The 52,996-nt window shown below is 65.5% G+C and carries 68 protein-coding genes and 1 tRNA gene (1 of these 69 cut by a window edge); 37 read left to right on the top strand and 32 right to left on the bottom strand.

From position 1 onward, the window contains the following. Window positions 1-160 precede the first annotated feature (160 nt). Complete coding sequence (locus KZZ07_RS14160) at window positions 161-382, bottom strand: helix-turn-helix domain-containing protein (protein ID WP_043146211.1); 222 nt, start codon at window positions 380-382, stop codon at window positions 161-163. On the opposite strand from KZZ07_RS14160, the gene KZZ07_RS14165 reads away from it, so the two are divergent. Continuing rightward, entirely contained in the window at window positions 381-1,046 is a 666-nt protein-coding gene (locus KZZ07_RS14165) for a helix-turn-helix domain-containing protein (protein ID WP_219514992.1), read from the top strand. The two genes, KZZ07_RS14160 and KZZ07_RS14165, sit on opposite strands and share 2 nt — an antisense overlap. Here KZZ07_RS14165 and KZZ07_RS14170 read toward each other — a convergent pair. Next, window positions 1,031-1,543 (bottom strand): hypothetical protein, encoded by a 513-nt coding sequence (locus KZZ07_RS14170; RefSeq protein ID WP_219514994.1) that lies wholly within the window; start codon window positions 1,541-1,543, stop codon window positions 1,031-1,033. The genes KZZ07_RS14165 and KZZ07_RS14170 overlap by 16 nt on opposite strands. Window positions 1,544-1,575: 32 nt before the next feature. Then, window positions 1,576-1,938, bottom strand: coding sequence for a hypothetical protein (locus tag KZZ07_RS14175; protein ID WP_219514996.1), 363 nt, complete (start codon window positions 1,936-1,938; stop codon window positions 1,576-1,578). Between the two features lie 327 nt (window positions 1,939-2,265). Between KZZ07_RS14175 and KZZ07_RS14180 the strand changes: the two genes are divergently transcribed. The 15 genes from KZZ07_RS14180 to KZZ07_RS14250 all read left to right on the top strand — a co-directional run bounded on the left by KZZ07_RS14180 (window position 2,266) and on the right by KZZ07_RS14250 (window position 9,299). After that, on the top strand, window positions 2,266-2,532 hold the full coding sequence (locus tag KZZ07_RS14180) for a hypothetical protein (protein WP_219514997.1): 267 nt from the start codon (window positions 2,266-2,268) through the stop codon (window positions 2,530-2,532). Beyond that, window positions 2,529-2,804, top strand: coding sequence for a hypothetical protein (locus KZZ07_RS14185; RefSeq protein ID WP_219514998.1), 276 nt, complete (start codon window positions 2,529-2,531; stop codon window positions 2,802-2,804). Before KZZ07_RS14180 ends, KZZ07_RS14185 begins: the two co-directional genes overlap by 4 nt. Then, entirely contained in the window at window positions 2,804-2,986 is a 183-nt protein-coding gene (locus KZZ07_RS14190) for a hypothetical protein (protein WP_043146197.1), read from the top strand. Before KZZ07_RS14185 ends, KZZ07_RS14190 begins: the two co-directional genes overlap by 1 nt. Next, window positions 2,983-3,162, top strand: coding sequence for a hypothetical protein (locus tag KZZ07_RS14195; RefSeq protein ID WP_219514999.1), 180 nt, complete (start codon window positions 2,983-2,985; stop codon window positions 3,160-3,162). Before KZZ07_RS14190 ends, KZZ07_RS14195 begins: the two co-directional genes overlap by 4 nt. Next, window positions 3,149-3,475, top strand: a complete 327-nt coding sequence (locus KZZ07_RS14200) for a YfdP family phage-associated protein (protein ID WP_219515000.1) — start codon at window positions 3,149-3,151, stop codon at window positions 3,473-3,475. Before KZZ07_RS14195 ends, KZZ07_RS14200 begins: the two co-directional genes overlap by 14 nt. A gap of 23 nt (window positions 3,476-3,498) precedes the next feature. Further along, complete coding sequence (locus tag KZZ07_RS14205; protein WP_255564360.1) at window positions 3,499-4,323, top strand: DUF2303 family protein; 825 nt, start codon at window positions 3,499-3,501, stop codon at window positions 4,321-4,323. Window positions 4,324-4,386: 63 nt separating this feature from the next. Beyond that, window positions 4,387-5,133 (top strand): hypothetical protein, encoded by a 747-nt coding sequence (locus KZZ07_RS14210; protein WP_219515002.1) that lies wholly within the window; start codon window positions 4,387-4,389, stop codon window positions 5,131-5,133. Next, window positions 5,133-5,372, top strand: coding sequence for a hypothetical protein (locus KZZ07_RS14215; protein WP_219515003.1), 240 nt, complete (start codon window positions 5,133-5,135; stop codon window positions 5,370-5,372). Before KZZ07_RS14210 ends, KZZ07_RS14215 begins: the two co-directional genes overlap by 1 nt. Then, window positions 5,369-5,608: a hypothetical protein gene (locus tag KZZ07_RS14220; protein WP_074621702.1), complete on the top strand. Its 240-nt coding sequence runs from the start codon at window positions 5,369-5,371 to the stop codon at window positions 5,606-5,608. Before KZZ07_RS14215 ends, KZZ07_RS14220 begins: the two co-directional genes overlap by 4 nt. After that, entirely contained in the window at window positions 5,605-6,240 is a 636-nt protein-coding gene (locus KZZ07_RS14225; RefSeq protein WP_219515005.1) for an HNH endonuclease signature motif containing protein, read from the top strand. The genes KZZ07_RS14220 and KZZ07_RS14225 overlap by 4 nt, the downstream gene beginning before the upstream one ends. Then, a complete protein-coding gene (locus KZZ07_RS14230) occupies window positions 6,237-6,692 on the top strand; it encodes a DUF4326 domain-containing protein (protein ID WP_219515006.1) in 456 nt (151 codons plus the stop codon). Before KZZ07_RS14225 ends, KZZ07_RS14230 begins: the two co-directional genes overlap by 4 nt. Further along, window positions 6,689-7,009, top strand: a complete 321-nt coding sequence (locus KZZ07_RS14235) for a hypothetical protein (RefSeq protein WP_069209023.1) — start codon at window positions 6,689-6,691, stop codon at window positions 7,007-7,009. The genes KZZ07_RS14230 and KZZ07_RS14235 overlap by 4 nt, the downstream gene beginning before the upstream one ends. Before the next feature lie 14 nt (window positions 7,010-7,023). Next, the gene (locus KZZ07_RS14240; RefSeq protein ID WP_219515008.1) at window positions 7,024-7,989 is read left to right on the top strand and encodes a DUF5131 family protein; all 966 of its coding nucleotides are present in this window, start codon (window positions 7,024-7,026) and stop codon (window positions 7,987-7,989) included. Beyond that, complete coding sequence (locus KZZ07_RS14245; RefSeq protein WP_219515010.1) at window positions 7,986-8,219, top strand: helix-turn-helix domain-containing protein; 234 nt, start codon at window positions 7,986-7,988, stop codon at window positions 8,217-8,219. Before KZZ07_RS14240 ends, KZZ07_RS14245 begins: the two co-directional genes overlap by 4 nt. Continuing rightward, a complete protein-coding gene (locus KZZ07_RS14250) occupies window positions 8,220-9,299 on the top strand; it encodes a tyrosine-type recombinase/integrase (protein WP_219515011.1) in 1,080 nt (359 codons plus the stop codon). Window positions 9,300-9,444: 145 nt separating this feature from the next. Here the strand turns inward: KZZ07_RS14250 and KZZ07_RS14255 are convergent, their stop codons facing one another. The 5 genes from KZZ07_RS14255 to KZZ07_RS14275 form a co-directional block, all read right to left on the bottom strand. Beyond that, complete coding sequence (locus KZZ07_RS14255) at window positions 9,445-10,272, bottom strand: hypothetical protein (RefSeq protein ID WP_219515012.1); 828 nt, start codon at window positions 10,270-10,272, stop codon at window positions 9,445-9,447. Window positions 10,273-10,358: 86 nt separating this feature from the next. Continuing rightward, window positions 10,359-11,738 carry a hypothetical protein gene (locus tag KZZ07_RS14260; protein ID WP_370631170.1) on the bottom strand — a complete coding sequence of 460 codons (1,380 nt, stop codon included), beginning with the start codon at window positions 11,736-11,738 and terminating at the stop codon, window positions 10,359-10,361. A gap of 115 nt (window positions 11,739-11,853) precedes the next feature. Continuing rightward, on the bottom strand, window positions 11,854-12,654 hold the full coding sequence (locus tag KZZ07_RS14265; RefSeq protein ID WP_219515013.1) for a metal ABC transporter permease: 801 nt from the start codon (window positions 12,652-12,654) through the stop codon (window positions 11,854-11,856). Continuing rightward, on the bottom strand, window positions 12,644-13,387 hold the full coding sequence (locus KZZ07_RS14270; protein ID WP_219515014.1) for a metal ABC transporter ATP-binding protein: 744 nt from the start codon (window positions 13,385-13,387) through the stop codon (window positions 12,644-12,646). The genes KZZ07_RS14265 and KZZ07_RS14270 overlap by 11 nt, the downstream gene beginning before the upstream one ends. Continuing rightward, the gene (locus tag KZZ07_RS14275; protein WP_219515015.1) at window positions 13,384-13,863 is read right to left on the bottom strand and encodes a transcriptional repressor; all 480 of its coding nucleotides are present in this window, start codon (window positions 13,861-13,863) and stop codon (window positions 13,384-13,386) included. Before KZZ07_RS14275 ends, KZZ07_RS14270 begins: the two co-directional genes overlap by 4 nt. 96 nt (window positions 13,864-13,959) lie before the next feature. Between KZZ07_RS14275 and KZZ07_RS14280 the strand changes: the two genes are divergently transcribed. Beyond that, window positions 13,960-14,910 carry a zinc ABC transporter substrate-binding protein gene (locus KZZ07_RS14280; RefSeq protein WP_219515017.1) on the top strand — a complete coding sequence of 317 codons (951 nt, stop codon included), beginning with the start codon at window positions 13,960-13,962 and terminating at the stop codon, window positions 14,908-14,910. 15 nt (window positions 14,911-14,925) lie between these two features. Here the strand turns inward: KZZ07_RS14280 and KZZ07_RS14285 are convergent, their stop codons facing one another. The 19 genes from KZZ07_RS14285 to KZZ07_RS14375 form a co-directional block, all read right to left on the bottom strand. After that, window positions 14,926-15,702, bottom strand: coding sequence for a LamB/YcsF family protein (locus KZZ07_RS14285; RefSeq protein ID WP_219515019.1), 777 nt, complete (start codon window positions 15,700-15,702; stop codon window positions 14,926-14,928). Further along, on the bottom strand, window positions 15,699-16,700 hold the full coding sequence (locus KZZ07_RS14290; protein ID WP_219515020.1) for a 5-oxoprolinase subunit C family protein: 1,002 nt from the start codon (window positions 16,698-16,700) through the stop codon (window positions 15,699-15,701). Before KZZ07_RS14290 ends, KZZ07_RS14285 begins: the two co-directional genes overlap by 4 nt. Continuing rightward, window positions 16,697-17,440 (bottom strand): 5-oxoprolinase subunit B family protein, encoded by a 744-nt coding sequence (locus tag KZZ07_RS14295; RefSeq protein ID WP_219515021.1) that lies wholly within the window; start codon window positions 17,438-17,440, stop codon window positions 16,697-16,699. Before KZZ07_RS14295 ends, KZZ07_RS14290 begins: the two co-directional genes overlap by 4 nt. Window positions 17,441-17,625: 185 nt before the next feature. After that, window positions 17,626-18,870, bottom strand: coding sequence for an aminotransferase class V-fold PLP-dependent enzyme (locus tag KZZ07_RS14300; protein WP_219515022.1), 1,245 nt, complete (start codon window positions 18,868-18,870; stop codon window positions 17,626-17,628). Beyond that, a complete protein-coding gene (locus KZZ07_RS14305) occupies window positions 18,870-19,052 on the bottom strand; it encodes a DNA gyrase inhibitor YacG (protein WP_219515023.1) in 183 nt (60 codons plus the stop codon). The genes KZZ07_RS14300 and KZZ07_RS14305 overlap by 1 nt, the downstream gene beginning before the upstream one ends. Further along, on the bottom strand, window positions 19,049-20,080 hold the full coding sequence (locus KZZ07_RS14310; RefSeq protein ID WP_219515025.1) for a ribonuclease E/G: 1,032 nt from the start codon (window positions 20,078-20,080) through the stop codon (window positions 19,049-19,051). The genes KZZ07_RS14305 and KZZ07_RS14310 overlap by 4 nt, the downstream gene beginning before the upstream one ends. Continuing rightward, window positions 20,077-20,661: a Maf family protein gene (locus KZZ07_RS14315; RefSeq protein WP_219515027.1), complete on the bottom strand. Its 585-nt coding sequence runs from the start codon at window positions 20,659-20,661 to the stop codon at window positions 20,077-20,079. The genes KZZ07_RS14310 and KZZ07_RS14315 overlap by 4 nt, the downstream gene beginning before the upstream one ends. Window positions 20,662-20,666: 5 nt before the next feature. Beyond that, entirely contained in the window at window positions 20,667-21,080 is a 414-nt protein-coding gene (locus KZZ07_RS14320; RefSeq protein ID WP_219515030.1) for a hypothetical protein, read from the bottom strand. Window positions 21,081-21,213: 133 nt separating this feature from the next. Beyond that, window positions 21,214-21,432, bottom strand: coding sequence for a translation initiation factor IF-1 (gene infA / locus KZZ07_RS14325; protein WP_023849011.1), 219 nt, complete (start codon window positions 21,430-21,432; stop codon window positions 21,214-21,216). Window positions 21,433-21,514: 82 nt separating this feature from the next. Then, window positions 21,515-22,399: a carbon-nitrogen hydrolase family protein gene (locus tag KZZ07_RS14330; RefSeq protein WP_219515033.1), complete on the bottom strand. Its 885-nt coding sequence runs from the start codon at window positions 22,397-22,399 to the stop codon at window positions 21,515-21,517. A gap of 9 nt (window positions 22,400-22,408) precedes the next feature. After that, on the bottom strand, window positions 22,409-22,990 hold the full coding sequence (locus KZZ07_RS14335) for a GNAT family N-acetyltransferase (RefSeq protein ID WP_219515034.1): 582 nt from the start codon (window positions 22,988-22,990) through the stop codon (window positions 22,409-22,411). After that, complete coding sequence (locus KZZ07_RS14340; RefSeq protein WP_219515036.1) at window positions 22,990-23,391, bottom strand: ketosteroid isomerase-related protein; 402 nt, start codon at window positions 23,389-23,391, stop codon at window positions 22,990-22,992. The genes KZZ07_RS14335 and KZZ07_RS14340 overlap by 1 nt, the downstream gene beginning before the upstream one ends. A 56-nt stretch (window positions 23,392-23,447) precedes the next feature. After that, on the bottom strand, window positions 23,448-23,894 hold the full coding sequence (locus KZZ07_RS14345; protein ID WP_219515037.1) for an arsenate-mycothiol transferase ArsC: 447 nt from the start codon (window positions 23,892-23,894) through the stop codon (window positions 23,448-23,450). Window position 23,895: 1 nt separating this feature from the next. Then, window positions 23,896-24,375, bottom strand: a complete 480-nt coding sequence (locus tag KZZ07_RS14350) for a UPF0262 family protein (RefSeq protein WP_219515038.1) — start codon at window positions 24,373-24,375, stop codon at window positions 23,896-23,898. A 105-nt stretch (window positions 24,376-24,480) separates the two neighbouring features. Next, entirely contained in the window at window positions 24,481-24,834 is a 354-nt protein-coding gene (arsC, locus tag KZZ07_RS14355) for an arsenate reductase (glutaredoxin) (protein ID WP_219515039.1), read from the bottom strand. Between the two features lie 11 nt (window positions 24,835-24,845). Beyond that, a complete protein-coding gene (gene hisD, locus KZZ07_RS14360) occupies window positions 24,846-26,147 on the bottom strand; it encodes a histidinol dehydrogenase (protein ID WP_219515040.1) in 1,302 nt (433 codons plus the stop codon). A gap of 453 nt (window positions 26,148-26,600) precedes the next feature. Then, entirely contained in the window at window positions 26,601-27,080 is a 480-nt protein-coding gene (locus KZZ07_RS14365) for a DUF2948 family protein (RefSeq protein WP_219515041.1), read from the bottom strand. Further along, window positions 27,077-28,348 (bottom strand): UDP-N-acetylglucosamine 1-carboxyvinyltransferase, encoded by a 1,272-nt coding sequence (gene murA / locus KZZ07_RS14370; protein ID WP_219515042.1) that lies wholly within the window; start codon window positions 28,346-28,348, stop codon window positions 27,077-27,079. Before murA ends, KZZ07_RS14365 begins: the two co-directional genes overlap by 4 nt. Window positions 28,349-28,355: 7 nt before the next feature. After that, window positions 28,356-28,604 carry a hypothetical protein gene (locus KZZ07_RS14375; protein WP_219515308.1) on the bottom strand — a complete coding sequence of 83 codons (249 nt, stop codon included), beginning with the start codon at window positions 28,602-28,604 and terminating at the stop codon, window positions 28,356-28,358. A gap of 52 nt (window positions 28,605-28,656) precedes the next feature. Here KZZ07_RS14375 and KZZ07_RS14380 point away from each other — a divergent pair. The 10 genes from KZZ07_RS14380 (at window position 28,657) to KZZ07_RS14425 (ending at window position 38,463) form a co-directional block, all read left to right on the top strand. Then, window positions 28,657-28,731, top strand: a tRNA-Thr gene (locus KZZ07_RS14380). Window positions 28,732-29,438: 707 nt separating this feature from the next. Further along, window positions 29,439-30,689, top strand: a complete 1,251-nt coding sequence (locus KZZ07_RS14385; protein ID WP_255564361.1) for a 3-deoxy-D-manno-octulosonic acid transferase — start codon at window positions 29,439-29,441, stop codon at window positions 30,687-30,689. Between the two features lie 52 nt (window positions 30,690-30,741). Then, a complete protein-coding gene (locus KZZ07_RS14390; protein WP_219515044.1) occupies window positions 30,742-31,185 on the top strand; it encodes a DUF1178 family protein in 444 nt (147 codons plus the stop codon). Window positions 31,186-31,256: 71 nt separating this feature from the next. Beyond that, window positions 31,257-31,901, top strand: coding sequence for an SDR family NAD(P)-dependent oxidoreductase (locus KZZ07_RS14395; RefSeq protein ID WP_219515045.1), 645 nt, complete (start codon window positions 31,257-31,259; stop codon window positions 31,899-31,901). Next, window positions 31,879-32,349, top strand: a complete 471-nt coding sequence (locus KZZ07_RS14400; protein ID WP_219515046.1) for a YybH family protein — start codon at window positions 31,879-31,881, stop codon at window positions 32,347-32,349. Before KZZ07_RS14395 ends, KZZ07_RS14400 begins: the two co-directional genes overlap by 23 nt. Window positions 32,350-32,517: 168 nt before the next feature. Continuing rightward, a complete protein-coding gene (locus KZZ07_RS14405; protein WP_219515047.1) occupies window positions 32,518-33,756 on the top strand; it encodes an aspartate kinase in 1,239 nt (412 codons plus the stop codon). Window positions 33,757-33,971: 215 nt separating this feature from the next. Beyond that, window positions 33,972-36,212: a phosphoenolpyruvate--protein phosphotransferase gene (gene ptsP / locus KZZ07_RS14410; protein ID WP_219515048.1), complete on the top strand. Its 2,241-nt coding sequence runs from the start codon at window positions 33,972-33,974 to the stop codon at window positions 36,210-36,212. 195 nt (window positions 36,213-36,407) lie between these two features. Beyond that, a complete protein-coding gene (locus KZZ07_RS14415; protein ID WP_219515050.1) occupies window positions 36,408-36,740 on the top strand; it encodes a c-type cytochrome in 333 nt (110 codons plus the stop codon). A gap of 2 nt (window positions 36,741-36,742) precedes the next feature. Next, on the top strand, window positions 36,743-38,041 hold the full coding sequence (locus tag KZZ07_RS14420; protein WP_255564362.1) for a multicopper oxidase family protein: 1,299 nt from the start codon (window positions 36,743-36,745) through the stop codon (window positions 38,039-38,041). After that, entirely contained in the window at window positions 38,023-38,463 is a 441-nt protein-coding gene (locus tag KZZ07_RS14425; RefSeq protein WP_255564363.1) for a c-type cytochrome, read from the top strand. The genes KZZ07_RS14420 and KZZ07_RS14425 overlap by 19 nt, the downstream gene beginning before the upstream one ends. A 254-nt stretch (window positions 38,464-38,717) precedes the next feature. Here KZZ07_RS14425 and KZZ07_RS14430 read toward each other — a convergent pair whose 3' ends face one another. Together KZZ07_RS14430 and KZZ07_RS14435 are read right to left on the bottom strand one after the other, a co-directional pair. After that, entirely contained in the window at window positions 38,718-39,482 is a 765-nt protein-coding gene (locus tag KZZ07_RS14430; RefSeq protein WP_370631171.1) for an EcsC family protein, read from the bottom strand. 50 nt (window positions 39,483-39,532) lie between these two features. Further along, the gene (locus tag KZZ07_RS14435) at window positions 39,533-40,018 is read right to left on the bottom strand and encodes a GNAT family N-acetyltransferase (protein ID WP_219515054.1); all 486 of its coding nucleotides are present in this window, start codon (window positions 40,016-40,018) and stop codon (window positions 39,533-39,535) included. Between the two features lie 83 nt (window positions 40,019-40,101). Between KZZ07_RS14435 and KZZ07_RS14440 the strand changes: the two genes are divergently transcribed. Continuing rightward, window positions 40,102-40,707 carry a flavin reductase family protein gene (locus KZZ07_RS14440; protein WP_219515056.1) on the top strand — a complete coding sequence of 202 codons (606 nt, stop codon included), beginning with the start codon at window positions 40,102-40,104 and terminating at the stop codon, window positions 40,705-40,707. Between the two features lie 302 nt (window positions 40,708-41,009). Here the strand turns inward: KZZ07_RS14440 and KZZ07_RS14445 are convergent, their stop codons facing one another. Beyond that, window positions 41,010-41,879 (bottom strand): LysR family transcriptional regulator, encoded by an 870-nt coding sequence (locus KZZ07_RS14445; RefSeq protein ID WP_219515058.1) that lies wholly within the window; start codon window positions 41,877-41,879, stop codon window positions 41,010-41,012. A 97-nt stretch (window positions 41,880-41,976) separates the two neighbouring features. On the opposite strand from KZZ07_RS14445, the gene tmpA reads away from it, so the two are divergent. The 4 genes from tmpA (at window position 41,977) to KZZ07_RS14465 (ending at window position 45,664) form a co-directional block, all read left to right on the top strand. Next, window positions 41,977-43,125, top strand: coding sequence for a 2-trimethylaminoethylphosphonate dioxygenase (gene tmpA, locus KZZ07_RS14450; protein WP_219515060.1), 1,149 nt, complete (start codon window positions 41,977-41,979; stop codon window positions 43,123-43,125). Continuing rightward, window positions 43,122-43,715 (top strand): (R)-1-hydroxy-2-trimethylaminoethylphosphonate oxygenase, encoded by a 594-nt coding sequence (tmpB, locus tag KZZ07_RS14455; protein WP_219515062.1) that lies wholly within the window; start codon window positions 43,122-43,124, stop codon window positions 43,713-43,715. The genes tmpA and tmpB overlap by 4 nt, the downstream gene beginning before the upstream one ends. Then, window positions 43,712-44,557: an alkaline phosphatase family protein gene (locus KZZ07_RS14460; RefSeq protein ID WP_219515064.1), complete on the top strand. Its 846-nt coding sequence runs from the start codon at window positions 43,712-43,714 to the stop codon at window positions 44,555-44,557. Before tmpB ends, KZZ07_RS14460 begins: the two co-directional genes overlap by 4 nt. 432 nt (window positions 44,558-44,989) lie before the next feature. After that, window positions 44,990-45,664, top strand: coding sequence for a CatB-related O-acetyltransferase (locus KZZ07_RS14465; RefSeq protein WP_370631172.1), 675 nt, complete (start codon window positions 44,990-44,992; stop codon window positions 45,662-45,664). A gap of 111 nt (window positions 45,665-45,775) precedes the next feature. On the opposite strand, the gene KZZ07_RS14470 is transcribed toward KZZ07_RS14465, so the two are convergent. Beyond that, window positions 45,776-47,410, bottom strand: a complete 1,635-nt coding sequence (locus KZZ07_RS14470; RefSeq protein ID WP_219515067.1) for a SulP family inorganic anion transporter — start codon at window positions 47,408-47,410, stop codon at window positions 45,776-45,778. A 279-nt stretch (window positions 47,411-47,689) separates the two neighbouring features. Between KZZ07_RS14470 and KZZ07_RS14475 the strand changes: the two genes are divergently transcribed. The 4 genes from KZZ07_RS14475 (at window position 47,690) to KZZ07_RS14490 (ending at window position 50,505) form a co-directional block, all read left to right on the top strand. Continuing rightward, window positions 47,690-48,571, top strand: a complete 882-nt coding sequence (locus KZZ07_RS14475) for an S-methyl-5'-thioadenosine phosphorylase (protein WP_219515068.1) — start codon at window positions 47,690-47,692, stop codon at window positions 48,569-48,571. Between the two features lie 9 nt (window positions 48,572-48,580). After that, entirely contained in the window at window positions 48,581-49,258 is a 678-nt protein-coding gene (locus KZZ07_RS14480) for a DUF2927 domain-containing protein (RefSeq protein ID WP_219515070.1), read from the top strand. Window positions 49,259-49,262: 4 nt separating this feature from the next. Then, entirely contained in the window at window positions 49,263-49,883 is a 621-nt protein-coding gene (locus tag KZZ07_RS14485) for a LysE family translocator (RefSeq protein WP_219515072.1), read from the top strand. A gap of 82 nt (window positions 49,884-49,965) precedes the next feature. Then, window positions 49,966-50,505 carry an adenine phosphoribosyltransferase gene (locus tag KZZ07_RS14490; RefSeq protein WP_219515074.1) on the top strand — a complete coding sequence of 180 codons (540 nt, stop codon included), beginning with the start codon at window positions 49,966-49,968 and terminating at the stop codon, window positions 50,503-50,505. 160 nt (window positions 50,506-50,665) lie between these two features. Here the strand turns inward: KZZ07_RS14490 and phaZ are convergent, their stop codons facing one another. Beyond that, window positions 50,666-51,946, bottom strand: a complete 1,281-nt coding sequence (phaZ, locus tag KZZ07_RS14495) for a polyhydroxyalkanoate depolymerase (RefSeq protein WP_219515077.1) — start codon at window positions 51,944-51,946, stop codon at window positions 50,666-50,668. A 131-nt stretch (window positions 51,947-52,077) separates the two neighbouring features. Here phaZ and KZZ07_RS14500 point away from each other — a divergent pair, with 131 nt between their 5' ends. Further along, on the top strand, window positions 52,078-52,996 hold the 5' portion of the coding sequence (locus KZZ07_RS14500) for a PHA/PHB synthase family protein (protein ID WP_219515080.1). Its footprint extends 884 nt past the window's final position; the window shows 919 of its 1,803 coding nt (coding positions 1-919); the start codon lies at window positions 52,078-52,080; its stop codon lies off the right edge, out of view.

Here is a 52,996-nt window from a genome sequence, read left to right on the forward strand (position 1 = left end):
ACGCCGCCGAATGATGGCACGCAAAAGGGGAACAAGCTCGACTTACGACTGGCCCTGAAAAAAGGGGCAGGTCACAGGCACTGCCGCCCGTCCGGCTCTGCCGGCAGGACACCCCGCAACTGCGCGGGGGTGTAATGATCGCGATGCGAGGCTTTGACGGTCATGCGGCGTCTCCGGTCTGCGTGGCGGCTTGACTGTCGTCCGGAACCCAGGATGTCGCCGGAACCTTCCCGCCCGTTACCCTGTCGATGCGGACGGCCAGCTCCAGACTCGGCTGCTTTTTGCCGTTCACCAGCAGGGACATGTACGCCCCACTGACGCCCAGCCTCTCAGCCCAGACCTTCTGGCTCTCGCCACTTTCATCGATCACGGTTTTCAACATGACCGCACTATCTGACAGTGAAACCCATTTCGTCAACCAAGAAAGTTATCTGCCAGAAAGGTTATCTGCCAGTCCATCGCCCGCTGCGGCGCGGCGTGGGATACCCGCAGACATGACGTTGAGAATCAAACACTACCTGCGGCAAGCCAATTTGACGCAGGCGGAACTGGCGGCCAAGCTGGACATCACGACCGGCTACATGAGCAATCTCGCGCAGGGTAAGCGCGTGCCATCACCGCAAATGCTGCAACGCATAGCCGAGGCTCTGGGCGTTCGGGTCTCCGACATCATGGAAGAGCCGGCCACCGGGTTCGAAGAGGCCCAGGTGCAATTCGAGGACATTCCCATGTCGGACGTGCGCGCCATATGCCGCGCACTCGGCATCACAGCCGGTCAGCCGACGATATGCGTCGCGTCCCGGTCGGCCCCAGCTTTCGCAGTCTCGAAAGGTGACAAGATCGTGGCCGACCTCTCCGGACCCTTCGAAGCGCCCGGACTGGTGCTGGCCACCTTTGTCGAAAACGGAGCTGGCCGCACGGAACTGTGCCGGAATGCCCCGCCCTGGCTTATTCGAAGTGAAACATCGGACGAACCAACCCGTGTCAACGGCAACGGTGAGGTGGCAATTGTCGCCAGAGTTGCGGGAATCTACCGGCTGAGCTGACCCGCACGATACAGGCTATATTCGAGATCCGTGAAACTGTCGACGCGCAGGTTTCTTTCCAGGTCTTCCTTATCCGGCATGTCACCTCTGGAAACGACTATGCTGCACTTCGAGGGCGCTGTGATTTCCCCCACCAAAAGCCTGCGACCAGTGTACTCGATGAAAACGACAATCTCCGTCGGGTCATCCATACCGTCAAAAATCTCGCGCTCGATCCCGTTCAGCCTGCGCGAAGCGTCATGTCGCGCCATCATTTCCTCATCCCATTCCCGCTTATCGCGCAAATCCCAGCCAAGGTGCGCCTCCAGTGTTCCCGGCTTATAGAAGAATTCCGGCGGGCGCTCCCGCTTGTAGCTGCTGAATGAGACCAAACGCTCTTTTATCAAATCCTCGCATACCGAAACCATCCGCGCCTCAAATCTGTAGTTGGCACTAAAGTACCACCCCAAACCGGCAACAACCCCGGCAACCGCTACAACTCCAATAAACCTATTCATTTCCACCCCAGGACATAAAGCGCCCCACCAATTCAACAGGTGTAGTCGTATTCGAACTGCGTCTTCAGCAGCAGGCGCCCGCCGGTGATCGTGCACCCCCTTTGGGCCAGATAGGCCGTGGCGGCAGGCCGAAACTCTGGGTCAGTCGTCCAGCGATCACGCGCCAGATAGAAGGTTGCGCCCTGCCGCGCACCTTCCGCGGCCGCCGTGTCGACCGAGGTGGCGATCATCATCTTGCCGATGTCCGGCTTGTCAAAGATCCGCCATACCTGCCCTTGGATTGAATACACCTTCAACTCATCCGCTTTGTATGTGTCGAGCACGTAATTCATCTTCGGACCACACCCACCCAAAGCGATGACCCCGACAAACACCAACGCCGCAATGCGGTTCATGAAACCCTCCTACCAGATGCAATGAGCCGACTTTCGGACTTTACCCGCCTTAAATCAAACTCAGATTTGCACCCCCGAGACCCACGCCGCGCCACGCCAAGAACATGCCGCGCCGCAAATGTTATCTGCCAGATAACTTTCCGATTGACACATCTGCTATCTGATAGATAACTTCACCCCATCCCACCCCGGCCACATCCCCCGCGATGCACCCGCCGGGACACCCCGCCCGCCGTCAGGCAGGCACTTTCCCTCTCGGCAGCACCCTGCGGGTGCGCCTGACGGGCAACGCACCTGCCATTCGGCAGGCACTTGGATGGAGGCCCTATGCGTATCCCCCGCGATTTCACCGCCGACCTGGTCGTTCCGCCCTCGGGCGCGGTTGACCGGATCACCAGTCTGGACGCCTGGCTGCGGCTGAAAGCCCGCCAGCAGCTCGAAGACGGCACCAGCGCCGCCATCGACCCGCAGCGCCTCTCGCGCCTCCTGCGCCTGCCCACCCCCGTCAACGAAATCGACGCCGCCCTTGCCCGCGCCCTGCCCGCCACCCGCGCCGCCATCGCGCGGCACCGGTCGGAAGGCGGTGCCGCATGACCCCGCAAGACCAATGGGGCGGTCAGCAGATCGCCGAACACACCAACGGCACCAGTGATGCCGGAATGGAGGACATCGGCATGGGTGAGGCACCGCGCGTTGACACGCGGCCCATCCACAAGGTCCCCCCGCGCCTGCACCTCTCAGCCCTGGCCGCCGAGGTCGCAGAGCGCGAGGCCGCCCGCCGCAGGCGCCGTCGCTGGGCCTTTGCCCTGCCCATCCTCGCGATCCTCGCGCTGACCGCCGCGCGCCTGACACTTGGGGCGCCGTGATGAAGACGATCCTCAGCATCGTCGCGGGCGTCCTGCTGATCGCCACCGCCGTCATGGCGCTGATGCTGGGCCGCGAATGGCCCGTCATGCGCCGCGGCGAACGCCAGGCCGCGGTCTGCCTGGTCGCCCTCTTCGCCGCTGTCACGGCGGGCCTGACCCTCTACGCGCGAGGCCTGCAATGACCCCCGCCGAGGCCCGCGCAATCCTCGCCCTGCCCGCCGATCACGACGACGCCACGATCCGCGACGCCGCCCGCCTGCTGATCGAGGTGGGCAGCTCCGACGAAATCAAGGACGCCCGCAGGTTCCTCAGCTTTGGCCTGCGCCACACAGGAAAGGACACCCATGCCACGCGATGAACTGAACTTCCTCGAACTTCTCCAGACCTTCCGTCGCGGCGAACTGTTGCGCGAGATGGACACCCGCCTGGCTGAGGTGCTGGAGGCGATCCAGGAGACCGGGAACAGCGGCGAGATCACGCTGAAACTGCCACTCAAGGTGAACAAGGCCGGACAGATCGAATGCGTCCCGCAGGTCACCGCCAAGAAGCCGCGCCGCGAGTTGGGCGCCGGAATCTACTTCCTCAGCGACGACGCACGCCTGTCGCGCCGCGATCCCAACCAGGGCGACTGGCTGGACGAGGTCGAAAGCCGCCGCGACGCGGCGGAATGAATCCCAACCCGAAAGGACCTGACATGACCGACACCACACAGACCGACCCGCGCGCCGCGCTGGAGGTCGCCCTGACCGCCGCCCGGTTGGCCGACCCGGTGATCCCCGGCGAACATGGCCGCAGGTTTGCCCTGCATCCGCATGACTTCCAGCTATCCGAGATCCCGGACCCGCACGCGCTGCCGCCGTACATCACGGCACAGCCTGTCGTGGACGACGCGCAATCGCTGATCACCTACGCCAACCGGTTCAGCAGCCCATCGTCGCTGCTGATCGCGGACATCGACGCCCTGCGCGTCATGGCCTGCCTCGACTACCACACCGACAATCAGGACAGCATGCCGCTGCTCGCCGCGCCACGCAAACACACCGCAACCCTGCAGCTGCGCGAAAGCGAAGAGTTCAAACGCTGGAACGACATCCAGGGCGAGCTGATTGACCAGATGGCCTTTGCCGAGTTCCTGGACGAGAACGCCAACGACATCATCGCCCCGGAACCTACCGTCATGATCGAGATCGCGCGCGACCTCGAAGCGACACAGGGCGTCAACTTCAAGTCCTCGACCCGGCTGCAGACCGGCGAACGGTCCATCGTCTACGAGACTGAGACCCACACCAAGGGCGAGATGAAGGTGCCAACCCAGTTCACCCTGCAGATCCCGCTTTTCGCGGGCGAGGCGCCTGTCGACATCACCGCCAGCTTCCGGTTCCGCCCCTCCGCCGGCGGCCTGAAACTCGGTTTCGTCTGGCGCCGGGTCGAATACCGCCGCCAGGCAGAATTCCAGCAGGTGGCAACGCGCATCGCCGAAGGCACCGGTCTGCCGGTGATCTTTGGCCGCCCGGCGTAAGCTGGCCCCCGCGGCATGCGTCGCCAACCCGGCGGCGCAACCTCCACCCAGAAAGGAGATCCCATGACGACGCTCGAAGATCTCCGGAACGCCCGCCAGGCGGAACTGCGGTTGGCGCAGGCACAGGTCGCCCTCTGCGACGCCCTCATGAAGCACGCCCGCACGCTGGAGGCGGACCGGCTGGCAATGGATGTCGAGACCGACAGCAAGGGCAAGCTGTCGATCATGCTGCGCCTGGACAACACCGCCGCACCGATCAGCGCCCCAGCCGCCACAAAGCCCGGCGACTGGACCGACGACGAGGACATGACCCTGCTGGCCGAGGCCGAGAAAGGCACGCCGGTCAAACAGATCGCGGCCAGGGTCGGGCGCAGCTGGCAGGCCGTGGCCAAGCGACTCAAGACCCTGAAACAGGCGCAGGACGAAGAGAGCGGCGAACCGGAGGCCACGCCTGCCTCCGCGCCTGCGGCATCGCCCACCGCAACCACTCGCGACCCCGGCGAAACCGGGCTGGCCATTTCCCTCGACGGCCTCGGCACGGCCCGCGAAAAGGCGGCGGAACGTCGCCTCCGCGCCCTGGGTTACCCGGCCCCGCACAGCCCGCAGTCGGATCTGAAACTGGTCGAATCCATAATGCGCGGCGATGGCATGAGCCTTGCCGCCAATACGGCAGGCATCGAAAAGGACGCCGCCGGCAAGCGCTGGAAGGCGCTGATGCCCGAGGTGACGATCGAGAACCAGACGGCCCTGCTGACCGTCCTGCGCCTGCGCGACGAACTGGAACGGCGCGCCAGCGGCCAGGCGGCGTGATGGCCGAGCAGAAGAAGACGCTACTGGCGGCGGCGAGTGCAGCCAGCGCCGCGACACTCGACATGATCGAGGCCGCCCTGGATGACGCCATCACACCCATGAGCGGCGTCGGCAGCGGAGAGGCGCTGACCACTCTCGCAGACGCAATGCGCCTGCTCATCGACGTCAACCCGATCGTCAGCGACGACGCCAACCAATTGCATGGCGCGTTGATCCGCTTCCTGGAGGGCAGGATATGAAAAACAAGCTCACCGACCTCAACAACCACCTCTTCGCCCAGCTCGAACGCCTCAGTGACGAGAAACTGGACGCGGACATGATCGAGACCGAATGCAAGCGCGCGGAGTCCATCGTCCAGGTCGCAGATCAGATCACCAGCAACGCCGAGTTGCAGCTAAAGGCGGCAAAACTCTTTGCCGAGCATGGTCAGGCGGTGCTGCCGATGCTGCCCCAGATCGGGAGCAAGAGCGAATGAAGGGCCAGGCGATCAGCTATTCCGACGCCGAGCTCTTCTGGATCGGCGACAACTGCCACCTGCCCCGCCGTGAGCTGCACCGCGAATTTGTCGACATCTGGGACCGCCCGGACGTTAGCCAGGCCAATCTGACCGCCCTGTGCAAGCGCAAGGGTTGGCTCACCGGTCGCACGGGGCGCTTCCAGAAAGGTCAGGCACCGCACAACAAGGGCAAACCTTTCAACCCACCTGGCAGCGAAAAAGGCCGGTTCAAGAAAGGGGAGCGCCGTGGTGTAGCGGTCGACCTCTACAAGCCGATCGGCACAGAACGCCTGAGCAAGGATGGCTACCTGGAACGCAAGATACACGACGGGATGCCGCTGCAGTCTCGCTGGCGCGCCGTCCACCTGATCCGCTGGGAAGAAGCAAACGGCCCCGTGCCGGAGGGCCACGCCCTGAAATGCCTGGACGGAGACCGGACCAATACCGACCCGGCCAACTGGAAATGCATCCCCCGGTCGATGCTCCCCCGTCTCTCGGGCCGCTGGACCACGGGATACGACGACGCGCCAGCGCAGTTGAAACCAACGATCATGGCAACGGCAGAATTGGAACAGGCCGTGCGGGTGGCCCGCAAAGGAGGCGCAGCATGACCGCCCGCATCCAACTGTCCCGCGCCAAGGGCTGGCGGATGCCAGTGGACACCGTGAAGGTTGACCGTGCGACCCGCTGGGGAAACCCGTGGAAGGTGGGCGCACCGGGAGAGGTGCGCTTTCACCTGTTGGGCGCGCTGCGGACCCAGCCTGTGACCGCAAATCTGACGGCGACCGAGGCCGTCGATGCCTATGTCTGCTGGCTAATCGGCTACTCGATCCCGCGCAACCTGCGCCCGGCCTACGTCTCTCAGTCCGGAGATCGGGCATTCTGGGACTACATGGCCGCGCTGCGGCGGACAATCTTTTCCCACATCCACATGCTGCGCGGCAAAGACCTCGCCTGCTGGTGCAAACCCGGCGCCGCTTGCCACGCTGACGTCCTGCTGGCCCTCGCCAACTGCGACCCCCGCCAGATGACCGACACCCTGCAACAGATGAGGACGACATGAGCGAGGTCTACCTTTCTGACGAAGGCGCTTCTGAACTCGCAGCCATCCGCGTAGGCGACACGCTTGTCGAAGTGACTGATGGCCGCGCGCCTATTGAACTGTTGGCGCGAGTGCCAAGCGATGAGTGCGGATGCCCAGAGGAGCTATGGCGGATCGACGGGGCAATATACCTGATCCACATGGAAGCCGAGGCCGGAACGGGCGAGATATTCGCCTACTACGGAGATGACGAGCATGAATGGCCGGTGCGCGCAGAGACTCTAGATCACCTGCGCGCGCAGATGTTCGAGCGGCACGCCGCCGCTCAGCCCACCTAACCCGGAGTCCCCCAATGGCTGAGCACAGCAAGATCGAATGGACCGACCACACGTTCAACCCGTGGATCGGATGCACAAAGGTCAGCCCGGCCTGTGACCATTGCTACGCCGAGGCGCAGGACCGAAGGTTCAACCCGCGCAGTGGGCATTGGGGGCCACATGCTGACCGCCGCCGTACCAGCGCCGCGAACTGGCGCAAGCCTCTGAAATGGGACCGGGAAGCCGCGAAGGCAGGCACTAGCCCGCGCGTCTTTTGCGCCAGTCTTGCGGATGTGTTCGACAACCACCGCAGCATTGCCCCGGAATGGCGCCGCGACCTGTACCGGCTGATCGAGGACACGCCCCATCTCGACTGGCTCTTGCTGACCAAGCGCCCGCAGAACTTCGCCAAGCTGGCGCCGGCCCGCTGGGTCCACGATGGCTGCCCGCCCAACGTCTGGATCGGCACCACGGTCGAGAACCAGGCCGAGGCCGACCGCCGCATCCCGCACCTTCTGTCGATCCCCGCCCGCGTCCGGTTCCTGTCCTGCGAACCGCTGCTGGGGCCGGTGGATTTGACCCGCTGGCTCTGGGGGCGCGAAAAGCCATGCGACAACTGCCCCCAAGACGTCGATTGTGAATGCGGGTGGGAGCCTCGCGGCACGCTGAACGGCGAGGCTGGCTTGTCGTGGATCATCGCAGGCGGCGAGAGCGGCACCGGCGCCCGGCCCAGCAACCCGCAATGGTTCCGCGACCTGCGCGACCAGTGCGCGGCGGCTGACGTGCCTTTCCATTTCAAGCAGTGGGGCGAGTGGCACCCCGGCGACGGCATGGGCGATGACATCGATGGCAGCGCGTTCGGCTGCTTCGATGACGCGGACAGGTGGGTGCATCCCGTCCAGCAGGACTTCGCCGCCACCCGCCAGACCATGTTTCGCATCGGCAAAAGCCGCGCCGGTCGCACGCTGGACGGCGTGACCCATGACGGGATGCCGGGATGACCTACCAGTTCCCTCCACGGCTGATGCAGGCTAAGGCGGCGGCGCACTACCTGGGCGTCTCGCTCAGCAAGCTGCGCCAGCTCGACCTGCCCTGCAAGCGCGACGGGGGAAACGTGCTCTATGATCGGCGCGATCTTGACGCCTGGGCCGATGGCCTGCCCTATGATGGGCAGGCGCCGCTGCAAGTGGTCCCGGCACCGGCAAAACCGAAACAATGGCGGACAGGATAGATGCGCGTCAGACTTCCCGGCCTCCTGCGCGAGACACACCGGAATGGCTCACCGCGGTGGCGGGTCCGGGTCGAGGGGGACACGTCGCGCCGGATCGCCCTGCCTGTCGGGCCGGATCACGCCGACTTCCTGGACCACTACTATGCCGCGCGTGCCGGCCATATCTATCAGCCCGACACGCCAGTTACGGTGGAACGGTCACTGGACTGGCTCTGCACCCGATACCTCGATTACCTGCGCAAGATGGTGGAGGCCGGCCAGATGTCCCCCGACACGCTCCGCCAGCGCCGGAGTGTCCTGACACGGCTCTGCGACCACGCTGAGACGCCCGGAGACCGCTACGGCGACTATGACATGGACGCCCCGCCCGCCGCCTTCGTCGCGATCCGGGACGCCTGGGCAGATCGGCCCGGTGCCGCCGACAACCTGATCAAGACCGTTCGCGCGGTCTATCAATGGGCGATCGAACGCGGAGAGATTGGACACAACCCCGCTGCCGGGATCGCGGCCATCAACCGCCGTCCGGCTGGCGGCGCGACACCCTGGACGGCAGAGGATCTGCGCAAGTTCAAGGACCGCCACGCGAAAGGAAGCACCCCACACCTCTGGCTAACCCTGCAGGCTTTCACGGCCTGCCGGATCGGGGATGCAATCTGGCTGGGTCGGGGAAATGAGCGGATCCGGGACGGCCAGATCTTCCTGGAATGGCAACCGCGCAAGCGTGGGTCCGCCTTCGTCAGCATCCCGATGGCCCGCCCGCTGTTCGAGGCGACCCGCGCCGTGACCGTTGTGGGGCCCGCCTACATCCTGGGAAAACGCGGGCGCCCATTCACCAGCGCGGAAAGCCTGCGCAACCAGGTCCGCCGCTGGTGCGATGACGCGGGGTTGCCCGACAAGTCATCTCACGGCATCCGTAAGGCCGTTGCCGAGCTGATGGCCGAGTCGGGATGCACGCAGCACCAGATCATGGCGGTCATGTCGCACACCCAGGCGAAGACTTCCGAGGTCTACACGAAGGGCGTCCAGCGCCGGATCCTCGCCGCCGATGGCGTGGCCGCGCTGGAGGCTCTGGATTGGTAATGTGTCCCGCATGGTATTTTTGCGGGACAGGTGAACCATAAAATAAAGGCTCAACTGGTCATTCTGCGATTCCAAGGTCGCCCACCATTTTCACACTCCACAGACACCTGCAGCGACCTGTGCCTGACCCGCGTCAGTACTTGCGTCAGTCGCCGCGCAGCAGGGAATTGATTCCGCCCGCGCCCAAGCCGCCGTCCGGTTTCGAGCCGGGGCAATCCGGCCCCACGCAAGCCTCGTCCTCGGTCGGGTAGATGTAGGGCGTCCCCGGCTCCAGGCATATCGGCTTGCCATCGCGGCAATCGACCAAGGCCTTACCGGCCGGACAGGTTCCGCAATCGGCGGCGGTATCGCCCGGCATTGGCAAGGGCTGCGGATCCGACTTCGGATCGCCCACATAGGTGCCTGCCGTCCCACCCGGGTCCTTGAAGATCTTCAAACGCTTGCCGTTGTACAGCCGGTATTCGATCCGGTTCATCTTTTTCGTGACAAAGCGCCCCGACTTCGGCGGATCCTCATACTTGACGGTGATCATGCGTTCGAAATCATCCGGCAAGACCCCGACGGCAATGTCGAAATTATTCCTGTCCCAAAATGTCTTGACAGTTTTCATCTTGTCTTCGGCAGCCTGCCTTTCAGCGCGGTATTTCTGCAGCTTCTTGCCGAGGCCTTCGTCGTTCACGGCCATCCCGGCAAAAGTCCCGCCTGGCGCGATGTCTTTGAAGTCCTGTTGCCAGAATTCGAAGTTCTTTTGAGCAGTTTCGGAGTTTTCGCGTTGGATCCGATAGTATTCGTACAGCCGCCAAGCCTGTTTGTGGCGCAGCGTCAGGTTTTCCTTGGCGGTGTCAAAGTCATCAATCGTGAAGACTTGTTCCTGAGCATGTCCTGCCCCCCCGCTCCACAAGGCGAACAGGAGCATCGCCGCGGCAATCGCGGTACGCATTTGCAGAGCGGTGAACCGCAGACCACTTCTCATTCCGACCTCCCAAGACAGGTTGTTTTGTCTCAAGGGAACACAAGCGTCCGCCTGACCGCCTTGACCCCGGTCAAACCGCGCGGCGTTCAACCGATCACGAAGGCATAGATCAGCACCCAGATCGACAGGAGCCCCCCCAGCACGCCGACGAAGACCCCGTTCCAGCGCAGCCCTACGTGCAGCGCGCTGACCCTGGCAAAGGATCCAACCAGCAGCGTCGTGGCCGTGAAGGGAGAGCAGATGCCGCTGATGGCCCAGCCCGCCGCGATGGCGGCCACCACGGCAGAGGGGCTGACCCCCAGCACCTCGGGCGCCGGGATGATCGAAGCGAACAGCGTCACCGCCAGGATCGGGTTCATGCCCAGTTGCCCCAGCAACGGCACGAGCCAGACCAGCAGGATCAGCACTGCCCAGGTCGGCAGCGCGGCAAGGTCGATCCCCGCACCGGCCACCACCGGACCCAGCAGCGGACCGCCGACTGTCCCGATATAGCCTGCCATCATCAGCAAGGTGACCTCGCCACGCGTGCCCGGCAATTCGCGCGTGACATAGCGCACCAGCCGGTCACGCATCGAGAACGCCAAGGCACCGCCGCGATGCTGAACCAGCGCCCACCCTAGCGACAGAAGCGGCACCACCAGCATCACGACGCCGACGATCCGCACGCCAGTCTGGTTGTGCAGCACCGAGACCGTGACACCCAGCAACACAAGCAGCACCAGCAGAGGCCGCAACAGCCCCCAGGAGCCCTCGACCGGGCCGCGCGGCGGTGGCGGAACCGAGAGTCTTGGCTTGAAGATCGTGTCCAGCGCCCAGCCGGCCACCAGGATGATCCCCGCGCTCACGAAACCCGCGGACACCGAGTCCGCCCAGCGGGCGCCGGGGATCAGCGCATTGGTGATCGCCATCGAAAACCCCAGCGGCGACCAGGGCAACGACGAGACGAACCCGCGCTGGATCGCCAACAGCATCCGGCGGATGCGGTGCCGGCGGATCTCGGCATTCGGCTCCTGCGCGGCGCTTGTCGTCGCCAGGTTGCCCAGAAGCGAGATCGCCCCGTAGTTCAGCAAGAGTGCGAACAGGTGGCTGCCCACGGTCAGCGCGGCATAGCGGCGCCCGGGCGGCTGTTCGGCCAGAAAGGTGCCCGCCGCACGGATCGCCGGAGAGCTTTCGGCCACGTTGCGCAGCGTCGTCAGCGCGGCGAAAAAGGCGGCGATGAAGGCGGCGGACCCCAATCCGCGCAGCACGGTCTGCTGCCAGTCGGGCAGCACCGCCATCGCGACTCCGGTCAGCACGAGGGCCGCAATAACAAAGGCCTGCCGAGACCGCGCGACTCTGATTGCCAGAAGGGCCACCAGCGCCACAACAAGGAAGGGGATCAGGACAAAGGCGCCGTGGAGGTCCCATTCGTCCAGGGTGACGACGATGGCGACCAGCACCAGCAACGCGCCGGTGGCCGCATCCACCTTGTCTGTCTTCCGCGCAGGAATCGAAGCTCTCCCGGTTGTCAGGTCCTTGTTTGCCTCTTTCCTACCCCCTGCATCCCCAGGGGGACAGCCGCAATCCGCCTTTGCATGGGGATCAACCGTTGCGCCCGCCCACCAGACGCCCGGCAAGGGCGCTTATGCCAAAGGTGATGGCGGCGGCGCAGACGATGCTCGGACCCGCTGGCGTGTCGAAACTCCATGCAGCCCAGAGCCCGCCCAGAGCGGCGATCACGCCCACCGTGGCCGCGCCCGCCAACATCCCCTCGGGCGTGCGGGACAAGGGCCGTGCCGCCGCCGCCGGGATGATCAGCAGCGCCGCGATCAGCAGCGCGCCTACCACCTTCAGCGCCACCGCCACCACCACCGCCAGCGCCAGCATCAGGGTCACGCGCTCGCGTTCCGGCTTTACACCGGAGGCGGCAGCCAGGTCTGGCGAGAGGGTCGACAAGAGCAGGGCCTGCCAGCGCCAGCCGATCAGCGCCGCCACCGAGGCGCCCCCGCCCCAGATCACCGCCAGGTCCATCTTGCTGACCGCAAGGATGTCTCCGAAAAGATAGGCTTCGAGGTTCAGGCGCGGGCCGGACAGGAAGCTGGCCGCCACCAGACCCGTCGCCAGGGCCGCGTGGGCGGCCACGCCCAGCACCATGTCGGCGGCATAGCCGCGCCCCGTCAGGCGTGCGACGCCAAAGGCCACCAGCAGCGCCACCACCAGTGTCCCGGCAAAGACCGGGATCGACAGGGCCAGCGCCAGCGCCACCCCTAGGATGGCCGCATGCGAAGTCGCATCGCCGAAATAGGCCATGCGCCGCCAGACCACAAAAACCCCCAAGGGGGCCGCCGCCAGGGCCGCACCCACCGCCGCCAGGGCCGCGCGGACAAGGAAATCATCCAGCATCGCAGGTCTCTCCCGGCGCGTGATCGTGGCGGTGCGTGTGTTCATGCCGGTACAGCGCCAGCGCGCCCTGCGTGCCGGTGCCGAACAGGGCGCGGTATTCTTCGGCCTGGGCCACGACCTCGGGGTGGCCCTCGCAGCAGACATGACCGTTGAGGCAGATCACCCGGTCGCTTGCGCTCATGACGACATGCAATTCGTGACTGACCATCAGGACGGCACAGCCCATGCGGTCGCGCAGCGCCTCGATCTGGCGATAGAAACTGGCCTGCCCGGGCTGGTCCAGCCCGGTCGTCGGTTCGTCCAGGATCAGGATCTGCGGATCGTTCAGCAGAGCCCGCGCCAGCAGGACCCGCTGAAACTGACCGCCCGACAGGTCGGCCATCTGCCGCCCCGCCAGATCACCTGCCCCGGCCTCGTCCAGCACCTTGGCACAGGCCGCCGCCTCGACCCGAGACGGCAGGTTCAGGAACCGCGCAACGGTCATCGGCATCGACCCGTCCAGCCGCAGCCCCTGCGGCACATAGCCCAGCCGCAGCCCACGCTGGCGCGTCACCTTGCCCCGTGAGGGCTTCAGCGCCCCGATCAGCGCGCGCAGCAACGTCGATTTACCCGATCCGTTCGGCCCCACCACGGTGACGATCTCACCCGGCTCGATCGAGAAATCCACGTCGCGCAGGACCTCGCGCCTGCCGTGCCGCAGGGTCAGCCCCCGCGCCTCGATCAACCCGCTCACGCGCCGGCCTCCACGCAGGCGGGGCACAGGCCCTCGGCCTCGATCGCCACCCGTTCGACCTGGAACCCCAGTTCCCCGGCCGCGGCCCGCAGCGCGTCAGAGGCCCGCCGCCCCGGGGTTTCCGCCACCGCCGAACAGGCCCGGCAGATCAGGAAACAGGGCGCGTGACGTTCGCCCGGCGCCGCGCAGGCGACAAAGGCGTTCAGCCGTTCGATCCGGTGCGCAAACCCGTTGGCCACAAGGAAATCCAGCGCCCTGTAAGCCACCGGCGGCTGCGACCCCAGCCCCTCCTTGCGCAGGATATCCAGCACGTCGTAGGCGCCCATCGCCCGGTGTTCGTCCAGCAGGATTTCCAGCACCCGACGGCGCACGGGTGTGAACTGCAACCCCTGCGCCTTGCAGGCCTCTTCGGCCGTGCTCAGCGCCGTGGCGATGCAGTGGTGGTGGTCGTGATGTTCGAACCCCTTGGTTTCCATGTCGCGACTCTCCTTCGGGTTTGGGGTTGATATGGTATAACGTTGTGCCGTACAAGCCCGGGAACGTTATACCATAACACACGCGATCGAGGTTCCATGTTCCGCCCCCTTCTCCTGTCCGCCTGCCTTGCCCTGCCCCAGATTGCCCTTGCAGAGGTGCCTCGCGTTGTCACCGACATTGGCCCGGTCGAAAGCCTTGTCGCGACGGTCCTGGGCGACCTCGGCACGCCAGAGCGGCTGTTGCCCCCCGGCGCCTCACCGCACCATATGGCGTTGCGTCCCAGCCAGGGGCGCGCCCTGTCCGAGGCGGATGTGGTGGTCTGGATCGGACCGGACATGACCCCGCAACTGCAAGAGCAGATCGACGCGCTGGCCGGGTCCGCCCGGTCTCTGGCCCTTGCCGAAGCACCGGGAACGCACCTCTTGCCCAGCCGGGACACCGGCCTCTTTCCGCATGAGCACGACGAACACGACGAGCATGGAGATGGTCACGACGTCCAAGACGACGCGCACAATGCCCACGACGGCCACGCCGTTCATGACCCGCACGTCTGGCTGTCCCCGGAAAACGCGACCCTCTGGCTGCCCCTGATCGCCAAGGCCCTGTCCGAGGCCGACCCCGAGAACGCCGCCACCTATGCCGCCAATGCCGAGGCCGGCACCCGGGCCATCGCAGAAGCCGTTGACCAGGCGCGCTCCGCGCTCGCCCCGGTCAAGGACCGTCCGCTTGCCCTGGCCCATGACGCCTACCAGTACTACGAGGAGTTCTTTGGTCTCAGTGTCATCGGGGCCATCTCGGATGCGGATGCAAACACCCCCGGCCCGGCCCGGCTGGCCGCGCTGCGTGACGGCCTCGCCGAACAGGGGGCGGCCTGCATCCTGACCGAGATCACCACCGATCCGCGCCTGATCGAGGCGGTCAAGGCCAGCGGCCTCCCCTCGGTGCAGCTTGACCCGCTGGGAACGGACCTGCCGCAGGGCGCAACGCTTTATCCCGCACTGATACTGGAAACCGCGACCCGGATTGCCACCTGCGCCGGCAACTGACCCAGGCCGGGGCCCTCACAGGGCCCCGCGCCGACCCTCGAAGGGTTTGACCACGACCCCTGCTGCCTCCAGCGCAGATCGTACAGCGCGCGCCATTGGCAGGGCCGTCGCCCCGTCCCCATGCAAACAGATCGTGTCGATCCCCGCCGGGATCGGATCGCCCTCTTCCGGCAGGATCGCGCCCGCCTGCACCATCTTCACGATGCGTGGCGCGGCCTCCTCGGGATCATGCAGCACCGCGCCGGGCAGGCTGCGATCCACCAGGGTCGCATCCGCATTATAAGCCCGGTCGGCGAATATCTCGCCCGCCCAGAGACAGCCCAGCCGTTCCACCACGCGCTGTTGCGCCGTCGCCGCCAGCACCATGATGATGATCTCCGGCGCCACTTCCAGCGCCGCGCCGTAACAGGCCTCGGCCAGGCCCTCGTCCTCGGAGGTCATGTTGGACAGCGCGCCATGCAGCTTCAGGTGCCGCACCTCGGCGCCCACCGCCCGCGCCATGCCCAATGCCGCGCCCAGCTGGTACTGCACCATATGCCGCAACGACCGCTCTGGCAGGTGCATCCGCCGCCGGCCAAACCCCTGAAGATCGGCAAAACCCGGATGCGCGCCGATGCCGACGCCCCGCGCCTGTGCGGTTGTCATGGTCTCGGCCATCACGTCCCAGTCCCCGGCATGAAATCCGCAAGCGACATTGGCGCTGGTCACGACCTCCAGCAGGGCGGCGTCCTGCCCCATCACCCAGGGGCCAAAGCTCTCGCCCATGTCGGCGTTCAGATCGACAGATGTCATGAATGCTCCTCCCCGGCGGTCACGCCGCTGATCAAAGAATGGGACAAAAGATCCGGCATATCCGCCGGATCGCGCACAAGCGGACGCACCGCGATCGCCCCCAGCGCCCGGCGATACCCGGCCTCCGCCTCCAGCGCCTCAGCGCGCGACACGAACCGGAACCGCAGCTCCACCCCCGGCGCCGCCTGCGCCACGCGCGGCAGATCCGCCGGGATCACCGTGCCGATGCGCGGATAGCCCCCGGTGGTCTGGCATTCGTACAGCAGGACATAGGGCGCGCCGTCACCGGGGATCTGGATGTCGCCCGGCGTGATGACCTCGGACACGATGCTTTGCCCCTCGGTCAGCCCATAGCCCTCGCCCTCGGGCGTCAGCCGGATCCCCATGCGGTTGCCCCGGCTGTCGCGCGCGAACCGCTCTTCGACAAACCTTGCCCGCATCTCTTCGGGAAACATCCCGGTCTGCAACGAAGGCAGCACCCGCAGCAGACCGCCGCCGAACCGATCCACCGGGTCCAGCGTCAGCCCCGTCTCGCGCCCCTTATCCGCCGCCAGCGGCAGGCGATCCCCCGCCTCCAGCAGACGCCCCAATCCGGCGTTCAGATGCGCCGACCGCGCGCCCAGTTCCTCGGGCAGGTCAAACCCGCCGCCCGGCGTCAGGTAGCCATAGACACCCGACAGCGCGCCGCCGATCTCCAACACAGCCCCGGCAGGCAGGACGTGGCTCGCGTTCCAGGACAGAGGCGCACCCTCCAGCGTGGCGCGCATCGGCGCCCCGGTCAGCGCGATGCGACAGGCCACATCCGCCCGGAACCTCCCACCGTAACCCGCCAGTTCCAGCGCCGTGCCCGGGGGCTGACGCAAGAGCGCCGCCCCCTCTGCCAGCGCCAACCGGTCCGCCGCCCCGCCGCGTGACAGGCCCAGCGCCATGTAGCCCGGCCGCCCGCCATCCTGTACCGTCACGCCCGGCCCGGCCTGAAGGACCTCCAGCGCGCTCATGCAAATGGCTCCACGGTCACGCCGCCCTTGGGATCGTCCGACAGGCGATCCCAGGCCTCCGCCGGAACCGAGTCAAAGATCACCTCGTCGCCGGGCCGCAACAGAAACGGCGTCTCGCTTTCTGGCCGGAACAGGGGCGCCGCCGTGCGCCCCACCTGCCGCCAGCCCGTCGGGGCAGAGACCGAGAACAGCACGAATTGCCGGATCGCCACCACAAGCGCCCCCTCGGGCACCTTTGGCGTCAACCCGGCCTGGCGCGGGATGTCCCAGGCCTCGGGCAGCGTGCCCAGGTAGGGCTGGCCCGGCGCGAAACCGATTGCGTTCACCCGCACCTGTGCCTGCGACAATTCCCGCTGCGCCGCCTCCGCACTCAGACCCGCGGCCTCCGCCGCCTCACCCAGCTGCGGACCAAAATCGCCTCCATAGACCGTGGGAATGCGCAACAGACGCCGCCCCTCGGGCAGCGGCGCTGCGTACCAATCCTCATGCGTCAGCCGCGCGTCCAGGTCGGCGCGCAGCGCCTCCAGTGACAGGAACAGCGGATCAAACCTCAGGTAGGTGGACACAAGCGAGGTAGACACCTCCTCCACCCCCTCCGGCGGATCGCGCTCGACCGCCGCGCAAAAGGCCAGCGCCGCGCGGTTCGCCACTTCCGACAGCGCCGGGCCAAACTGCACGATCACACCATCCAGCCCGATGGGCGCAATCCGGGGAAAGTCAGTACAAGGCTCTGCTGTCACGTCCAAAGGCTCCTTGGCGCACAGACCACCACGCGCCGCCCCCCTTGTCCACCGCTTCCCGCCCTCGGGCAAAGGCGCCGTCCCCCTCGCTTCTTCTCTGTAAAAATACTCCCGGGGGAGTCGACCGGAGGGAGACGGGGGTCATGCCGGAGGCACGACGACCCCCACTGCCCTATCCGCCTGGACTAGCCCAGAATGCCCCGCATCGCCGTAAGGAAGGCCCGCACCTCGTCCATCGCGTTGTAATGCGCCATCGACACCCGGATGCAATCCGCCTGCCCCAGGGGGGCCAGCACGTTGCCGGAATAGTGATCTGCCTTACGGATATGCGTGCGGATGCCGGCCTCGTTCAGCGCCGCGACGATCTGGGCCGAGGGGTGCCCCTCGGCCCAGAAACTCACCAGCCCCTCGCGTCCCGGGTTATCGGTGCCGCCAACCACGGTCACGCCCGGCAGGTCCGCCAGCCCGGCGAGGTTACCGGTGCCCTGGATCATCGCCTGGCACAGCGCCGCCTCATGTCCGTGGATCGCCCGCCGCGCCTCTGCCAGCCGGCCGGCCCGCGTCGCGGCCTCGGACACTTGGGCGCCCAGCCAGTCGAAATAGGACACGACGTCCGAAAAGGTCGCATAGGCGCCGGTATCGCGCGTCCCCAGTTCCCAGTTGCCCTCCGGCCCGCCGATCAGCGCATCATGCGCCAGCGCCGTCAGCCGGTCCGAGGCCCAGGCCACGCCGTAACCATGCCGCGAAAAGACCTTGTATGGAGAGATCACGTAGCCGTCGACACCGGCACCCGCCACATCGATATGACCGTGGCAGGCGTGCTGGATGCCGTCGACGATGATAAAACACTCGGGCGCCACGGCCCGGATCGCATCCGCGATCCCCGGCAGGTCCATCCCGATGCCCGTCACCGGCGAGGTGTGCAGGATCGTGACCACCGCCGTATCCGGCGTCACATGCGCGGCATAGGCCTGCGCCGTCACCCGCCCCGTCGCGTCGTCATGCGGGATCAGCACGTGGCGCCGCCCTGACACCCCGGCCCAGCGCGCCATCGCGCTGCGGGATGCGGGGTGTTCCACGGTCGAGCCCAGCGCCTCGCCCGGCCCCGCGCCCAGGCAGGCATCCCGGATCAGGCGGAACAACAGTTCCGTGCCGCTCTCGCCAAAGATCACTGCGCCGCCCTCGGCGCCGAGAAAATCGCGCACATCCGCACGGGCCTTCCCGATCACCTCGACCAGCGCCTTGGACGCCGGGTTGTCGCGCCCCTGGTTGTCGGGGATCGCGGCGAACCGCGTCGAGGTCTCGACCACCGCGTTCAGGGTCAGCGCCCCGCCCGCGTTTTCGAAGAACACGCGCTTGCCGGTAAAGGGGCAGTCCTCGACATGGGCAAAACGCCCGCGAATCTCGTCCAACAGGGCATCTTCGAACATCAGTGCGGTTTCCGTTCTTCCTGTTCCACGGCCTGCGCCGCCTCTTCCAAGTCGTCGGGATCCTCAGAGGGAATCGCGTAACTGCCGCCCAGCCATTTCGCCAGGTCCACATCCGCGCAGCGTTTCGAGCAGAAGGGCCGGTATTCCGGGTCTGTTGCCTTCGTGCAGATCGGACAGCTCATATCACCTCTCTCATCGCCACGCGGTCGCGCTTGCGCTGCAGTTCCAGCAGGCCCAGCGTCGTCCAGCCCGCCACCACAGTCTCGGTCGTCTCGGCCTTCAGTGCGGCCTTCAGCACGCTTTCGACCTGGCGGCGATCCTTCTTCACCATCGGCGCCGGGTCCACCACGATCTGACCGCCAAGCCCGCGCAAACGCAACTGGCGCGGCAGATCCCGCATGGCGGCGATATTCGCCTTCAACCCCGCCGCCGGAGAGGTATCGCCACCGGTATTGATGTCCACCGCCACCAGCGCAGAGGTCGGCTCGATCAGCATCGAGGCGCCAGAGGGCAGCGCCACCCGGGGCCGGCGCAGCCCCTCGATGACCTCGCCCAGTTCATGCCGGTCAAAAGCGCCCTCGGCGTCGTCCACATCCGCAGGGCCGCCCCATTCGCGCCAGGCCAGCGCATGCGGGCCGTCCCCCTCGACCAGCAGTTCCGCCTCGCCCTCGGTATCCGCCAGGACCGCCCGGGCCAGGTCCGACATGGCCAGCAGATCGTCCATGACCTCATCCGCCAGGTCCGGATGCGCAGAGGATCGCAGGATCACCCCCGCCCCCTCGGGCAGCGGGCTCTCGGCAGCCACGTCATGCGCAATCTCCAGCAGAGCGTCCCGCAGCTCATCGTCGCGGATCTGGCGCGAGACATTGATCCCCGGCGCCCCCGGCGTGACGATGGCATAACGCGACTTGAACAGCAGCCGGTTGGTCACCGGGATCGCCTTGCCCGGCTCGGCATAGCCCGTCACCTGCACCAGCAGCCGGTCGCCGGGGCTCAGCCCCTTGACCTGGCGCAGAAAGGCATTGCCGTCCGGCGTGCGCAGGAACAGCCCGCCCTGCCCCTTCATCGGACGTTCGACGACGCCGCGATAGATCGACCCGGGACGCGGCAGATCCGCGTCGATCAGCAGATCTTCCAGTTGCCCGTCCACCAGCAGAGCAGCCGCCTCGCGGCCTTTCCACTGGTCCAATACGATTGTGCTGCCCTTCATGACGCGTCCCTGTAAAGCGGATAGCCCGCCGCTTGAAGCAGATTCGCCGTCTCGGCCAGCGGCAGGCCCACCACGGCGGTGAAAGACCCGCTGATCCAGGGGATCAACGCCCCCGCCGGCCCCTGGATGCCATAGCCACCCGCCTTGCCACGCCAGTCGCCGCTCTGCAGGTAGGCATTCAGCTCTTCGTTGGACAGCATCTTCATCTTGACCTGAGTGACAACGTCTCGCTCCCAGATCCGCTCCCCCCGGCGCACGGCAACGGCAGTGATGACCCGGTGACGCCGTCCGGACAGCATGGTCAGGAATTCGGCCGCTTCCTTTTCATCCGCAGGCTTGCCAATGATGCGGCGGCCCATTGCCACGGTGGTATCCGCCGACAGGACGATTTCCTCGGGGTCCGAGGGGATCGCCTCGGCCTTTTCCCGTGCCAGCCGAATGCAATAGGGGCGCGGTTGCTCACCCTTCTCCGGATCCTCGTCGATGTCCGGCGGACGAATGTCATCGGCCGTGACGCCAAGCTGCGCCAGCAGCTCGCGTCGGCGCGGGCTGCCGGAGCCCAGGATCAGACGGGGCTTCATGGCTATTATTCTCCGTTCACTTCTGAGCGGAGTTCCTCGACCAATTCATTTAGGCCTTCAACCCTGTCACCCATATTGAAACCAAATGCCAAAAGGCCCGTCTCAATCATGTAGCGCTGTTGTCGGCAGACGATTTCGATCAACTCGTCCACTTTAGAACGCAGCCTATCTTCGCAAATCGGATAGTACCGATTTATCTGCGTCGCGCCTCCAGCATTAGAGAACTCAATTGTGGAATCTTCCACAAAACAGGTTTCTCTTTCCAACCTTGGATGAGGTGTCACGTCCAAAAGGCTGCCATTCGACTGCCTCACAACGGCATGTTGAACAGCCTCGTGAAACAGTTTGGGAGAAGTTCTTATCTCCCAACCCACAACTACTTCGCCACCATGCCCGAATGTGTAGGCTTGTGCATTCACATAGCACCGCCCTTGTTCGCCGGCAGGCAGCGCCTTCCTTGGAACCAGCGTCGGCCTCCCGGACCGCGACAACGTTTTTACGAAGCCACGGACCGACTTGTCTTTGGGATTGCCTACGACAAGCTCCAGCAACTTACTTGAAGCGATAGTTGATCCGACCCTTGGTCAGATCGTAGGGGGTCATTTCCACCTGGACCCGGTCTCCCGCGAGGACACGGATGCGGTTCTTGCGCATCTTTCCTGCCGTGTGCGCGATGATCTCATGGCCGTTATCAAGCTCGACCCGGAACGTCGCGTTCGGCAGGAGTTCCTTCACGACACCGGGAAATTCGAGCGTATCTTCCTTGGCCATGTTCTCTCCTGAATCGAAAACCGCGCTCTAGGCGCGGCGCGCCATAATATGCGCCTGCAGCGCGGGGAATTCAAGTCGCTTCTCAGCGCAGCGTCGTGACCTCAGGCGCGCCGTCCCGGCCCGCCTGATCGTCCCAGTGTTGTCGGTTCAACACCACGCCTTCACGCCGCACCCGCGCCACCGCGTCGCGGTCGATCTCGGCATAGGTCCAGCCCGGCTGGTTCAACACGCCATCGGCCAGGAGTCCGGTCTCGGGAAAGCCGATGTCTGGCGGGCCGAAGACCGCGCCGCGCCCGACGCTGACGTCGATCGATGTGCTCCAGTCCGCCTCGCCCACAACCGAGGACATGACCGCGACACATTGCGCCTCCAACGCCCGGGCCATCGCGCCGATGCGTACCCGGCTGTGCCCCGACAGCGCCTCCGTCACCGAGGGCACCAACAGGATTTCCGCCTCCTGCAGCGCCCGCCCCAACAGCGGATACTCGCTGTCATAACAGATCAGGATACCGATCTTGCCCAGGGCCGTGTCGAACAGCCGCAGCGGACCTCCAGGGACGACGTTCCAGTCCTCGCGCTCGAACCGCGTCATGATCTGCTTGTCCTGCACGCCCATCTCTCCCGAGGGCGCAAAGAAACGCGCCCGGTTTACCGGGCGCGGTCCGATCGCGGGATCGAAGACGGGCGCCGAGGCCGCGAGAATATGCACCCCGAACCGCCTTGCCAGCGACGCGTGCAAATCGTCGGCGGCTGGCACCCGTTCGGACACCGCGTGCAAACTGGCCTCCAGGTCCAGCGCCGCCTCGCGCCCCGCCAGCGTCGCCAGTTCCATCGCGCCGTATTCCGGAAAGACCAGCAGATCCGCCCCCGCGCTCGCCGCCTCGCTCACCCACCGGGTCATCTTGGCCTCGTAAGCCTGCCAACTGTCGAGAAATTCCGCCGGATATGCCGCCGCAGCAACCTTCATCTCAAACCCTCACAATGTCCGCATCCAGAACCTGAGCGGCTTTTCCGTCTCCTCGTCCTGGTCGATGTCCTTCCAGCGAAACCGCGCCACCGCGCCCTCCAGCGGTTCATAGCCCCGCTTGCGCCAGAACGGATCGAGCGGCGCATAGTCGGCGGGCCGCAGCGGATGATCTCCGGGCCGCACCACGCCGCAGAACACGCAATAGCGCCGCCCCAAAGACCGCGCGTGCGCTTCGCGCAGGTCGAAAAACCGATGCCCGACCCCGCGCCCCCGATACTCGGGCAGTAGCACCGATTCCGCGCAATAGAAAATCTCGGACAGATCAAAGCCCTTACCGTCGAAGGCCCCGGCGAAATCCTCTGCGTGATCTTCCAGCGGCGTGCCGGTGGCCGCGCCGACAAGGCGATCCCCGTCAAAGGCCCCCACCAGAACCGCGTTCGCGCTCTCGCGATAGGTCTGCAGATAGTCGCGCTCATAGGCGAAGTCCCCGTCGTAAAGATAGGGAAAGGCGTGGAAAACCGCGATCCGCAGCCGCGCCACCTCATCCAGCGCCGCCTCCAGCGCGGCGCCCGTCAGCACCTCGACCCGCATCACGAAACCTGCGCGGTCCAGTCGGTGAGGTTGTAATAGGTGACGACCCGGCTGATCTTGCCGCCTTCCAGCGAAAAGAACGATCCCGCCGGCAGGCGATAGCTCTGCCCACGCGCCTCCGGCAGCCCCTCGTCAGTCTCCAGGTAGGTGCCGTTGACGATGAATTCCGCCGCCGCCCGGCTGCCGTCCTCATGCTCGAAAATCACCATATCGGTCAGAGTCTCGCGGTAGCAGCGGCTCATATGGGCGCAGAAAGCCTCGAACAGCTCTTTTCCACGCCGCACCTGGCCCTCGTTGACGTGATGCGCCACGTCATCCGACAGGCACTCCAGCATCCCGTCGACATCCCCCGCATTGAAAGCCGCGAAATACTTCGCCACCACGTCCCGCGCCTGACCCATTGCGCAACTCCCTGTTTCTTCTCTCTGAAAATACTCGAAAAAAGCGGCACAGCCGCTTACTCCGCGCTCCATTGCCCGCTCAGGCGCGCGACCAGCTGGTCCCGCGTCTGGCGATAGGCATTCAGCTTCTGCTCGCGCGTCTCGCCGATGCCCGTCGGATCCATGATCGGCCAGTATTCCACCGTCAGGTGGTAATAGCGCGTCAGGTCCAGCGCCCGCCGCTGCGAGGCCGGAGACAGCGTGACAATCAGGTCGAATCCCGACAGCATCTCGCCCATCTGCTCCATTTCCTCGAAACTGCGCGACCGGTGCCGTTCCAGCTCTACCCCGATCTCGCTGCAGACCGAAATGGCGAAACCGTCGATCTCGAGGTCATTCACGACTCCGACCGACTGAACGTAGGTCTCTGTCCCATAGAGCTTTTTCATGATGCCCTCGGCCATCGGGGACCGAACGGCATTATGGTCGCAGGCAAAGAGGATCGACTGCGGCAACTCCGGCACCTCAGCCCCCGAAATGCAGGACGCAGATCAGGGTGAACAGGCGCCGGGCGGTGGCGTCATCGACCTCCACCTTGCCCTCCAGCCGCTCCTGCAGGATGCGCGCGCCCTCGTTGTGGATGCCCCGGCGCGCCATGTCGATGGTCTCGATCTGGCTGGGCGGCAGGGTCCGGACCGCGTCGAAGTAGCTTTTGCAGATCTGAAAGTAGTCCTTCACCACCTGCCGGAACGGCGACAGAGAAAGATGGAATTCCGCCGCCTTTTCATGACCTTCCGTGCTGACGTCAAAGACCAGCCGCTTGTCCCTGATCGACAGGCCCACGTTGTAGGGCCCGGGCGGCACGGCGCGGTCCTCGCGCGCGGGCAGGACAAAGGAATTCTCTTCCATCAGGTCGAACATAGCCACGCGCCGCTCCTGCTCGATCTCCGGCGTCGGCGGCGGCAGGTTGGCGTCATCCAGTTCGATATGCGCGATGCGGGTCATGGGCAGCATCCTGAAAACTCGCATTGGCTTAGCGCGGCCCGTCTCCGGGGGCAATGCCACCAATGGGGCAATTCACATCCCCGGCTCCAGCGTGCCACGACGGCCTCAGCCGTCCAGCAACTCCGCCACCAATTCGGGCGGCCGGCACAGCCGAACGCCCTTCGGCGAACAGACGATGGGCCGTTCCACCAGTTCGGGATGGGTTACCATCGCCTCCAGGATCGCCGCCTCGCCAACGCCCTCCTCCAGCAGACCCAGGTCCTTGGCCTGCCCGCGCGCCGTGCGCAGCGCCTCGCGCGCCCTCAGGCCCGCAACGGCAAAAAGCGCCTGCAACTGCGGCACGGTCCAGCCCGTCTTCATGTAGGGCACGACGACAGGCTCTTCGCCGGCCTCCCGGATCAACGCCAGGGCCGCGCGCGACTTGGAACAGTTCGGATTGTGAAAGATGACGACCGTCATGCCATGCCCCTTCAGCGGTTGAGTTTCTCGAGCCGCGCCGTCACGCTCAGCCCATGCGCCTCTAGGCTTTCGGACAGCGCCAGAACCTCTGCCGCCGGGCCAATCGCGCGCAGGCTGTCCGGCGTCATCCGCGCCAGCGTCGTGCGTTTGACGAAATCCATCACCGACAGGCCCGAGGAAAACCGCGCCGAGCGCGCCGTGGGCAGAACGTGGTTCGGACCGCCGACATAGTCGCCGATGGCCTCGGGCGTCCACTGGCCCAGGAAAATCGCCCCGGCATGAATGCATTTCGCCGCCAGCGCCTCGGGATCACCCACGCAAAGCTCCAGGTGCTCGGGCGCGATCCGGTTCGACAGCACTGCCGCCTCGTCCAGGTCGGCCACCGTGATCACCGCGCCGAAATCGCGCCAGGACGCCCCCGCGATGGCGCGCCGTTCCAACGTCTGCAAGCGCGCCTCCACGGCCTCCGCCACCCGGCGACCAAAGGCCTCATCCGTGCAGATCAGCAACGCCTGCGCGCTCTCGTCATGTTCCGCCTGGCTCATAAGGTCCAGCGCGATCCAGTCCGGATCATTGTCACCATCGGCAATCACCAGGATCTCGGACGGCCCGGCGATCATGTCGATGCCAACCTTGCCAAAGACCCGGCGCTTGGCGGCGGCGACAAAGGCATTGCCGGGCCCGGTGATCTTGTCCACCGGGGCAATGGTCTCGGTTCCATAGGCCAGCGCGGCAATCGCCTGCGCCCCGCCGATGCGATAGATCTCGTCCACTCCGGCGATCCGCGCCGCCAGCAAGACAGCCGGGTTCACCACCCCGTCCGGCGTCGGCACACAGATCGCCAGCCGTTCGACCCCCGCCACCTTGGCGGGAATCGCATTCATCAGGACCGAAGACGGGTAAGAGGCCAGCCCGCCCGGAACATAGAGCCCGGCGGCCGACACCGCGCTCCAGCGCCAGCCCAGCGTCGCGCCCTCGGGATCGGTCCAGCTCTGGTCCTGCGGCATCTGGCGAACGTGATAGGCGCGGATACGCTCGGCGGCGGTTTCCAGCGCCTGGCGCTCGGCCTCGGGCACGCGCGCGCATTCCGCCTCGATCTCCGCCTCGGAAAACCGCAACCCGGCAGCATCCAGCTCCAGCCGGTCGAATTTCGCGGTCAGGTCCAGCACCGCCGCGTCACCGCGCGCACGCACATCCGCGATGATTTCCGCCACCACGGAATCCACGTCCGGGCTGTCCTCCCGCTTGGCCCCAAGCAGGGCCTGAAAGGCAGTTTCGAAATCATTCTGGCGGCTATCGAGAAAGACGGGCATGGGCACCTCCGCTATATCCCGCGCCTCTTAGCCCGCCCACTCGCCGGCCTCAAGCGCCACGACCACGCCATGTACCCGGCAGGCCGGCGCGCCCTTCGGGCCCGGGCTCCGCCCCTTCGCACCTCAAACTCTCCACCGGAGAGTTTACCCACAGACAGACCCGCGCTCAGCCTGTTCCCCGGAGCCCTCCATCGCTTGAGGCCGATCAGAGCCGGGGCGCGGGGCAATGCAAGGGGCCGCAGGCCCGCCGACAGGCGGCTTGCCCTTGCATCATCCCGCGCACTGGCTCAGGCCCGAATAAGCGAGGGAGGGCTTCGGGGAACAGGCGAGGCTTGTTCCTTGGTGACTCCCGAAGCGAAAAACAGGCGCAGCCTGTTCCAAAGGGTCGGCGGGCGGGCGCCTTTGCGGCGTATGCCGCAAACAGTCCCGTCCCGACGACGCTCCCCCAGAGGCTCACGCGCCGTGGTCCGGCAGCTTGCCCGACGGCGCCAGATACGGCCGCGTCACGTCCCGCAGCGACACTTCCAGTGCCTCGACCTTCGCCCGCAGCGCCCCGTCCCCGGCCAGCGTCAGCACCACGTAACCCTCCGCGTCCTCACCCGGCTCGAAGGTCACCGACAGAACCTGCAGGATCATGTCGCGGTCCGACCGGTCGACCCCCTGGCTTGCCATGCCCAGCACGTTGTCGATCACCAGAAGGGATTGCACCCGCTCGACGGGTCGCCCCCGGGCGCGGGCGGTCTCGACGTCTTCCCAGCGGATCCGGTTCACCAACAGGCCCACCCGACGTTGCGAGACCTGCCAACGGATCTCTGTGACCGGCAGGACCGCGTCCTGCACCAGGCTCGAAATCACGTCGAGGTCCCCGGCATCCAGCGCGCCAAGGTTCAGCGGGCGCTCGCCGCCCTCTTCGAAACGCGCATCCTCGGTCATGTCTCCGCCACCCTTTCGATCCGGGCACCCACCGCCGACAGCTTGTCCTCGACGTTCTCATAGCCGCGATCCAAGTGGTAGACGCGATTGACCATCGTCTCGCCCTCGGCTGCCAGCCCCGCCAGGATCAGCGAGACGCTGGCCCGCAGGTCGGTGGCCATCACCGGCGCGCCGCGCAACCGCTCGACGCCCGTGACCTTGGCGGTGCCGCCATGCACGTCGATCTGCGCCCCCATGCGCATCAGCTCCGGCGCATGCATGAATCGGTTCTCGAAGATCTTCTCTTCCAGCACCGAAACCCCCTCTGCGGTACAGAGCAGCGCCATCATCTGCGCCTGCAGGTCGGTCGGAAACCCCGGGAACGGCTCGGTCGTCACGTCCACGGCGCTGACCCGGCCATTGCGCCGCGCGACCTTCAGTCCGGCCTCGGTTTCCTCCACGGCGATCCCCGCCGCGTCCAGCTTCTCGCAAAAGGCCTCGACCAGTTCGATCTTGCCGCCAAGGCAGGTCACTTCGCCGCCGCAGATCGCCGGCGCCAGCATGTAGGTGCCCAGTTCGATCCGGTCGGTCACAACCGCATGTGTCGCCCCGCCCAGCCGGTCGACGCCCTGGATGGTGATTTCGGGCGATCCCTCCCCCTCGATCTGCGCCCCCATCGCCCGCAGGCAGCGGGCCAGGTCGACGATCTCCGGCTCGCGTGCGGCGTTCCTGAGAACGGTCGTGCCCTTGGCCAGGGTCGCCGCCATCAGCGCGTTTTCCGTCGCCCCGACCGAGACGAAGGGAAATTCGACGATGCCGCCCCGCAACCCGCCCGCGGGCGCCTTGGCATGGACGTAACCGTCGCGCAGGTCCATCTCGGCGCCCATCGCCTCCAGCGCCTTGAGGTGCAGGTCCACGGGCCGCGCGCCAATGGCACAGCCCCCGGGCAGCGAAACCTCGGCATAGCCTTCGCGCGCCAGCAACGGCCCCAGCACCAGGATCGAGGCGCGCATCTTGCGCACGATGTCATATTCCGCGCGCTGGGTGATCTTCCCGTGCGAGGACATGGCCAGCACCCGGCCATCGGCCAGGGTCGACACCTCGGCGCCCAGCGACTGCAACAGCAGCGTCATGGTGCGGATATCCGACAGGCGCGGCGCATTGGTCAGCGTCAGCGGCTCATCGCTGAGCAGCGTCGCCGGCATCAGCGTCAGGCAAGCGTTCTTGGCGCCCGCGATGGGAATCTCCCCGGCCAGCGGGCCGTTCCCCGTCACAACAATCGAATCCATGCCTGTCCTATTCCTCGCCCGGCGTTTCGCCATTGTCCTGTGCAGCGGGCTCTGCGGCGTCCTGCCGCGCCCGGGCCTGGGCCTTGCGGCGCGCAAGGTTGGCTTTCAGCGCCGCCTTCAGCCGCGCATCCCTGCCGTCATTGCCACTTTGGCCCCGCCGTTTGTCATCCTGCTTCATGGCGCGGGTGTACCCCAGCCGGGATAGCTGGTCCAGCCTGCGGCAAAGCGTTGGGCAAAGCTTTGTCCGTTTTTTCAATTCGACCTCTTGCGCGGTCAGAATTTCCGGTCTAAGAGGCCCGCCACACGCTGCTGCTGTAGCTCAGAGGTAGAGCACTCCCTTGGTAAGGGAGAGGTCGAGAGTTCAATTCTCTCCAGCAGCACCATTTTCCCAGGCTCTCGTATCAGAACGGCCGCTGGTTCCGCAGCGATTGGCAGCTCCCTGTGACCGGGCGCACGAAGGCAAAGTCGGACCCCGTGCCGCCTGTTTCGCATGCTTTTATCCGGCAGGATACTGTTGCCTGGAACACCTCAGAGCGCAGCGCTTTTGTCCAGGCACGGCGTCGCCCCGCCGCAGAACCATGTGAGCATTCCCTCTCAAGCAATTGATTCCGAATTTAAAAACGGGGCACTTACGTGGTGCGGTACACTCGCTCGGATTTCTCCCTCTCTCAGGCCATTTTCGCGGTTATTCCGCGAAAACTTCACTCACAGAAACCCCGGGCGCCAACCCGTTGATTCAACGTCACCTTCGGAAGTTACTCCCAGATCCCCACGAGGATCGAGGCAAAGGCCAGCCCAACGCAGGGGCCAAAACGCCTCCCCGATCTGAATTCCCTGTGCAAACATCGTGTAATGACAATAAAATTAGCCACTACACACCAATAAATGCGGTAAAAGTTGTTTCTTGGAAATTTCAGCCCACCCGCCACAAGTCCGCAGCCTGGGCCCAACCTCCCCTAACCCACTGAAAAGCCACACCGGCGCAAATACGCCGTCTCGTCGTGCAAACCCCGGACCGTGGCCGTAAATGCCACTCTCGCCCCACCCTTGCCAAGGCCCCGTCACAGGGCCTATCCGCAGGTTCGGGCAGTTGGCCCGTGCAACGACCGGATCGCCCGTGTTTCTCTATCGCCTGCTCCTCAGCTTCTTTGCCGCCGGCACCCTGGTACGCGCCATGCGTCGGGGCGGGATCGCTGCGGCGCGGTCGCGGCTGTCGACCGGCACGCCGCCCCCCGGCGCGCATGTCTGGTTGCACGGCGCCTCCAACGGGGAACTCGCCTCTGTCCGGCCTCTTCTTGAACGGTTGATCTCGGCCCGCCCGGATCTGCGCTGGCTGGTCACGGCCAATACCGAAACCGGCGTCGCGCTGGCCAAGGGCTGGGACCTGCCCCGCGTCTCTGCCCGGCTGGCGCCGCTGGACCTGCGTCGCCCGACGCGCAGGATCATGCGGGACTGGCAGGTCCGCGCCCATGTCGCGCTCGAGGCCGAGCTCTGGCCAAACCGGTTCATCACCTGCCCCGGCCCGGTCCTCCTGCTGGGCGCCCGGATGACCCCGGGCACAGCGCGCAGCTGGGCGCGGCTGCCGAAACTCGCGCGCCGGACGCTGGGCCGGGTGGCCTTTGCCTCGGCACAGGACAGCGCAAGCGCAGAGCGGTTGGCCGATCTTGGCCTGCCCGCCAAGGCACGGGGGCCGGTGGTCGATCTCAAGGCCTTCTACACGCCGCCCGCCCCGGTGCCCGATGCCGGGTTGGACGCCGCCCTGCCCCGCCCCCTGACCTGGCTTGCCGCCTCCACCCATGACGGCGACGAAGAGGTTGCCCTGACGGCCCACAAGGCCTGCCTGCGGGACAGCCCCGGGCTGAAGCTCATCCTCGCGCCGCGCCACCCCCGCCGGGCGGACGAGATCGCCGATATGGCCCGCGACATGGGCCTGACCATCGCCCGCCGAAGCCGGGGCGAAGACCCGGCCCCGGCACAGGTCTACTTGGCCGACACGCTGGGCGAGATGCCGCTCTGGTATGCCCGCGCGGGCCGCGTCTTTATCGGTGGCACGCTCAGCGACCGGGGCGGGCACACCCCTTACGAACCCGCTGCCTTTGGCGCTGCGCTGATCCACGGACCGGACACGCGGAATTTCTCCGCCGCCTTTTCCCGTCTGCGCGACTGCGCGCCGGAAATCACCGATGCCGACACGCTGGCGCAGGCCTTGACCGCCCTGCAGGACCCGGCGGCACAAGAGGATGCCGGCCAAAGAGCCCAGGCCGCACTGCGTCAGGACAGCAGCCTCGACACGCTGGCAAAGCGCATCCTGGCGCAGCTGCCGCCGAAAGTGCAATCTTGATCCGCCGCACGTTATCCTTATCTTTCGTTCAATCGCCAGCCGGAGCCGGGAGATGATCCAGTACAGTCTCAAATGCGCCGACGGGCACCAGTTCGACAGCTGGTTCCAGTCCGCCTCTGCCTTTGACAAGCTGCAGGCCGCAGGCCATGTCGCCTGTGCCATCTGCGGATCGGAACAGGTGGAAAAGGCACTGATGGCCCCGCGCGTCGGACAGGGGGACAAGGCCGGACAGGGGGACGCGCCTGAACCGGAACAGCCGCTGAGCAAACCCAAGTCGCCCGCCGAACAGGCGCTGGCCGCACTCAAGGCCCATGTCGAGGCGAACTCCGACTATGTCGGAACGCGTTTCGCGCAAGAGGCCCGCGCCATGCACGCGGGCGAGGCCCCCGAACGCCCGATCTGGGGCGAGGCCAAGGGGAACGAGGCCAAGGCGCTGATCGAAGATGGCATCAAGGTCGCGCCCCTGCCCTTTACCCCCACACGAAAGAGCAACTGACCCCTGTTCCGACCCGCGCCTTTCCGCTAGGCAAGCCATGCCAGACAGGCGGGCAAGAGCAGGGAGCCCCCATGCAGATCCTCATCACCGGCGCAAACCGCGGCATCGGCGCGGCACTGGATATCGCCCTGACGGCGCGCGGCGACAGCGTGCTTGGCACCGCGCGCAACCATCCCGAGTACCTGCCGCTGGAGGTCACGGACCCGGCCTCGCACCGCGCCCTCTCTGCCAGGCTGGAAAGCCAGCCTATCGACACGCTGATCTGCAACGCCGGCGTCTACCTCGACAAGGGCCAGAGCCTCGCCGATGGCTACCCGCCAGAGATGTGGGCCGAGAGTTTCGCCGTGAATGTCACCGGCGTTTTCCTCACCGTGCAGTCGCTCCTGCCCAACCTGCAACTGTCGGACACCCCGCGCATCGCAATCATCTCCTCGCAGATGGCCTCGCACAGCCGTGCGCCGGGCGGCAGCTACATCTACCGCGCCTCCAAGGCGGCGGCGCTGAACCTGGGTCGCAACCTGGCCGCCGATCTGAAACCGCTGGGCATCGCCGTGGGCGTCTACCACCCCGGCTGGGTGCGCACCGACATGGGTGGCACCAGCGCCGAAATCAGCACCGAAGAGGCCGCGCGCGGGCTGGCGGACCGCATCGACGCATTGGACATCGAAACCACCGGCTGCTTTCAGACCTGGGATGGCCGCACCCATCCCTACTGATCCCCTCACGCGGCCAGAAGATTTTCCCGCCGCCTTCATCGCCGCCTGGGAAACGCGGCGCGGCGATGCCATCGCCGCGTTGTTTACCGAGGACGCGGATTTCGTAAATGTCACCGGCCTCTGGTGGCATGGACGCGCGGCCATCGCCAAACCGCATGAGTACGCGCTAAAAAGTTTTTTCAGCGAAACGACACTGCGCGCGGGCCGGACAGAAACCCGCCACCTGGGCCCGGACGTGGCCGTGGTGCGCTGTCGCCTGACCCTCGCGGGCCAGACCGCGCCCGACGGCAGCACTGCGGGAGACCGTCAGACCATCCTCACCGCCGTCCTGCAGCGCGGCCCCGACGGCTGGCTGGCCGTCTCGACCCAGAACACCGACGTTGTTCCGGGCAAGGAAACCCATCTCAACGCGGGCACCCTGACAGCGGTCGATTACCGCCAGCGCTAACCCTGCGGCTTCTTCTCTGTCCAAATACTCCGGGGTGAATTGGTCCCGGGCTTGATCCGGGACCAAGAGGGGCAGCGCCCCTGCTCTCCGCCCCACCTTGCGGCCAAAGCACCCTTGCGCGCGACGTCAACGCGGCGTAAACGCCCTGCGATCTGAAGGGGGACCTCCATGTCCGTGCTTGTGATGAAATTCGGCGGTACGTCCGTCGCCACGCTGGACCGCATCCGCCGCGCCGCCAAGCGCGTCGGGGTCGAGGTCGCCAAGGGCCATGACGTGATCGTCATCGTCTCGGCCATGTCCGGCGAAACCAACAAGCTGGTGGGCCTCGTCGAGGACACTTCGCCACTCTTCGATGCGCGCGAATACGACGCCGTCGTCTCCTCGGGCGAGAATGTCACCGCCGGGCTGATGGCGCTGACGCTGCAGGAAATGGATATTCCCGCGCGCAGCTGGCAAGGCTGGCAGGTGCCGGTGAAAACCACCTCCACCCATGCCTCCGCCCGGATCGAGGATATTCCGCCGGCCAACATCAGCGCGAAGTTCGCCGAGGGCATGAAGGTCGCGGTCGTGGCCGGTTTCCAGGGCATCTCGCCCGAGGGCCGCATCACCACGCTGGGCCGGGGCGGGTCGGACACCACCGCGGTGGCATTTGCCGCCGCCTTCGGCGCGGTACGCTGCGACATCTACACCGATGTGGACGGGGTCTATACGACCGACCCGCGGATTTGCGAAAAGGCGCGCAAGCTGGACCGCATCGCCTTCGAGGAAATGCTGGAAATGGCCAGCCTCGGTGCCAAGGTGCTTCAAACCCGCTCTGTCGAGCTGGCGATGCGCTACAAGGTGCCGCTGCGGGTGCTGTCGAGCTTCGAGGAAATGGACGACGCGGCGGGAACGCTGGTCTGCGACGAGGAAGAGATCATGGAAAGCAATGTTGTGGCCGGTGTGGCCCATTCCCGCGACGAAGCCAAGATGACCCTGGTCTCGGTCGCCGACCGTCCCGGCATCGCCGCCGCGATCTTCACCCCCCTGGCCGAGGCCGGGGTGAACGTGGACATGATCGTGCAGAACATCTCCGAAGAGGGCCGCACCGACATGACCTTCTCCTGTCCCACCAACCAGGTGGCGCGCGCCGAGAAGGCGATGGAAGAGGCCAAGGCCAAGGGCGAGATCAACTTTCACGGCATCGTCGCCGATACCAACGTGGCCAAGGTCTCGGTCGTGGGCATCGGGATGCGCAGCCACGCCGGTGTCGCGGCCAAGTTCTTCCGCGTGCTGGCAGATGATGGCATCAACATTCAGGTCATCACCACGTCCGAGATCAAGATTTCCGTCCTGATCGAACGCAAATACATGGAACTGGCCGTGCAGGCGCTGCACGACGCCTTCGAACTGGACAAGGCCGGCTGATCCTGGCGCACCCAAGGCCCTTGCAAGGGCCTTGGCCCGCCCTTTGGCTGCGGTTCCGCCCACACCGAACGGGTGTTTTCTCATCAATCCGGCCCCCCGCACCACACGTATAGCGGGAATATTCTCACCACGTCCGTGAAAAGCGGTTTCCAATGGGGCACGCAATGCTCTATTGCTCCGGATCGCATCCACCGGAGAGGCGCGGGAAGACATCCATGCCGACAAATACCGAATCGGAAAGCCGCAAGCTTCTTGGCCGGCTTCGCGACACGATGGCCGAGGATGCCGCCGGACAGGCGCGCCTGGACAAGATCACCCACCTGACGGCCGACAGCATCGGGACAGAGGTCTGCTCGATCTACCTCTTCCGCGACAGTGAAACGCTGGAACTCTGTGCCACCCAGGGCCTCAAGGAAGAGGCCGTGCACCAGACCCGGATGAAACTGGGCGAGGGCCTGGTGGGCCGCGTCGCCGCCACCGGCAAGACGATCAATGCCGCGGATGCTCCCTCGGCCCGCGGGTTCCGCTACATGCCCGAAACCGGCGAAGAGATCTATTCCAGCTTCCTCGGCGTGCCGATCCAGCGGCTCGGCTCCAAGCTGGGGGTGCTGGTCGTCCAGTCCAAGCAGGCCCGCGAATTCACCTCGGACGAGGTCTACGCGCTCGAAGTGGTGGCGATGGTCCTGGCCGAGATGACCGAACTGGGCGCCTTCGTCGGCGAGGGCGCGGCGCTCAAGGCGCGCCACACCCAACCGCTGCTGTTCCGGGGCGGCACCGGGCAGGAAGGCAGCGCCATGGGCAATGCCTGGCTGCACGAACCCCGCGTCGTCGTCACCAACCCGGTGGCCGACGACCCTGACAGCGAATTGCAGCGCCTGCACGATGCGGTGGACCAGCTGCGCGTCTCGGTCGACGAGATGCTGGCCGGCGCCGCTGGCGAGGGCGAACACGCCCAGGTGCTGGAAACCTACCGCATGTTCGCCAATTCCAAGGGCTGGATGCGCCGCATGGAAGAGGACATCGCCCGTGGCCTCTCGGCCGAGGCGGCGGTGGAAAAGGAACAGTCCACGGCCCGCGCCCGCATGGCGCAGATCAACGACACCTACCTGCGCGACCGGCTGCACGATCTCGACGACCTGTCGAACCGGCTGTTGCGCATCCTCACCGGCCAAGGCGCCCAGACTGGCGCCGAACTGCCCGAAAACCCGATCCTGATCGCCCGCAACATCGGCCCCGGCGAACTGCTGGAATACAACCGCAAGCTCAAGGGCGTGGTGCTGGAGGAAGGCTCTGTCGGCAGCCATGCCGCCATCGTCGCCCGCGCCCTGGCGATCCCGCTGGTGATCCATGTCGACCGCATCACCAACGAGGCGCTGAACGGCGACCAGATCCTGGTCGACGGCGACCAGGGCATCGTGCACCTGCGCCCGGACGAAACCGTGGTCAGCGCCTTTCGCGACAAGATGGCCATGCAGGCCAAGGCGCAGGAACGCTATTCCTCGATCCGCGACACAGACTGCGTTTCTGCCGACGGGGTGCGCGTGCACCTGCACATGAACGCCGGTCTCATGGCCGACCTGCCCTCGCTGACCGGCTCCGGCGCCGAAGGGGTGGGCCTGTTCCGGACAGAGCTGCAGTTCCTCGTCCGCAACAAGATGCCCAAACGCACCGAACTGGTCGATATCTACGCCAAGGTGCTGGACGCCGCCCAGGGCAAGCGCGTGATCTTCCGCACGCTCGACATCGGGTCGGACAAGGTGCTGCCCTACATGAAATCGCTGGACGAGCCCAACCCGGCGCTTGGCTGGCGCGCGATCCGGGTGGCGCTGGACCGTCCCGGCGTGATGCGGATGCAGTTGCAGGCGCTGGTGCGCGCCGCCAATGGCCGTCCTCTGTCGATCATGTTCCCCTTCATCGCCCAGTACGAGGAATATGCCCGCGCCCGCGACGAGGTGGACAAGGTGCTGGCCCGCGAACGCCGTCTGGGACACCCGGTGCCGGAAAAGCTCGAGGTCGGGGCCATGTTGGAAACCCCCAGCCTGGCCTTTGCCTCGCGGCGGTTCTTCGAAGAGGTCGAATTCCTGTCCATCGGCGGCAACGACCTGAAACAGTTCTTCTTTGCCGCGGACCGCGAAAACGAGCTGGTCCGCCGCCGCTACGACACGCTGAACGTCTCCTTCCTGACCTTTCTCGAAGACATCGTGGACCGCTGCGAGAGCACGGGCACACCGCTCAGTTTCTGCGGCGAGGATGCAGGCCGCCCGATCGAGGCGCTGGTGCTGGCGGCCATCGGTCTGCGCTCGCTCTCGATGCGTCCCGCCTCTGTCGGTCCGGTGAAGTCGCTCTTGATGCGCTATTCGCTGAAAGAGGTGCGCGACGTGATCGAGGAATCAAAGATGCGCGGCGAACAATCGGTACGGCAGGCCGTCATGGAGTACCTGCGCGACAATTCCTGATCGCAGAATTCTCACGCCGAGTTGCGCGGCAACGCATTGACAGGCGCCACCCGCGCTTCAATTCTTCGCCGACAAGAAAGACCAAGGGACAGATATGCGCAAACAGATCATCACCGGCCTCTTCATTCTGGCCGGCGCCGCCGCCTTCGCCCACTCGGGCGTGCAAAACCGACCGTCCTGGCCCGTATGGAGGCGATGAAATCCATCGGCGACGCGATGAAGGTGCTGGGCAGCATGGCCAAGGGACAGGCCGATTTCGACGCTGGCGCCGCGCAAACCGCTGCCGCCGCCATCGCGCGCCATTCCGCCAAGACCCCGGCGCTGTTCGAGGCGCGCGAAACCGATCCCAAGTCCGAGGCCAAGCCCGCGATCTGGGCTGATTTCGCCGATTTCACCGCCAAGGCGGATGCGCTGGAAAGCGCCGCACTTGAGATTTCCGAAACCCTGACGACCCCGGATGAGCTTGTGCCCTCCGTCCAGCGTCTGGGCCAGGCCTGCAAGGCCTGCCACAGCCTTTACCGGGAATGACCATGTCGCTCAGCCGCCGCCAGTTCCTTGGCACTACTCTGGCCGCCACCGCCCTGCCCCGCATGGCCTGGGCCGCGCCACATCCCCTTCGGGCCGAACCCGTGGTCTCGCAGATCCTCGACGCCGGAGAGGGTCAGACGGCAGGCTACGGCTTCAACGGCTCGACCCCCGGCCCGGAACTGCGCCTGCGCGCCGGAGAGCGCCTGACCGTCGCCTTTGACAACAGCCTGCCCGAGCCAACGACAGTCCACTGGCACGGCATTCGGATCGAAAATGCAATGGACGGCGTGCCCGGCCTGACCCAGGACCCGGTCGCCGCCGGGGACCGGTTCGACTATGACTTCGTCACGCCTGACGCGGGCACCTACTGGTATCACTCGCATCACCAAAGCTGGGAACAGGTGGCGCGCGGCCTTTACGGCGCGCTCATCGTCGAAGAGGCCACACCCCCGGACGTCGATCACGACATCACCGTGATCCTCGATGACTGGCGGCTGGAACGCTCGGGCGCGCTGGCGGGCGATTTCGGCAACATGCATGATTTCGCCCATGCCGGGCGGCTGGGCAATTTCGCCAAGGCGCTCCTTCCGGATGTCACGGTGAACCGGGGCCAGCGTGTCCGCCTGCGCATCATCAACACCGCCACTGCGCGCGTCTTTCCGCTAGCGCTCGAGGGGATCGAGGGCCGGATCGTGGCGCTGGATGGCCGCCCCCTGCCTGCGCCGCGCGCCCTGGACGAGATGCTGTTGGCCCCGGCGCAGCGGATCGACGTGATCGGCGACGTGACGGACGCGGTGCGCTTTCTCTTTCCAACCCCGGAAGAGGCCTTTGAAATGGGACGGCTGAACCCGGGCCAGGACCCGGCGACACCGCGTGAGACACCCGTCACCGCCTTGCCGGACGCGCACCGCCCACGGCCCTCCGCCGACGCCCGCGCCCTCACCCTGCGCATGCAGGGCGGCGCGATGGGCGGGCGCCACGCGGGTGATGACATCTGGTCCTTCAACGGGGTCTCGGGCCTGCCCGACGCCCCCTGGGCCCGCATCGACCGGGGAGAGACAGCACGGCTGACGCTGGTCAACGACACCGCCTTCCCGCATGGCATCCACCTGCACGGGCACCACTTCCACGAGGTGAACGCCGATGGCACAACCGGCGACCTGCGCGACACGACCCTGCTGATGCGCGGCGAGACGCGAGAGATCCTCGTGGTCTTCGACAACCCGGGCAAATGGCTCCTGCATTGTCACATGCTGGGGCACCAGGCCTCGGGGATGAAAACATGGGTCGAGGTCGCCTGATGCGCGTGCTGGCCCTCTCCCTTCTGCCCCTGCCCGCGCTGGCGGGTCACGAACTCGACGGGCGCGACATCGCCGCCGGGCAGGCGATCCATGCCGAGAAGTGCGCCACATGCCACGGTGCCAAGCTGCAGGGCCAGCCCGACTGGCAGACCCCGGACGATCAGGGCATCTATCCCGCGCCTCCGCATGACGAGACCGGCCATACCTGGCACCATTCCAACGCCGATCTCTTCGACTATACAAAACGCGGCGGGCAGGCGATTGTGGCCGATCTGGGCCTCAAGAACTTTACCAGCGGGATGCCCGGATTCGGCGATACGCTTACGGATGAGGAAATCTGGCAGGTGCTGGCCTATATCCGCGCGACCTGGCCGGACCGCATCCGCGAGATCCACGCCAGCCGCAATCCCCCGCACGACTGACCGGGCGGCCGGGCCCGGGAAACACCCATGAAAAAACCCGGTCACAGCCTTCGGCATGTGACCGGGTTCCAGGACTGTCTACACGAGTTCGCCCCTACCGTTCTGGCCAGAGCGCCGCCCGCGCGTTCTGCGCGGATGGAGACCCTATCCCCTGTGCTTTTGGCGCGGCCTTCGGCGAAGCCGGGCCTTTCGTGGGACGGGCGCTTCGTTCCGGGGCTTTCCGCCCCGGTACGACTCACTTACCCCGATTAAGCCTAATTCCGCGTTAACCGCGGTTCCGACATCTGCTTTTTCAGCTCGGCCACAAGGTCCTCGCGCGGCAGACCGGACCGGTCCGCCAGCGCCAGCAGGCCGAAATGCACATGCGCCATCTGCTGATAATAGCTGGTATAGGCGTAATTCGTGGCCGCCCCCGCCACGGCCCCCAGCACCGGCACCGTCTGCGCCGCCAGTTTCTGGCCCATCGCGATGGAAAGTTTCGGCGCGATTCGCGCGATCAGGCTGTGTACCGCCGCCCCCGTCACCGTGACCCGTGCCGCCAGGAAACCCATATCGGCGCCGTCATCCTCTTCCAGCGGGCCTGCCACGGCAAAGACCGTCAGGCATTCGCGCGCCACCGCCGGGTCATTGGGGTCGAACCCATGTTCCGCCGCGATCCCCTGGATCGCGCGCAAGAGCACCGTCACCGTGACCGGCAGTTCCGCCAGTGCCGTGGGCAAGCCACCCGATCCGCCCGCCGCGCCCATGGCCGTGGCCAGCGCCGTGTTCAGCCAGCCTTTCTGGTCCGGCACCATGCCGCGCGAGTGTTGCGCCGCCTGCATCGCCACCGTCAGCGCCCGGCGCGTCGCCTCTTCCAGCCGGTCCTTGGCATGGTCCGGCAGCCGTTCCAGCAGGTTCCCGGCCTGCCCGCCGATCAGCGACAGCACCTGCATCCCGATGGAGCCGGCCTCGTCGTAACGCTTTGCAAGGGCGGCAATTTCCGCCTCGTGATACCGCACCGGCAATGTCGTCTCAGTCACATCCAGGCCCTCCTCGATCCTCACAAAGATGGGATCAGACGGGCCCGCGATCAAGCCGCGCGCGTCACCGGGCCCGCGACACCCGCCCAGGCATCGGGCACCAGCGCCAGCCCCAGAACCCGGTCCGGGTTGGTCGGCGGCGGCATCTCGACCCCTTCCAGGCGCCGGAAGCCGAAGCGCCCGTAATAGGGCGCGTCGCCCACCAGCAGCACCCGCGCAAAGCCCAGTTCCGCGGCCCGCGCCACCGTGTCCCGGATCAGCGCCGCGCCCAGCCCCTCGCCCTGGGCAATGGGGTGCACCGCGACCGGCCCCAGCAGCAAGGCGTCACAGGCCCCGACGCGCACCGGCCAAAAGCGGATCGCCCCGCCGATGGTGCCATTCTCGTCCCGGGCCACGCGGCACAGCGGCGCCACCGGCGCCACATCCTCGCGCAGGCGGTAAGAGGACAGCGCCGTGCGCCCCGGCGCAAAGGCCAGGTCGAAGAGGGCTTCGACCTCCCACCAGTCATCCTCTGTTTCCTGTGCAAGCGTGAACACCAGCCCTGCCCCCTGCCCCCGTGCATTCCGGCGCAAGGCCGCGTATCACGCGTCAAACCCACGCGCAAACAGGAGCGACACCCTTGTTCTATCGTCCCGAGGATGGCCACGGCCTGCCGCACAACCCGTTCAACGCCATCGTGACACCCCGCCCCATCGGCTGGATTTCGACCCGGGGGACCGACGGGCACGACAATCTGGCGCCCTATTCCTTTTTCAACGCGGTCGCCTATGTCCCGCCACAGGTCATGTTCTCCTCGACCTCGGCCAAGGAGGATCGCGGCGACACCAAGGACAGCGTCGCCCAGATCCGCGAAACCGGTGTCTTCTGCGTCAACATCGTGGAATACGAAATGCGCGACGCGATGAACGCCACCTCCGCCTTCTTCGGCAAGGATGTCGACGAATTCGCCGAGGCGGGCCTCGAAAAGGCGGAATGCGAGACCATCGCCTGTTCCCGCGTCGCGGCGGCGCCCGCCAACCTGGAATGCAAGCTGACCCAGATCGTGCAACTGCCCGGAAAGGCGAATTTCGCTGTCTTTGGAGAGGTGACCGGCGTGCACATCCGCGACAACTGCCTGGTCGACGGCATCTTCGACGTGCTGACCTTCAACCCGCTCAGCCGGATGGGCTATCGCGACTACACCGTCGTGCGCGAGAAATTCGAACTGAGGCGCCCAGGAGAGTGACGGCGCAGCCCCGCGCTGGCCGCCTTGGAAAGCGGGTTCGGATACCGCGCAACAGCGCCGGGCGCTGAACGGCTTTTTACGGGGAGCGAGCTTTTCACCCTCATGTCCGCTCCCCGACAGCGGTCATCCTCCTGTGGTGCGGCGAAAGCTGGCAAAGAGCCCATCTTGCAGGATTGCTGCACCATGCACGGATGTCTGCTCAGTATTGGAAGACACAGCGGCTTGTCACGACGTCGGACCAATTAACACATTTGAACGCGCGTCTGTTCCGCAAGCATCTTTTTCAATCATAGGGCCCGTGATCAAAGATAACCTTCTTCTTTCTGCCAGACGCTTTCGGCGATTGTTGTCCAAGTCTGGCGGGATACGGCCTTTGGGCCGGCGAGGAGCCAATAGCTTTCGTGATGGGCAAGCGATCGCTCGTCGAGACGGACAAGCGTTCCTTCCTCGAGCGCACCGGCACAAAGGGGTAGCGATGCGAGAGCTACTCCCAGCCCCGCCTTTGCCGCGGTCAGAGCAGAGAGTTGGGTGTCAAAGCGCAGATGTGGCACGGGTGTCGTCGGAATGCCGAAGGCCGCTGCCCAGGCAGGCCAGCCCGGGCGGGCTCCGGCGCAGGCAATCCGCGGCAAACTGGTCCAGGGGTCGGCGCGTTCCGCGAGGGAGGGTGCCGCGACGGGGGCCAGTTCTTCGGCGTACAGGCAGGCCTTGTAAGGATGCGGCCAATCCCCTGTGCCGTAGCGGATGCGGATCACGTCGTCGAGCGGCGCCTCATGTGCGCCCAGGACAAGCGTCCGAATTGAAATCTCGGCCCCCGTCACGGCCTGTAGCTGGCCCAGCCGCGGCATCAGCCACAGCTCGATCAACGACTGGCTGGCCGATATCGTCAGCCGTTTGTGCCCCGCGCCGAACACCGCCTCTGTGCTGTCACGCAACCCGTCAAGCGCATGGCGCACATGGGGAAGCCACGCCTCGCCTTCGACGGTCAGAGCGATGGCGCGCGCTTTGCGGTTGAACAGTCTGACGCCAAGATGCTGCTCGAGTTGACCGATCCGCTGGCTGACCGCCGCCTGTGTCAGGCCAACCTCTCCTGCGGCAGCGGTGAAACTGCCAAGACGGGCGGCTGCCTCGAATGCACGTATCCATTCGAGCGGAGGAAGGTGGCTTCCATTCATAAGTCAATCCATGCCTCATGTCGGCTTTTCCTAATTTGCGTTTATGCAAGGTCTGCGCAAGACTCCAGCGCAACAGACATTTTCAAAGGGGCTCAACATGCCGTCCGTCACAGTCGATCAAACCGGAGCGTTTCTCACTCTCGAAACGTGTTCGGGGCCTCTGCGCTTCCACGCAATATGGCTTCGGGACAATGCGCAGGATTCCGAGACCCGCGCGGCAGGCAGCGGCCAGCGGTTGATTGCCCTGCGGGACATCCCCGCCGATACCCGGATCGAGGCGGCAAAGATCATGGGGGCGGGATCGCTGGACGTGCGCTTTGCCCCTGAGAATAAGAGCGTCTCGTTCGATCTGTCTTGGCTTGAAGCGCATGCGTACGATCATGCGGTACCCGCGCGACGTGGCTGGCTTGAAGACGGGGTGGAGACCTGGGACGCGGGCCTCATGGCAGAGGTGCCCTGCGGTGATTTTGCGGCGCTGCAACACGGCGGCACCGCCTTGCACGACTGGCTGGGCCAGATCATGCGCTATGGCTTTGCCAAGGTGGTGAATGCGCCCGCCGCCCCCGGCACGCTTTTCGACATCGTGGGTCTGTTCGGCCACGTGCGCGAGACGAACTACGGGCGGCACTTCGAAGTTCGGACCGAAGTCAATCCTTCGAACCTCGCCTTCACTGGTTTGGCTCTGCAAGCCCACACGGATAACCCATACCGCGATCCCGTGCCGACGGTGCAGGTGCTGCATTGCCTCGTAAGCTCCGCTGCCGGAGGCGAGAACATGGTGGTCGATGGCTTCGCCGCCGCGCTGCGTCTGCGGACCGAAGATCCTGAGGGCTTCGACCTTCTGGCCAATCATTGTGCGCGCTTCGAATATGCAGGCGAAGATGGCGTTTGCCTGACCTCTCGTCGTCCGATGATCGAACTGGCACCAGACGGCGCGCTGATCGGGGTCCGCTTCAACAACCGGTCCTGCGCTGCGATCACCGACGTGCCGTTCGAGCTGATGGCAGACTACTATGCAGCCTATCGCCGCTTGAGCGAGATCATCGATGACACGGCAATGGAGGTGACGTTCCGGCTGAATCCCGGCGAGGCCTTCGTCGTCGACAACACCCGCGTCCTGCATGCACGCAAGGGATACTCGGGCGAGGGCACGCGCTGGTTACAGGGCTGCTACGCCGATATGGACGGGTTGCGGTCGACCTATGATGCAATGGCGCGTTCGGCAGCCCTGGAGGCGGCGGAATGAACCCAGAAATAAACGCGTTGAACCGTGACACGATTGTCGACTTCATCGGGTCGATCTTTGATCGACGCGGCGGAGAGGAATACCTCGGCGAGCCGGTGACGATGGGCGAGCACATGCTGCAAGGCGCAACCATCGCCGAACAGAACGGCCAGTCCGAGGAAATCATCGTCGCTGCCCTGCTGCATGACATCGGCCATTTCACCAGCGAATTCGGCACCTTCACGATGGGCGACACCGAGGACCGCCATCATGAGGACGCAGGCGCCGAGGTGCTGGAGCGGTTCTTCCCGAAGGTGATCACAGATTGCTGCCGCTATCACGTTGCCGCCAAACGCTATCTTTGTGCGACACGGCCCGAATATTTCAAACGATTGTCCGAGGCGTCGATCCATTCCCTGAACCTTCAGGGCGGCGCCATGAGCCCGGACGAAGTGGCCGCGTTCGAGAAGAACCCCAATCTGGAGACAATTATCGCCGTGCGCTATCTTGATGAGGCGGGCAAGCGCCCGGATATGGAAACGCCGGACTACTGGCATTTTGCGCCGATGGTGCAACGGCAGGTCGACAGGCACAGCAAGGTCAACGCATGAGCCGTGTTCTGCTCGTCATCATGGACGGGGCTGGCTACGACGCGGCCCTGTCCGAATGCGGCTGGCTGGAAGGCGCGGTGACACTGGGGCAGGCACGCCGGTGGAAGATGCGCACCGCGCTGCCCAGCCTTTCAGGCCCCATGTACGAGACCATTCACACCGGCCTCTGGCCGCATCAGCATGGGATCGTTTCCAATGACGGGATGCGCGCATCCTCCTCACCCAACGTGTTTTCACTGACCCGCGTGGCCGGCAAGCGCACGGGCGCGGTGGCGCAATCCTACTTTCACAAGCTCTATGTCGGACAAAAGTGGGATCCGTTGCGCTCCATCGAGCATCTGGATGAGACGGCGGATATCCAGGCCGCCCGGTTCTATTCGATGGAGGGCTACGGCCCGATGAACGCCTGTTCCCCCGCCGAAATCGATCTTTGCGCTCAGGCGACGCTGATGATGGAACGGTATGCGCCCGACTACATGCTGCTGCACACCTGCTCGGCCGATACGCTGGGACATACGTTTGGCGGTGACAGCAAAGAATATCGCCGCCAGATCTGGCACATCGACAATGCTCTGTCGCGATCGATCCCGGTGTGGCGCGACTTGGGCTATGATGTCATCGTCACCGCCGACCACGGTATGACATCCGACCACTGGCACGGCGGCACGGCACCGGCGGCAACGGAGGTTCCCTTCTATCTGTTTTCTGACGCAGAAGCCCCAGAAGAGGGAGAGGAGCTGTCCCAACTGGGCATCGCCGCCTCGGTTCTGGCTCTCATCGGTGTCCCGCCAGCGGAGGGTATGGGCGACGCTTTTCTCACGCCACGACCACATGCCAAGTGACTTTCCAGACTTGTTACGACCAAATTTATTTTGCCCCCCTTTCGATAAGACCAGCGGAGCTCGTCGCATGTTGCGTAGGTTTTTTCGGCAAACGCGGCAAACATCCGATGCTCGCCGTTGCAGCTTTTCACCGCGACCACAAAGCTCTAACAGCGGACATTGAGGCAACTGAGCCGAACAGTAACAAAGTCCCGCACATCGCTCGCTTGTGCGATCAAGCGCGAAGGTCCGCTCTGACGAGCCGGGTCGTGACGTGCGGTGTCCGCTTCGGGCTGCAACCGTCCGCCCGGCATGCCCTCCATGCGGATCCGCATGGCGCGCCCTCTCGCATTCCGACCACCGATATGCTATGCGGACCGCTCAACAATGGAGGCCCCGATGGACCAGCACCTTTGAACCCCTGACATTTTCCCAGAGTTCAAAGGAGGCATCATGCCTGATCCATCCATGCCGGGTCCTTCCATGCCCGCGCCCGACGCGGCCTTTCCCATCATCCTGCCCGACGGCAATCCGCATCGCGGCACGGTCTTTCTGAAAAACGTGATCGACCACCCGCGGCTCGAGGTCGGCGACTACACCTATGCTTCGGACTTCGACCCGCCTCAGGACTGGGCGGCACGTCTGGCCCCCTACCTGTTTCCCTTCAGCCAGGAAACGCTGCGCATCGGCAAGTATTGCCAGATCGCCCACGGGGTCCGCTTTATCGGCAGTTCGGCCAATCACGCGACGGACGGGCTGACCACCTTTCCCTTTGCGGTCTTCGACCCGTCGACCATGCTGGGCTACCAGCCCGACAGCCGCGACACGGTGATCGGACATGACGTCTGGCTGGGCTATGGCGCAATGGTCCTGCCCGGCGCACGGATCGGCAATGGCGTCATCGTCGGTGCGGGCGCCGTGGTGCGCGGCACGATCCCGGATTACGCCGTCGTCACCGGCAACCCCGCGCAGGTGGTCAAGATGCGGTTTGCCCCGCAAGAGATCGAGACGCTCAACGCGCTGGGTTGGTGGGACTGGCCGCCGGACCTGGTCGCCCGGGCACGTCCAGCGCTCGAGGCCGGCGACGTCTCTGCATTGCAGCAAATGGCACCGGCCGGGGCCACCTGAATGCGAAAAGGGCGCCCTTTCGCGGGCGCCCTTACCGAATTCTTACCGGTTTGTACAAAATGCTGAAATCGGCGTACGTTTTGTACAAAACGTACACGACGACGCCCGGTCTCAATGCCCTCCCAGGACACCCGTGCGAACGTGGTAATCGACCGCCAGCTCGTAATCCGGGTCGTCGTCACTATCGACCATCAGGTGCCCGGCCTTGTTCAACAGCTTGTGGCAATCCCGGCTCAGGTGACGCAACTTGATCCGCTTTCCGGCGTCCTCGTACTTGCCCGCGACCGCCTCGATCGCCTGCAAGGCCGACTGGTCGACCACCCGGCTTTCGTTGAAATCCACGATCACCACGTCCGGGTCGTTCTCGACGTCAAACAGTTCCATGAACCCGTCGCTGGAGCCAAAGAACAACGGCCCCTGGATCTCGTAGACCTTGGCACCGAGGTCGGTGTGGGATTCCCGTGTCTTGGCATGGATGCGCCGCGCGTTGTTCCAGGCATAGGCCAGGGCCGAGACGATCACGCCGACGACAACCGCGACGGCAAGGTCTTCCATCACCGTGACGACCGTCACCAACAGGATGACAAAGGCGTCCATCAGCGGAACTTTCCTGAGAATTGTCAAAGAGTTCCAGGCGAATGTCCCGATCACCACCATGAACATCACGCCCACCAGCGCGGCCAGCGGGATCAGTTCGATCAACGGCGCGGCAAAGAGGATGAAGATCAGCAGAAAGAGCGCCGCCGCGATCCCCGCGATCCGCGTCCGCGCCCCGGATTTCACGTTGATCATCGACTGGCCGATCATCGCACAGCCGCCCATGCCGCCGAAAAAGCCGGTCAACACATTGGCCGCGCCCTGGGCGATACACTCCTGGCTGGCGCCGCCGCGCTTGCCCGTGATCTCGCCCACGAGGTTCAGGGTCAGCAGCGATTCAATCAGCCCGATGGCGGCCAGGATCACCGCATAAGGCAGAATGATTTCAAGCGTTTCCAGGTTCAGGGGCACAGAGGGAATGTGGAAGGGCGGCAAGCCCCCCTGGATCGAGGCCAGGTCGCCCACGCGCGGCACATCCAGCCCGAAGCCGATCACCAGCGCGGCCACGACAAAGATCCCCACCAACGGCGCGGGGACAACCTTGCTGATCTTCGGCATGACCCAGATGATCGCCATGGTCAGCACCGTCAGCCCCAGCATCAGGTACAGCGGCATCCCCGAGAGCCATTCGCCCCCGCCCATGCCGTGGCCGGTATTTTCCATTGTTCCCGGGACCTTGAACTGGCCCAACTGGGCCAGGAAGATCACGATGGCCAGACCGTTCACAAAGCCCAGCATGACCGGGTGCGGCACCAGCCGGATGAACTTGCCCCATTGCAGCACCCCGGCGACCACCTGCAAGATGCCCATCAGGACGACGGTCGCGAACAGGTATTCAACCCCATGCTGCGCCACCAGCGCCACCATGACCACCGCCAGCGCCCCGGTCGCGCCAGAGATCATGCCCGGCCGCCCGCCGATCAACGCCGTCACCAGCCCCACGAGGAAGGCCGCGTAAAGCCCGACCAGCGGGTGTACCCCGGCGACAAAGGCAAAGGCCACCGCCTCGGGCACCAGCGCCAGCGCCACGGTCAGGCCCGCCAAGAGCTCGATCCGCCAACGGCCCGCCGTCAGCTTCTCGTCAGGCATCAGGGACAGGTCGGGCAATTCCACACGGTTGGCGAAACGCGCCAAAAGGGCTTTTTTCATCGGGGATCCTTTCCTGGGCGCAGCATCGAGCGGCCTGTGGCCGCTAACGCCGCATCGCAGCATGTTCGCGATTCACGGCCTAATAGCGGAAGCTGGCCAAAGATGCACGGAATACTTCCGTATCCGCCCCTCCGGCGCGCGGGTATCCCACAGAGGCAACACCGACGGGATTGTATCACGAAACCCCGCTCAGGCGCTTGCCCTCGGACACGCATCGGGCACACTTCGAGCAAAGCGAAACACCGGGCGCCGGGACGCCACGCGAGGACGGGAATTGACATGACGAATACGATGATCGCCGTGATCGGCGGATCGGGCATCTATGACATCGACGGGCTGCAAGGCGCGGCATGGCAGGCGGTGGACAGCCCCTGGGGCACCCCCTCGGACGAGATCCTGACCGGCACGCTGGACGGGGTGAAGATGGCGTTCCTGCCACGGCACGGTCGGGGCCACGTCCACGGACCGACCACCGTCCCCTATCGCGCCAACATAGACGCGCTGAAACGCATCGGCGTGACCGACGTGATTTCCGTCTCCGCCTGCGGCTCGTTCCGCGAAGAGATGGCGCCGGGCGATTTCGTTGTCGTGGACCAATTCATCGACCGCACCTTCGGGCGTGAAAAATCCTTCTTCGGCACCGGCTGCGTCGCCCATGTGTCGGTCGCCCATCCCACCTGCCCGCGCCTGGGCGATGCCTGTTTCACCGCCGCGCAGGACGCCGGGATCACCGTGCACAAGGGCGGCACCTACCTGGCGATGGAAGGACCGCAGTTCTCGACCCTGGCGGAATCGAAAATGTACCGCGAAAGCTGGGGCTGTGACGTGATCGGCATGACCAACATGCCCGAGGCCAAGCTCGCCCGCGAAGCCGAGCTTTGCTACGCCTCCATCGCGATGGTCACAGACTACGACAGCTGGCATCCCGACCACGGCGAGGTCGACATCATGGACATCATCAAGACCCTGACCGGCAACGCCGACAAGGGCCGCGAGATGGTCCGCCGCCTGCCCGCCCTGCTAGGCGCCGAACGCGCGCCCTGCCCGCATGGATGCGACCGGGCGCTGGAATACGCCATGCTCACCGCCCCCGAAAAACGCGATCCCGCGCTTCTGGCCAAGCTCGACGCGGTCGCGGGCCGGATGCTGGGCGGAAACTGACGCCCGGCGATGCTGCGATCTGCCCTCTTCTGCCTGGCACTTGCCCTGCCCTGCGCCGCCTCGGGGGCGGTGGACTATGTCGAAACCGACGGCCCGCTCAGCGACGAGGATTTCTACCGTCTCGTCGCCTGCGCGGCCCCCCCGGGCGAGGCCTGCCGCAAGGACATGGTGCACTGGCCCACCGACCGCCCCCTGCGGGTGCAGGTCGCACGGATCGACCGCGCCTTCCTGGGCGGGCGGCAGAAACGCGCCCGTGCCGCGCTGAAACGCGCAATCCAGTACATCAACCGCGCCGGTGCCGGGATTTCGCTCCGTGAGGTCTCCGCGGACGCCGAGGCGGACATCCGGATCTATCTGGTCGATACGGACGGCTCCACGCCGATCAGCGGCACCGGGATCAAGGGCGTGGACGGCATGACCGTCACCGGCGCGCGGGTCATCGTCTGGTCTCGCAGCGACACACATGTGATCCAGCGCGCGCGCATCATCTTCGGCACGCGGCTGGACATCCGCCACTACGAATCCGCCATGATCGAGGAGCTGACCCAGGCCCTGGGCCTGTTGACGGATATCCGCAATCCCGCTTATCTCGGCAGGTCGATCTTTTCGCAGGATGACAACCAGTCCAAGGATCTCGGTCCGCAGGATCTCAAGGCCCTGCGCCGGCATTATCCGCCACGGGAGTAACCTCATGGAGCTTCAGCTCTGGCTGGCCTTCGTCGCCGCCTCCACCGCCCTCCTGCTGATCCCCGGCCCCACGGTGCTGCTGGTCCTGTCCTATGCGCTCAGCAAGGGCCGGTCGGTGGCCATTGCCTCTGCCGCGGGTGTCGCGAGCGGGGATTTCATCGCCATGAGCCTGTCGCTGGCGGGTCTCGGTGCGCTGATCGCCGCCTCGGCGACGCTGTTCACGGTGCTGAAATGGGTCGGCGCGGCCTATCTCATCTGGCTGGGGATCAAGCTGATCCGCTCTGCCCCGGGTGAGGGGCTGGCCCTGCCCGACAGTGGCGTGACCGCGCGCGGTGTCTACGCCCACAATCTTGCCGTGACCGCGCTGAACCCGAAAAGCATCGCCTTCTTCATCGCCTTCGTGCCGCAGTTCGTCACCCCCGAGGCGCCGCTCCTGCCGCAGTTCGCGATCCTGGTGGCGACCTTCGTCACCCTGGCCGCAATCAACGCGCTCGCCTATGCACTGGCGGCGGACCGGCTGCGGCGCATGATCCAGCGCCCTTCGATCCTGGCCTGGCTGACCCGTGCGGGCGGTGCGACGCTGATCGGGATGGGCGTGCTGACGGCAACACTGCGCCGCACCTGACACGGGTCCTGCGGGCAGAAGGCTTGCACAGGCGGCCGCTCCCGCGCTACCGCAGTCTGGCGTTTCAACCGGGGACCGTTCCATGCCGCGCAAGACAGAGATCAAGGACTACATCCGGACCATCGTCGATTTCCCGCACGAGGGGATCATGTTCCGGGATGTCACCACGCTGTTTGCGGATCCGCGCGGCTTTCGCATGGCCATCGACCAGCTCCTGCACCCCTATGCCGGGGTCCGCTTCGACAAGGTCGTGGGGCTGGAGGCGCGCGGCTTCATCCTCGGCGGCGCCGTGGCGCATCAACTCTCCGCCGGTTTCGTGCCGATCCGCAAGAAGGGCAAGCTGCCCGGCGCAGTCATCTCCGAGGACTACCAGCTGGAATATGGCGAAGCCGTGGTCGAGATCCACGACGACGCGATCGAGGCGGGCGAAAAGGTGCTGCTGGTCGATGATCTGCTGGCCACCGGCGGCACGGCCGAGGCCGGGATCAAGCTGGTCGAACGGCTGGGCGGCGAGATCATCGGCTGCGCCTTCGTGATCGACCTGCCCGACCTGGGCGGCCGCAAGCGGCTCGAGGCGATGGACATGGACGTGCACGCCCTCTGCGCCTTCGAAGGCCTCTGACACCGGGCGCCCCAACAGGTTTCTTTGGGCCGAAAATACCTCCGGGGGAGCGCCGCAGGCGCGGGGGCAGAGCCCCCTGCCGGAGAACGGCGCGCGTGCCGCGCAAGGACGACAGGAAAAGCGCGCGCCCGCAGGCGCGCACAATTGGATCACGGATCGGTCAGCGGTGATCGGCCAGGTTCACGGGCACGGCTGCGGGGCCTTTCGACTGCCCCGAATTGGCATCGATGAATTCCAGCACCAGCGGACGGATGTTGTTGCGCCAGCTCTTGCCGGCAAAGATACCGTAGTGCCCCGCCCCCGGCTCCAGGTGGCTGGCCTTCTTCTCGTCCGGCAGGCCGGTGCAGAGATCCAGTGCGGCCACGCATTGGCCGGGCGCCGAAATATCGTCCTTCGCGCCCTCGACGGTCTTGACCGCGACACTGGTGATCTTGCCGATGTCCACCTTGTGCCCGTCCACCACGAATTCATTCTTGGCGATTTCGCCCTTTTTGAAGATCCGCTCGACCGTCGAGAGATAGAACTCCGCCGGCATGTCCATGACCGCCAGGTATTCGTCGTAGAACCGGTTGTGCGCGTCATGGTCCGAGGCCTCGCCCCGGGCCACGCGGACGATCTGGTCACGGAAGGCGGCGGAGTGCCGGTCGGCGTTCATCGACATGAAAGAGGCCAGTTGCAACAGGCCCGGATAGACCATCCGCCCCACGCCCTTGCACTTGAAGCCCACGCGCTGGATCATCGTCTCTTCCAGCTGGCCCATCGTCACCCGCGCGCCGAAATCGGTCACATCGGTGGGGGTGGCATCGGGGTCGATCGGCCCGCCGATCAGGGTCAGGGTGCGCGGCTGCGCCTCCGGATCCAGCTCGGCCAGATAGGCCGTGGCCGCCAGGGTCAGCGGCGCCGGCTGGCACACGGCGATGACATGCGTGTCGGGACCCATGTGCCGCATGAAGTCCATCAGGTAGAGCGTGTAGTCCTCGATATCGAACTTGCCCGCCGAGACCGGGATGTCGCGCGCATTGTGCCAGTCCGTGACATAGACTTCGCAATTCACGATAAGCGACTTGACGGTCGAGCGGAGCAGTGTGGCATAGTGGCCCGACATGGGCGCGACCAGCAGGATCTTCCGCGGCTGTTCCTCGCGCCCGGAGACGTTGAAATGGATCAGGTTGCCAAAGGGTTTTTCCACCACGGTGGCGACGTCGACGAGGTGATCCTTGCCGTCCTCGCAGGTGAACGTGCGGATCCCCCAGTCGGGCTTGACCACCATGCGCTCAAAAGTGCGTTCCGTCACGGCACCCCATGCCGCCATCCACTCCAGCGCGGGGTTGGGAAAAGCCGAGAAAAGCGGGTAAGAGGCCATCGTCCGCGCCGTCGCCCCCATCCAGGCGTTGGTGTTGCGGATGCTTTCCATCAAATCATACGTCGCCATGTAGCGCACGACAGCACTCCTTTTGTTTCGCGGGGTCAGCGGCTAGCCGCGCACCCAGGCCCGAGCCAATTCGTCGCTTTGCCCCCCGAAACCCACGACGGTATTTCTGCAGTTGCGAAGGATAGGGGGATTTGTTTCCAATGACAACAAACGAGGTTGCCGCAGGCGAAAGCCGTGCGCGGCTAGAGGAGAACCTTGAACGCGTCGAGGAACTGAGCAAGCGACTTGTCTCGGCCCTGACCCGACGCCATCCGACGCCGCAGGCGCTGAACGGCCCCGACCACGCGCTTTATACCAAGGCCGCCCAGGCCTACATGCAGGAGTGGATGACCAACCCGGCCAAGCTGATCGAACAGCAGGTCAGTTTCTGGGGCAAGACCGTCACCACCTTTGTCGAAGCGCAGCAACAGCTTGCGCGCGGCAAGCTGAGCGCCCCGGAAAACCCCGGCGCCCCGGACAAGCGGTTCAAGAACCCGCTGTGGGACAGCCATCCCTATTTCAACTACGTCAAGCAGCAGTACCTCATAAACGCCAACGCCATCCGCGATGCCATCGACGCGATCGAGGACATGGACGAAAAGGAAAAGCGGCGCCTGCGCTATTTCAGCCAGCAGATCGTCGACATGTTCGCGCCGACCAATTTCCTGGCCACCAACCCCGATGCCTTGATGAAGGCGGTCGAAACCGAGGGCGAAAGCCTGGTGCGCGGGCTGGAAAACCTGGTCAGCGACCTTGAGGCCAACAACGGCGAACTTGTGGTGCGGCTGGCCGATGACAGCGCCTTCGAGATCGGCGAGAACATCGCCACCGCCCAGGGTGAGGTGATCTATCGCAACCGGATGATGGAGATCATCCAGTACAGCCCGACGACCGAACAGGTCTACGACACCCCTGTCGTGCTGTTTCCGCCCTGGATCAACAAGTTCTACATCCTTGACCTGAAGCCGCAGAACAGCCTGATCCGCTGGGTCGTCGACCAGGGCTATACCCTGTTCGTGGTCAGCTGGATCAACCCGGACGGCAAGTACCGCGACGTGGGACTCGAGGAATATGTCGATG

The sequence above is a fragment of the Mameliella sp. CS4 genome, from assembly GCF_019392335.1.
Lineage (GTDB): Bacteria > Pseudomonadota > Alphaproteobacteria > Rhodobacterales > Rhodobacteraceae > Antarctobacter.

Coding starts and splice junctions, on each gene's coding strand:
- KZZ07_RS14165 (WP_219514992.1), top strand. CDS start 381: ATGACCGCACTATCTGACAGTGAAACCCATTTCGTCAACCAAGAAAGT.
- KZZ07_RS14160 (WP_043146211.1), bottom strand. CDS start 382: ATGTTGAAAACCGTGATCGATGAAAGTGGCGAGAGCCAGAAGGTCTGG.
- KZZ07_RS14170 (WP_219514994.1), bottom strand. CDS start 1,543: ATGAATAGGTTTATTGGAGTTGTAGCGGTTGCCGGGGTTGTTGCCGGT.
- KZZ07_RS14175 (WP_219514996.1), bottom strand. CDS start 1,938: ATGAACCGCATTGCGGCGTTGGTGTTTGTCGGGGTCATCGCTTTGGGT.
- KZZ07_RS14180 (WP_219514997.1), top strand. CDS start 2,266: ATGCGTATCCCCCGCGATTTCACCGCCGACCTGGTCGTTCCGCCCTCG.
- KZZ07_RS14185 (WP_219514998.1), top strand. CDS start 2,529: ATGACCCCGCAAGACCAATGGGGCGGTCAGCAGATCGCCGAACACACC.
- KZZ07_RS14190 (WP_043146197.1), top strand. CDS start 2,804: ATGAAGACGATCCTCAGCATCGTCGCGGGCGTCCTGCTGATCGCCACC.
- KZZ07_RS14195 (WP_219514999.1), top strand. CDS start 2,983: ATGACCCCCGCCGAGGCCCGCGCAATCCTCGCCCTGCCCGCCGATCAC.
- KZZ07_RS14200 (WP_219515000.1), top strand. CDS start 3,149: ATGCCACGCGATGAACTGAACTTCCTCGAACTTCTCCAGACCTTCCGT.
- KZZ07_RS14205 (WP_255564360.1), top strand. CDS start 3,499: ATGACCGACACCACACAGACCGACCCGCGCGCCGCGCTGGAGGTCGCC.
- KZZ07_RS14210 (WP_219515002.1), top strand. CDS start 4,387: ATGACGACGCTCGAAGATCTCCGGAACGCCCGCCAGGCGGAACTGCGG.
- KZZ07_RS14215 (WP_219515003.1), top strand. CDS start 5,133: ATGGCCGAGCAGAAGAAGACGCTACTGGCGGCGGCGAGTGCAGCCAGC.
- KZZ07_RS14220 (WP_074621702.1), top strand. CDS start 5,369: ATGAAAAACAAGCTCACCGACCTCAACAACCACCTCTTCGCCCAGCTC.
- KZZ07_RS14225 (WP_219515005.1), top strand. CDS start 5,605: ATGAAGGGCCAGGCGATCAGCTATTCCGACGCCGAGCTCTTCTGGATC.
- KZZ07_RS14230 (WP_219515006.1), top strand. CDS start 6,237: ATGACCGCCCGCATCCAACTGTCCCGCGCCAAGGGCTGGCGGATGCCA.
- KZZ07_RS14235 (WP_069209023.1), top strand. CDS start 6,689: ATGAGCGAGGTCTACCTTTCTGACGAAGGCGCTTCTGAACTCGCAGCC.
- KZZ07_RS14240 (WP_219515008.1), top strand. CDS start 7,024: ATGGCTGAGCACAGCAAGATCGAATGGACCGACCACACGTTCAACCCG.
- KZZ07_RS14245 (WP_219515010.1), top strand. CDS start 7,986: ATGACCTACCAGTTCCCTCCACGGCTGATGCAGGCTAAGGCGGCGGCG.
- KZZ07_RS14250 (WP_219515011.1), top strand. CDS start 8,220: ATGCGCGTCAGACTTCCCGGCCTCCTGCGCGAGACACACCGGAATGGC.
- KZZ07_RS14255 (WP_219515012.1), bottom strand. CDS start 10,272: ATGAGAAGTGGTCTGCGGTTCACCGCTCTGCAAATGCGTACCGCGATT.
- KZZ07_RS14265 (WP_219515013.1), bottom strand. CDS start 12,654: ATGCTGGATGATTTCCTTGTCCGCGCGGCCCTGGCGGCGGTGGGTGCG.
- KZZ07_RS14275 (WP_219515015.1), bottom strand. CDS start 13,863: ATGGAAACCAAGGGGTTCGAACATCACGACCACCACCACTGCATCGCC.
- KZZ07_RS14280 (WP_219515017.1), top strand. CDS start 13,960: ATGTTCCGCCCCCTTCTCCTGTCCGCCTGCCTTGCCCTGCCCCAGATT.
- KZZ07_RS14285 (WP_219515019.1), bottom strand. CDS start 15,702: ATGACATCTGTCGATCTGAACGCCGACATGGGCGAGAGCTTTGGCCCC.
- KZZ07_RS14290 (WP_219515020.1), bottom strand. CDS start 16,700: ATGAGCGCGCTGGAGGTCCTTCAGGCCGGGCCGGGCGTGACGGTACAG.
- KZZ07_RS14300 (WP_219515022.1), bottom strand. CDS start 18,870: ATGTTCGAAGATGCCCTGTTGGACGAGATTCGCGGGCGTTTTGCCCAT.
- KZZ07_RS14305 (WP_219515023.1), bottom strand. CDS start 19,052: ATGAGCTGTCCGATCTGCACGAAGGCAACAGACCCGGAATACCGGCCC.
- KZZ07_RS14310 (WP_219515025.1), bottom strand. CDS start 20,080: ATGAAGGGCAGCACAATCGTATTGGACCAGTGGAAAGGCCGCGAGGCG.
- KZZ07_RS14315 (WP_219515027.1), bottom strand. CDS start 20,661: ATGAAGCCCCGTCTGATCCTGGGCTCCGGCAGCCCGCGCCGACGCGAG.
- infA (WP_023849011.1), bottom strand. CDS start 21,432: ATGGCCAAGGAAGATACGCTCGAATTTCCCGGTGTCGTGAAGGAACTC.
- KZZ07_RS14330 (WP_219515033.1), bottom strand. CDS start 22,399: ATGAAGGTTGCTGCGGCGGCATATCCGGCGGAATTTCTCGACAGTTGG.
- KZZ07_RS14335 (WP_219515034.1), bottom strand. CDS start 22,990: ATGCGGGTCGAGGTGCTGACGGGCGCCGCGCTGGAGGCGGCGCTGGAT.
- KZZ07_RS14340 (WP_219515036.1), bottom strand. CDS start 23,391: ATGGGTCAGGCGCGGGACGTGGTGGCGAAGTATTTCGCGGCTTTCAAT.
- KZZ07_RS14350 (WP_219515038.1), bottom strand. CDS start 24,375: ATGACCCGCATCGCGCATATCGAACTGGATGACGCCAACCTGCCGCCG.
- arsC (WP_219515039.1), bottom strand. CDS start 24,834: ATGACGGTCGTCATCTTTCACAATCCGAACTGTTCCAAGTCGCGCGCG.
- hisD (WP_219515040.1), bottom strand. CDS start 26,147: ATGCCCGTCTTTCTCGATAGCCGCCAGAATGATTTCGAAACTGCCTTT.
- KZZ07_RS14365 (WP_219515041.1), bottom strand. CDS start 27,080: ATGACCGAGGATGCGCGTTTCGAAGAGGGCGGCGAGCGCCCGCTGAAC.
- murA (WP_219515042.1), bottom strand. CDS start 28,348: ATGGATTCGATTGTTGTGACGGGGAACGGCCCGCTGGCCGGGGAGATT.
- KZZ07_RS14390 (WP_219515044.1), top strand. CDS start 30,742: ATGATCCAGTACAGTCTCAAATGCGCCGACGGGCACCAGTTCGACAGC.
- KZZ07_RS14395 (WP_219515045.1), top strand. CDS start 31,257: ATGCAGATCCTCATCACCGGCGCAAACCGCGGCATCGGCGCGGCACTG.
- KZZ07_RS14400 (WP_219515046.1), top strand. CDS start 31,879: ATGGCCGCACCCATCCCTACTGATCCCCTCACGCGGCCAGAAGATTTT.
- KZZ07_RS14405 (WP_219515047.1), top strand. CDS start 32,518: ATGTCCGTGCTTGTGATGAAATTCGGCGGTACGTCCGTCGCCACGCTG.
- ptsP (WP_219515048.1), top strand. CDS start 33,972: ATGCCGACAAATACCGAATCGGAAAGCCGCAAGCTTCTTGGCCGGCTT.
- KZZ07_RS14415 (WP_219515050.1), top strand. CDS start 36,408: ATGAAATCCATCGGCGACGCGATGAAGGTGCTGGGCAGCATGGCCAAG.
- KZZ07_RS14420 (WP_255564362.1), top strand. CDS start 36,743: ATGTCGCTCAGCCGCCGCCAGTTCCTTGGCACTACTCTGGCCGCCACC.
- KZZ07_RS14425 (WP_255564363.1), top strand. CDS start 38,023: ATGGGTCGAGGTCGCCTGATGCGCGTGCTGGCCCTCTCCCTTCTGCCC.
- KZZ07_RS14445 (WP_219515058.1), bottom strand. CDS start 41,879: ATGAATGGAAGCCACCTTCCTCCGCTCGAATGGATACGTGCATTCGAG.
- tmpA (WP_219515060.1), top strand. CDS start 41,977: ATGCCGTCCGTCACAGTCGATCAAACCGGAGCGTTTCTCACTCTCGAA.
- tmpB (WP_219515062.1), top strand. CDS start 43,122: ATGAACCCAGAAATAAACGCGTTGAACCGTGACACGATTGTCGACTTC.
- KZZ07_RS14460 (WP_219515064.1), top strand. CDS start 43,712: ATGAGCCGTGTTCTGCTCGTCATCATGGACGGGGCTGGCTACGACGCG.
- KZZ07_RS14465 (WP_370631172.1), top strand. CDS start 44,990: ATGCCTGATCCATCCATGCCGGGTCCTTCCATGCCCGCGCCCGACGCG.
- KZZ07_RS14470 (WP_219515067.1), bottom strand. CDS start 47,410: ATGAAAAAAGCCCTTTTGGCGCGTTTCGCCAACCGTGTGGAATTGCCC.
- KZZ07_RS14475 (WP_219515068.1), top strand. CDS start 47,690: ATGACGAATACGATGATCGCCGTGATCGGCGGATCGGGCATCTATGAC.
- KZZ07_RS14480 (WP_219515070.1), top strand. CDS start 48,581: ATGCTGCGATCTGCCCTCTTCTGCCTGGCACTTGCCCTGCCCTGCGCC.
- KZZ07_RS14485 (WP_219515072.1), top strand. CDS start 49,263: ATGGAGCTTCAGCTCTGGCTGGCCTTCGTCGCCGCCTCCACCGCCCTC.
- KZZ07_RS14490 (WP_219515074.1), top strand. CDS start 49,966: ATGCCGCGCAAGACAGAGATCAAGGACTACATCCGGACCATCGTCGAT.